This window comes from Propionigenium maris DSM 9537, assembly GCF_027925155.1.
In the GTDB taxonomy this organism is placed as follows: domain Bacteria; phylum Fusobacteriota; class Fusobacteriia; order Fusobacteriales; family Fusobacteriaceae; genus Propionigenium; species Propionigenium maris.
In genome coordinates this window covers 1-57671 of record NZ_BSDY01000014.1, presented here as the reverse complement: position 1 = coordinate 57671, position 57671 = coordinate 1, and the positions used below count along the sequence as shown (strand labels likewise).

General features: G+C 41.7%; 51 protein-coding genes and 2 riboswitches (1 of these 53 running past the window's edge). Of the genes, 33 read left to right on the top strand and 18 right to left on the bottom strand.

Annotated elements, in window-relative coordinates; genetic code table 11:
* The 3 genes from QMG11_RS13745 to QMG11_RS13735 form a co-directional block, all read right to left on the bottom strand.
* On the bottom strand, window positions 1-999 hold the 5' portion of the coding sequence (locus QMG11_RS13745; RefSeq protein WP_281836718.1) for a cobyric acid synthase. It extends 489 nt beyond the left edge of the window; the window shows 999 of its 1488 coding nt (coding positions 1-999); its start codon is at window positions 997-999; the stop codon falls past the left edge of the window.
* Window positions 1000-1516: 517 nt separating this feature from the next.
* A complete protein-coding gene (locus tag QMG11_RS13740) occupies window positions 1517-2281 on the bottom strand; it encodes an ABC transporter ATP-binding protein (protein WP_281836714.1) in 765 nt (254 codons plus the stop codon).
* Complete coding sequence (locus QMG11_RS13735) at window positions 2281-3291, bottom strand: FecCD family ABC transporter permease (RefSeq protein WP_281836712.1); 1011 nt, start codon at window positions 3289-3291, stop codon at window positions 2281-2283. The genes QMG11_RS13740 and QMG11_RS13735 overlap by 1 nt, the downstream gene beginning before the upstream one ends.
* Before the next feature lie 148 nt (window positions 3292-3439).
* Window positions 3440-3615: riboswitch (cobalamin riboswitch) on the bottom strand.
* A 366-nt stretch (window positions 3616-3981) separates the two neighbouring features.
* Here QMG11_RS13735 and QMG11_RS13730 point away from each other — a divergent pair.
* Together QMG11_RS13730 and QMG11_RS13725 are read left to right on the top strand one after the other, a co-directional pair.
* Window positions 3982-5073 (top strand): amidohydrolase, encoded by a 1092-nt coding sequence (locus QMG11_RS13730; protein WP_281836710.1) that lies wholly within the window; start codon window positions 3982-3984, stop codon window positions 5071-5073.
* 11 nt (window positions 5074-5084) lie between these two features.
* A complete protein-coding gene (locus QMG11_RS13725; protein WP_281836709.1) occupies window positions 5085-6458 on the top strand; it encodes a YfcC family protein in 1374 nt (457 codons plus the stop codon).
* A gap of 113 nt (window positions 6459-6571) precedes the next feature.
* Here QMG11_RS13725 and queC read toward each other — a convergent pair whose 3' ends face one another.
* From queC to QMG11_RS13690, 7 genes are read right to left on the bottom strand one after another with little or no spacing between them, the layout of a single operon-like run.
* Entirely contained in the window at window positions 6572-7249 is a 678-nt protein-coding gene (gene queC / locus QMG11_RS13720) for a 7-cyano-7-deazaguanine synthase QueC (RefSeq protein ID WP_281836708.1), read from the bottom strand.
* Between the two features lie 22 nt (window positions 7250-7271).
* Window positions 7272-7862 carry a GTP cyclohydrolase I FolE gene (gene folE, locus QMG11_RS13715; RefSeq protein WP_281836707.1) on the bottom strand — a complete coding sequence of 197 codons (591 nt, stop codon included), beginning with the start codon at window positions 7860-7862 and terminating at the stop codon, window positions 7272-7274.
* A 3-nt stretch (window positions 7863-7865) separates the two neighbouring features.
* Window positions 7866-8534, bottom strand: a complete 669-nt coding sequence (gene queE, locus QMG11_RS13710; protein ID WP_281836705.1) for a putative 7-carboxy-7-deazaguanine synthase QueE — start codon at window positions 8532-8534, stop codon at window positions 7866-7868.
* A 2-nt stretch (window positions 8535-8536) separates the two neighbouring features.
* Window positions 8537-8962 (bottom strand): 6-carboxytetrahydropterin synthase QueD, encoded by a 426-nt coding sequence (gene queD / locus QMG11_RS13705; protein WP_281836703.1) that lies wholly within the window; start codon window positions 8960-8962, stop codon window positions 8537-8539.
* 17 nt (window positions 8963-8979) lie between these two features.
* Window positions 8980-9435: a VanZ family protein gene (locus QMG11_RS13700; protein WP_281836702.1), complete on the bottom strand. Its 456-nt coding sequence runs from the start codon at window positions 9433-9435 to the stop codon at window positions 8980-8982.
* 46 nt (window positions 9436-9481) lie between these two features.
* Window positions 9482-10246: an acyl-CoA dehydratase activase gene (locus QMG11_RS13695; protein ID WP_281836701.1), complete on the bottom strand. Its 765-nt coding sequence runs from the start codon at window positions 10244-10246 to the stop codon at window positions 9482-9484.
* Between the two features lie 18 nt (window positions 10247-10264).
* Entirely contained in the window at window positions 10265-11260 is a 996-nt protein-coding gene (locus QMG11_RS13690) for a 2-hydroxyacyl-CoA dehydratase family protein (RefSeq protein ID WP_281836699.1), read from the bottom strand.
* Window positions 11261-11750: 490 nt separating this feature from the next.
* On the opposite strand from QMG11_RS13690, the gene QMG11_RS13685 reads away from it, so the two are divergent.
* The 11 genes from QMG11_RS13685 to QMG11_RS13635 all read left to right on the top strand — a co-directional run bounded on the left by QMG11_RS13685 (window position 11751) and on the right by QMG11_RS13635 (window position 25625).
* Window positions 11751-12461 (top strand): HD-GYP domain-containing protein, encoded by a 711-nt coding sequence (locus QMG11_RS13685; RefSeq protein WP_281836697.1) that lies wholly within the window; start codon window positions 11751-11753, stop codon window positions 12459-12461.
* A 321-nt stretch (window positions 12462-12782) separates the two neighbouring features.
* Window positions 12783-13778: a LacI family DNA-binding transcriptional regulator gene (locus tag QMG11_RS13680; protein ID WP_281836696.1), complete on the top strand. Its 996-nt coding sequence runs from the start codon at window positions 12783-12785 to the stop codon at window positions 13776-13778.
* Entirely contained in the window at window positions 13775-14722 is a 948-nt protein-coding gene (locus QMG11_RS13675) for an ROK family protein (RefSeq protein WP_281836694.1), read from the top strand. The genes QMG11_RS13680 and QMG11_RS13675 overlap by 4 nt, the downstream gene beginning before the upstream one ends.
* Before the next feature lie 189 nt (window positions 14723-14911).
* Complete coding sequence (locus QMG11_RS13670) at window positions 14912-16585, top strand: glycoside hydrolase family 13 protein (RefSeq protein ID WP_281836692.1); 1674 nt, start codon at window positions 14912-14914, stop codon at window positions 16583-16585.
* Window positions 16586-16612: 27 nt separating this feature from the next.
* On the top strand, window positions 16613-18241 hold the full coding sequence (locus tag QMG11_RS13665; protein ID WP_281836690.1) for a PTS transporter subunit IIBC: 1629 nt from the start codon (window positions 16613-16615) through the stop codon (window positions 18239-18241).
* An 8-nt stretch (window positions 18242-18249) separates the two neighbouring features.
* A complete protein-coding gene (locus tag QMG11_RS13660; RefSeq protein WP_281836688.1) occupies window positions 18250-19038 on the top strand; it encodes an endonuclease/exonuclease/phosphatase family protein in 789 nt (262 codons plus the stop codon).
* Between the two features lie 174 nt (window positions 19039-19212).
* Window positions 19213-20442: an ester cyclase gene (locus tag QMG11_RS13655; protein WP_281836686.1), complete on the top strand. Its 1230-nt coding sequence runs from the start codon at window positions 19213-19215 to the stop codon at window positions 20440-20442.
* Between the two features lie 82 nt (window positions 20443-20524).
* Window positions 20525-21781: an MFS transporter gene (locus QMG11_RS13650; protein ID WP_281836748.1), complete on the top strand. Its 1257-nt coding sequence runs from the start codon at window positions 20525-20527 to the stop codon at window positions 21779-21781.
* Window positions 21782-21816: 35 nt separating this feature from the next.
* Window positions 21817-22833: an ester cyclase gene (locus QMG11_RS13645; protein ID WP_281836684.1), complete on the top strand. Its 1017-nt coding sequence runs from the start codon at window positions 21817-21819 to the stop codon at window positions 22831-22833.
* A gap of 152 nt (window positions 22834-22985) precedes the next feature.
* Entirely contained in the window at window positions 22986-24584 is a 1599-nt protein-coding gene (locus QMG11_RS13640; protein ID WP_281836682.1) for a sodium:solute symporter family transporter, read from the top strand.
* An 18-nt stretch (window positions 24585-24602) separates the two neighbouring features.
* Entirely contained in the window at window positions 24603-25625 is a 1023-nt protein-coding gene (locus tag QMG11_RS13635) for a LacI family DNA-binding transcriptional regulator (protein ID WP_281836678.1), read from the top strand.
* Window positions 25626-25837: 212 nt separating this feature from the next.
* Here the strand turns inward: QMG11_RS13635 and QMG11_RS13630 are convergent, their stop codons facing one another.
* The gene (locus QMG11_RS13630; RefSeq protein ID WP_281836677.1) at window positions 25838-26110 is read right to left on the bottom strand and encodes a cyclic nucleotide-binding domain-containing protein; all 273 of its coding nucleotides are present in this window, start codon (window positions 26108-26110) and stop codon (window positions 25838-25840) included.
* Window positions 26111-26115: 5 nt separating this feature from the next.
* Complete coding sequence (locus QMG11_RS13625; protein WP_281836675.1) at window positions 26116-26457, bottom strand: hypothetical protein; 342 nt, start codon at window positions 26455-26457, stop codon at window positions 26116-26118.
* Window positions 26458-26619: 162 nt separating this feature from the next.
* Between QMG11_RS13625 and gntH the strand changes: the two genes are divergently transcribed.
* From gntH to QMG11_RS13605, 4 genes are all read left to right on the top strand, one after another.
* The gene (gene gntH, locus QMG11_RS13620; protein WP_281836673.1) at window positions 26620-27903 is read left to right on the top strand and encodes a guanitoxin biosynthesis MBL fold metallo-hydrolase GntH; all 1284 of its coding nucleotides are present in this window, start codon (window positions 26620-26622) and stop codon (window positions 27901-27903) included.
* 154 nt (window positions 27904-28057) lie between these two features.
* Complete coding sequence (locus tag QMG11_RS13615; protein WP_281836672.1) at window positions 28058-28864, top strand: outer membrane protein OmpK; 807 nt, start codon at window positions 28058-28060, stop codon at window positions 28862-28864.
* Window positions 28865-28873: 9 nt separating this feature from the next.
* Window positions 28874-29107, top strand: a complete 234-nt coding sequence (locus QMG11_RS13610; RefSeq protein WP_281836671.1) for a hypothetical protein — start codon at window positions 28874-28876, stop codon at window positions 29105-29107.
* A 60-nt stretch (window positions 29108-29167) separates the two neighbouring features.
* Window positions 29168-29386: a hypothetical protein gene (locus tag QMG11_RS13605; protein ID WP_281836669.1), complete on the top strand. Its 219-nt coding sequence runs from the start codon at window positions 29168-29170 to the stop codon at window positions 29384-29386.
* A gap of 431 nt (window positions 29387-29817) precedes the next feature.
* On the opposite strand, the gene QMG11_RS13600 is transcribed toward QMG11_RS13605, so the two are convergent.
* Both QMG11_RS13600 and QMG11_RS13595 read right to left on the bottom strand, forming a co-directional pair.
* Window positions 29818-30159 (bottom strand): hypothetical protein, encoded by a 342-nt coding sequence (locus QMG11_RS13600; protein WP_281836668.1) that lies wholly within the window; start codon window positions 30157-30159, stop codon window positions 29818-29820.
* Window positions 30160-30248: 89 nt separating this feature from the next.
* Window positions 30249-32387: an HD domain-containing phosphohydrolase gene (locus tag QMG11_RS13595; protein WP_281836666.1), complete on the bottom strand. Its 2139-nt coding sequence runs from the start codon at window positions 32385-32387 to the stop codon at window positions 30249-30251.
* 18 nt (window positions 32388-32405) lie between these two features.
* Window positions 32406-32491: riboswitch (cyclic di-GMP riboswitch) on the bottom strand.
* A gap of 459 nt (window positions 32492-32950) precedes the next feature.
* Between QMG11_RS13595 and QMG11_RS13590 the strand changes: the two genes are divergently transcribed.
* The 7 genes from QMG11_RS13590 to QMG11_RS13560 all read left to right on the top strand — a co-directional run bounded on the left by QMG11_RS13590 (window position 32951) and on the right by QMG11_RS13560 (window position 43365).
* Window positions 32951-33610: a response regulator transcription factor gene (locus QMG11_RS13590; protein WP_281836664.1), complete on the top strand. Its 660-nt coding sequence runs from the start codon at window positions 32951-32953 to the stop codon at window positions 33608-33610.
* The gene (locus tag QMG11_RS13585; protein ID WP_281836662.1) at window positions 33610-35004 is read left to right on the top strand and encodes a sensor histidine kinase; all 1395 of its coding nucleotides are present in this window, start codon (window positions 33610-33612) and stop codon (window positions 35002-35004) included. Before QMG11_RS13590 ends, QMG11_RS13585 begins: the two co-directional genes overlap by 1 nt.
* A gap of 247 nt (window positions 35005-35251) precedes the next feature.
* Window positions 35252-37138, top strand: a complete 1887-nt coding sequence (gene glgB / locus QMG11_RS13580; RefSeq protein WP_281836661.1) for a 1,4-alpha-glucan branching protein GlgB — start codon at window positions 35252-35254, stop codon at window positions 37136-37138.
* Between the two features lie 4 nt (window positions 37139-37142).
* Window positions 37143-38288: a glucose-1-phosphate adenylyltransferase gene (locus QMG11_RS13575; RefSeq protein ID WP_281836660.1), complete on the top strand. Its 1146-nt coding sequence runs from the start codon at window positions 37143-37145 to the stop codon at window positions 38286-38288.
* A gap of 16 nt (window positions 38289-38304) precedes the next feature.
* A complete protein-coding gene (gene glgD / locus QMG11_RS13570; protein ID WP_281836659.1) occupies window positions 38305-39465 on the top strand; it encodes a glucose-1-phosphate adenylyltransferase subunit GlgD in 1161 nt (386 codons plus the stop codon).
* A 12-nt stretch (window positions 39466-39477) separates the two neighbouring features.
* Window positions 39478-40908, top strand: coding sequence for a glycogen synthase GlgA (glgA, locus tag QMG11_RS13565; protein ID WP_281836658.1), 1431 nt, complete (start codon window positions 39478-39480; stop codon window positions 40906-40908).
* A gap of 21 nt (window positions 40909-40929) precedes the next feature.
* On the top strand, window positions 40930-43365 hold the full coding sequence (locus QMG11_RS13560) for a glycogen/starch/alpha-glucan phosphorylase (protein WP_281836657.1): 2436 nt from the start codon (window positions 40930-40932) through the stop codon (window positions 43363-43365).
* A 107-nt stretch (window positions 43366-43472) separates the two neighbouring features.
* On the opposite strand, the gene QMG11_RS13555 is transcribed toward QMG11_RS13560, so the two are convergent.
* The 4 genes from QMG11_RS13555 to QMG11_RS13540 are packed head-to-tail and all read right to left on the bottom strand — an operon-like array spanning window position 43473 to window position 47532.
* Entirely contained in the window at window positions 43473-44384 is a 912-nt protein-coding gene (locus QMG11_RS13555) for an alpha/beta fold hydrolase (RefSeq protein WP_281836656.1), read from the bottom strand.
* Between the two features lie 27 nt (window positions 44385-44411).
* Complete coding sequence (locus tag QMG11_RS13550; RefSeq protein ID WP_281836655.1) at window positions 44412-45569, bottom strand: SpoIIE family protein phosphatase; 1158 nt, start codon at window positions 45567-45569, stop codon at window positions 44412-44414.
* Complete coding sequence (locus QMG11_RS13545) at window positions 45566-47284, bottom strand: [Fe-Fe] hydrogenase large subunit C-terminal domain-containing protein (RefSeq protein ID WP_281836654.1); 1719 nt, start codon at window positions 47282-47284, stop codon at window positions 45566-45568. The genes QMG11_RS13550 and QMG11_RS13545 overlap by 4 nt, the downstream gene beginning before the upstream one ends.
* Window positions 47281-47532, bottom strand: a complete 252-nt coding sequence (locus QMG11_RS13540; protein WP_281836653.1) for a (2Fe-2S) ferredoxin domain-containing protein — start codon at window positions 47530-47532, stop codon at window positions 47281-47283. The genes QMG11_RS13545 and QMG11_RS13540 overlap by 4 nt, the downstream gene beginning before the upstream one ends.
* Before the next feature lie 119 nt (window positions 47533-47651).
* Between QMG11_RS13540 and QMG11_RS13535 the strand changes: the two genes are divergently transcribed.
* From QMG11_RS13535 to QMG11_RS13495, 9 genes are all read left to right on the top strand, one after another.
* Window positions 47652-48167 (top strand): shikimate kinase, encoded by a 516-nt coding sequence (locus QMG11_RS13535; RefSeq protein WP_281836652.1) that lies wholly within the window; start codon window positions 47652-47654, stop codon window positions 48165-48167.
* Window positions 48168-48703: 536 nt separating this feature from the next.
* Window positions 48704-48871: a hypothetical protein gene (locus QMG11_RS13530; protein ID WP_281836650.1), complete on the top strand. Its 168-nt coding sequence runs from the start codon at window positions 48704-48706 to the stop codon at window positions 48869-48871.
* Window positions 48872-48882: 11 nt separating this feature from the next.
* A complete protein-coding gene (locus QMG11_RS13525) occupies window positions 48883-49788 on the top strand; it encodes an amidohydrolase family protein (protein ID WP_281836648.1) in 906 nt (301 codons plus the stop codon).
* Between the two features lie 184 nt (window positions 49789-49972).
* Window positions 49973-50749, top strand: coding sequence for an SDR family NAD(P)-dependent oxidoreductase (locus QMG11_RS13520; RefSeq protein ID WP_281836646.1), 777 nt, complete (start codon window positions 49973-49975; stop codon window positions 50747-50749).
* 1111 nt (window positions 50750-51860) lie between these two features.
* Window positions 51861-53030: a helix-turn-helix domain-containing protein gene (locus QMG11_RS13515; RefSeq protein ID WP_281836644.1), complete on the top strand. Its 1170-nt coding sequence runs from the start codon at window positions 51861-51863 to the stop codon at window positions 53028-53030.
* Window positions 53031-53075: 45 nt separating this feature from the next.
* On the top strand, window positions 53076-53699 hold the full coding sequence (locus QMG11_RS13510; RefSeq protein ID WP_281836642.1) for a (2Fe-2S)-binding protein: 624 nt from the start codon (window positions 53076-53078) through the stop codon (window positions 53697-53699).
* Window positions 53700-53800: 101 nt separating this feature from the next.
* Window positions 53801-54184 (top strand): VOC family protein, encoded by a 384-nt coding sequence (locus tag QMG11_RS13505; protein WP_281836641.1) that lies wholly within the window; start codon window positions 53801-53803, stop codon window positions 54182-54184.
* Window positions 54185-54547: 363 nt separating this feature from the next.
* A complete protein-coding gene (locus QMG11_RS13500; RefSeq protein WP_281836639.1) occupies window positions 54548-55198 on the top strand; it encodes a helix-turn-helix domain-containing protein in 651 nt (216 codons plus the stop codon).
* A gap of 435 nt (window positions 55199-55633) precedes the next feature.
* Window positions 55634-56710 carry a PQQ-dependent sugar dehydrogenase gene (locus QMG11_RS13495; protein WP_281836637.1) on the top strand — a complete coding sequence of 359 codons (1077 nt, stop codon included), beginning with the start codon at window positions 55634-55636 and terminating at the stop codon, window positions 56708-56710.
* The last annotated feature ends 961 nt before the right edge of the window (window positions 56711-57671 follow it).

Genomic DNA, 57671 nt, shown 5'->3' with positions numbered 1-57671 from the left:
TCCACAGATACCGAAGATTACAGTTCCCTTTCTGGCACACTTGATTATCTTTTCAGCAATTCCTCTGTCCTTGATATCCTTTAGATCCTCTATGGTATTCTTGGATCCAGGTATGATTATAATGTCCTCATCTCCCAGCTCACTGGCATGGTTTACATACTTCAGGGAAACATCGCTGTACTTGGAGAGAACATCCATATCTGTGAAGTTTGACATATGCCCGATCCTTACTACAGAGATGCTTATATCCCTGTCGCTGTTTGTCTTCTTAAACCTTTCAGTTACAGAATCCTCATCCTCTATATCCACATCAGAGTATGGAAGAACCCCTAATACAGGTTTTCCCATCATCTCTTCAAGCTTTCTGATACCAGGTTCTAGGAGCTTTACATCTCCCCTGAACTTATTTATGATGATTCCCTTTACCCTCTCCTTTTCGTGATCCTCTAGAAGCATAAGAGTTCCAAGGATAGAAGCAAAAACCCCTCCCCTATCGATATCTGCTACAAGGATAACAGGAGAATCTGCTATCTCAGCCATACCCATATTTACAATATCCCTGTCCTTCAGGTTTATCTCGGCGCAGCTTCCAGCCCCCTCGATGATGGAGATATCGTAGTTATTCTTTACGAAATCATAGGTCTCCTCTACTTTGGCCTTGAGGAAGTCCTTCTTGGCAGAGTACTCCATGGAATCCATGTTCTTCACAACCTTTCCATTTAGGATAACCTGGGATTTTCTGTTAGTAGTTGGTTTTAAAAGGATGGGGTTCATATATGCTTCAGGATCTATGTTGCAGGCCTCAGCCTGAACAACTTGGGCTCTTCCCATCTCAAGGCCGTCCTTGGTTATAAAGGAGTTTAGAGCCATATTCTGAGACTTAAATGGACATACACTGTGCCCCCTCTTATATAATATTCTGCAGAGAGCTGTGGTAATAATGCTCTTTCCTACATTGGATGCAGTTCCCATTATCATTAGTTTTTTATGCTTTTTCATAAACTTTCTCCCCTTTTTAAATATGATTATCACCTTTTTCTTGATAAAAGGTAACCTAAAAATCAAAGCCGATTGAAAATATCTATTTAATGTTGAATAAAACCTGAAAAAATCTTATCGATTGTTACGGCTCTCAGAAAGTCGACGATGTTTTCTAGATTTTATTTCTAACATACCATTGATGATATTTTTAAATGGCCGGTTTGAGTCTTATTTCATTGCCACTAAGTTATTTATGATAATATTATTTACTTTTACCTCAGAGTTCTAGAGTCCCTATTTTTAAGTAATATAGCTTTGTACAGAAAGATTTCTACTCAGTCGTCCGACAAGTTAAGTTCCGCAGTGTTTTTCACCATTTTTAACATTCAGAACGAGGACTGTAGCTGTAAAAAGACGGATTATTAATAATAAACTAAGAAACTATTAAAAATAGGTGTCTTTTCTTGGTTCCTTTCTTTGGACAAGCAAAGAAAGGAAAAAAAGATTTTAATTTACATGTAGAAATAACTGATTTCTACATGTAAGGAATTACAAACTTCTTGTCCTCATCCTCCATGATCCTGCTGTTTACATTGAATACGTACTTAATGTTCTCAGGAGATAGGGTATGAGCTGTTTCGCCGCTCTTCACCACTTTTCCATCCTTTATAAAGATCACTTCATCGCAGTAGAGAGAGGCCAGGTTGAAGTCGTGGAATACAGATATTACAGTGAGGCCTCTCTCCTCTACCCTACTTCTTACTTTTGTAAGGAGTGAGTGAGCGTAGTAGGGGTCTAAGTTGGAGGTAGACTCATCTAGGAAGAGTAGCTGAGTGTCCTGAATAAGAGCCTTACCAAAAACAACTCTCTGCCTCTCTCCTCCACTGAGGTCTGTAATCTTCTTCTTCAGCATATCCTGAAGCTCCAGTTCCTCCACAACGTCATCGATTATCTTTTTGTCTCCCTTACTTCCATAGCTAAACTTCTTCTTGTGCGGGTAACGTCCCATCTCTAAGACCTCCTCCACACTGAAGGGGAAGGAGGTATCAAAGTTCTGAGGTACAAGGGCCAGTACCTTGGCCAGGTCCTTCTTGGAGTATCTATCTACTTCCCTACCGTCTACCTCTATCTCCCCAGACCATCCCTCTATAATCCCAGCCAGGATATCCAGAAGGGTGGTCTTCCCGCTTCCATTGGGACCCAGGATCCCGTAAAATTTTCCTTTTTCTATCTTGATATCTATTCCCTTGATTATTTCCTTGCCGGGAACGGAATATCTTATATCCTTAGTCTTTATCATTACAGTCTTCCCCCTCTCAGCTTCTTTCTAAAGATGAAGGCAAAGAATGGTGCCCCCAGAAGGGCTGTCATTATACCGATGGGAATCTCATTGGGAAGTACAGCTCTTACCATATTATCTGCAGCAGAGAGAATGATAGCTCCCCATAAAGCAGAGATAAGGGTAAGCCTCCTGTTGTCGGTACCCACTAAAAACCTCATAAGGTGAGGAACGATAAGTCCCACAAATCCTATAATTCCGCATACTGAAACAGCTACAGCAGAAAGGATTGAGGCAGTAACAAGAAGGATCTTTCTTACCCTGCTTGTGTCCACTCCCATGGCAATGGCATTCTTCTCTCCCAGAGAGATGATATTTAGTTCATCCCCGTAGTAGAGAAATACCGATAGAGCAGCCAGGGTAGTTCCTCCCAGGATATATGCCTCGGGCCATGTCTTAGATGAGAAGCTTCCCATAAGCCAGAATACTATAGATGCCACATCGTCCCCGGCAATATACTTGGTAAAGCTAAGCCCTGCTGAGAAGAAGGATCCCACAATAACCCCTGAAAGGATCAGGGAGATGGAGTTTATCTTTCCGCTGAATGAGGCCATCTTCATAACTGTATAGAGGCTCAGAAGCGAGAATATGAATGCCAGAAAGGGAACTGTAAAGACTCCCAAAAAGCTTACTCCCAGGATGATTCCCAGAGCCGCTCCAAAGGATGCTCCAGCTGAGATCCCCAGGGTATAGGGGTCTGCCAGGGGGTTAAGTAGAACTCCCTGAAATACCAGGCCGCTTAGGCTCAAGGCTGCTCCTGCAATCATAGAGACTGCGATTCTTGGAAGCCTTACCTCCTTTATGATAAATGCAGGGGTCTCTCCAATGGCAGGGTCGTTTATATTAAATATCACCTTAAATACATCTCCTACAGGGAGTTTCATAAACCCCATGGAGGAGTAGAGCAGAATAGATATAAATAAAACTATACCTCCCCCTACAAGCCATCCTCTAAATCTTTGTTTTTCCATTACTTCACCACTTTCATATTTTTTAGGTCAAAATAAAAAAAAGCAACGAGAGGTTGCTTTCAGATACTTTTATAGAGGTTCTGTGATCAATGCCTTAAACACATCCTCCGAGTAATTAAATTACTAAAAAATATCTTCTCGTCCTCGCAAGTGATATAAAATAAAGGCAGGTCTCCTGACTTAGCTTCATCCTACTAATACCCTTCCCGATTACCCAGTGGTTATGTATTTTCGTCAGCATTACAGTGGCGGGACCGCGGGAGAATCTCACTCCTCTTCCCTTTTCATCCTATCCATCTAGGAACCTTTAATCTGATATTATTTTAGTTTATTTGGAAATTTAATGCAAGGAAATATTGCACTATATTCAAAATATGTCTAAAAAAATCATTATTTATTTATTTTTTATAAAAGCGGAACAGATAACACCCCTTTAAGTCACTGGAAGACCGGATAGTAAAGAAGTTTCAGTTAAAAGAAAATTAAATTTGACTTTTATACTTTATAGAAGTATATAAAATTTAAAGACAGATGTATGGTTTGTGAAAAAATAGGGATAGTTGATAGGGCTGGATAGAAGAGCAGGGTGTCCCTCTGCTTTTAACTAATTAGCTGATGAAGTTGACTTACTTAGACCTTTGGGATGAGTGTGTCAACTTTTTATTTTATAGAAATATAGGGGGGAGAGGCATGAGTTACTATCTATTTAAAAGTTTTGAGATACTCCATAAAATTCCAGAAAGGGGGTTTTGTGAGGAACAGACCTCCAAGTTTATCGGGGATGAACTAACAAAGCTCGGAATGGAAGTGAGAAGAGGTGTGGGAGGGACAGGAGTAGTTGCCGTACATGACAGCGGGGTACCGGGACCCGTGGTTGCTCTGAGGGCAGATATGGATGCCCTGGAGTTTGAGATAGAGGGAAAGAAAGTTTTAAAACATGCCTGCGGCCACGATGCCCATTCAGCCATGGTGCTTTCAGCGACTAAGGAGTTAATGGAGGGTGGTATAAGAAGGGGAAAGTTCTACAGTGTATTTCAGCCTGCAGAGGAGTTGGGAAAGGGCGCTCTGGCTATGATAGACAGCGGTGAGATAAACGAAGTGGAGGAGATGTTTGGAATACATCTGAGACCCTATAATGAAAAACCTCTAGGGAAGGCCACCTGTGCTCTGGTTCATAACTCTTCCTATAAGATAAGCGTAAGGATAAGGGGAAAGCTGGCTCACGGAGCAAGACCCCACCTGGGAATAAATGCAGCGGAGGCTGCTGTTATGGCAGTAAATGGAGTAAATTCCATTAGGCTGGACCCCGGCAAAAGCTACTCTGTAAAGGTTACTAGGATAAGAACAGGAGGAAACAGCCTGAATACTATACCAGATGATGTGGAACTGGCCTTTGATCTTAGAGCAGAGAACAACGATCTCATGGAGAAGCTCCTGGAAAAAGCTAAGGGAGCAATTAAAGGTGGGGCAGAAGCTTTGGGAGCTGTAGCAGAGTTCACAGATATCTCGGGGATTCCAGCTGCAGAATATAGTGAGGAGATGGTACAGTTGGCAAGGGAAGCTGTGACAGATGTGTTGGGAGAGTGCGATGACCCTCTCATGACTGCAGGCGGAGAGGACTTCCACTTCTTCAGCAAAAAAGCCAATATAAAGACTGCATATATAGGTCTTGGAGCAGATCTGAGGCCGGGGCTTCATGACCCCCATATGACATTTGATAAAAATTCATTGGTGGCGGGAAAGGAGATATTGAAAAAGCTTATCATAAAGCGTTTGGGTTAAAGGAGGAAGATATGAGTAAAAATAAGAAGCTGAAGGTACCCCATACATATACACTTATAATGATGTTTATTGTGACCTCTGTTCTGCTGACTTATCTTATACCTGCCGGGGTCTACAACCTCATTCCTGGAGAGAGGATGATAGATCCTGCATCTTTTCACTTTGTAGAGAGGTCTCCAGTGGGGATTATGGGATTTCTTCTCTCTGTTCCCACAGGCCTGAAACAGAGTGCCGAGGTAATATTTCAGGTGTTTATGGTGGGAGGGTTCTTTCAGGTTATAAACGATACCAATGCCCTGGATGCAGCCATAGGATCCACAATAGATAAACTGGAAGATAAGGCGCTTATGGTCCTTCCAGTGGTAATGTTTATAATGTATATCCTTGGAATCTTAGGTGTGGTAGTAAACTCATCCATCGCCTTTATTCCCATAGGGATAGCTGTAGCCAAGAAGCTAAAACTTGATCCTGTTGTAGGAGCGGCAATGATGTACCTGGGGGCTTATGCAGGTTTTGCCACCACTCCCATGGGCCCCTTCAATACCCTTATAGCTCAGTCTATAGCAGGCCTTGAACCTATGTCAGGCTTTGGGCTGAGGATGGTAGTAAGTGTTGCCATCATGGCAGCTACAATAATCTACGTATACAGATATGCAAAGAGAGTGTCTGAGGACAGCAAGCTCAGTGTTTTTGATGAGATAGACTGGGATGATGAGAATGAAAGATCTGAAAATATAAAGTTTCATGGAAAGTACCTGGCTGTTTTTGCTGTGATGATTACAGGTTTTGTAATCTACGTTTATGGCTCCTACAACTATAAGTGGGGGATGAGCCATCTCAGTGGTGTGATGATGGTCATGGCCATCTTAAGTGGTATTATCTCTGGAAGTCACCCAGATGATATGGCGAGGTCCTTTATAAAGGGGGCTCAGAGTATGGTTTATGGGGCATTGATTATTGGATTTGCCAAAGCCATAACAATAGTTTTAACAGATGGCAGTGTAATCCATACGATTATCCACTATATAACCATTCCCCTTACCTACCTTCCGGCAGCTATATCAGCTGTAGGAATGTTCCTGGCTAACCTTGTATTTAACTTTGTGGTTCCATCTGGTTCGGGCCAGGCCATGATAGTGATGCCCCTTATGACTCCCATGGCAGAGGTTGTAAATGTCAGTAAGCAGATAGCGGTATCTGCCTATCAGTATGGAGATGGGTTTTCCAATATAATCATCCCCACATCGGGAGTGCTCATGGCAGTGCTGGGAGTGGCTAAGATACCCTATGAAAAATGGATTAAATTCGTAGCCCCTCTATTTCTTACATGGGTAGGGATAGGAGCTGCTTCTATAGTAGTGGGAGTGATGATAAACTGGGTATAGGAGCGTGAACTTTCATCCCTTCTAAGCTTGTGCAATAAATTTTTTATGGTGATACCAATCTATAATTTTAGATTTTCTAAATAAAAAGACCTTGGACATTTGTCCAAGGTCTTTTATCTTTTAAGAAACTTTTCTTTAAACTCCAGGTAACCGTTTTTTCTCAGGGTACATGCTGGGCACTCACCGCATCCGTTACCAATAACCCCGTTATAGCATGTAAGAGTTTCATTCTTTATTATATCCAGTACTCCCAGCTCATAGGCCATATTCCATGTCTCAGCTTTATCCAGCCACATTAGCGGAGTTTCCACAACAAACTGGTAGTCCATAGACAGGTTCAGGGTAGTGTTCAGAGACTTGATGAAGATATCTCTGCAGTCAGGGTATCCGCTGAAGTCACTTTGAGATACACCGGTCATTATAACGTTGATCCCTCTCTGCTTTGCAAATATAGCAGCAAAGGTAAGGAAGATCATATTTCTCCCGTCCACAAAGGTGTTGGGAACGCTGTCCTTTTCTACCTCGCCCTTCTCAACATCTAAGTCTGTTCTTGTAAGGGCATTGGGAGCCAGCTGATTTAGAAGTCCCATATCAAGGATATGGTGTTCCACCCCATACTTCTTACACAGATCCTTGGCACACTCTAGCTCCTGCTCGTGTCTCTGTCCATAGTTAAATGAAATTGCAATAACTTCCTTGTATAGCTTCTTAGCGTGAAATAGCAGGGTAGTGCTGTCCTGTCCGCCGCTGAATACCAATACACATCTATCTTTATTGATCTGTTCCTTCATTACTTCACATCCTTTTAAATTTTTAAGCTTTATAGAGCATTAAGAACTTATTTAACAGTTCATTGTCCCTTTCAAACCTACCTCTCAGGGTAGTCGTAGTAGTTTTCGTTCCAGGTTTCTTGATTCCCCTTGTGGTCATGCATCCATGCTCACCGGTGATGATAACTGCCACATCATCGGAACCAGTAGCCATACAGATTATCTCTGCAATATCCTTACCTATCCTCTCCTGAAGCTGCAGTCTCTTAGCAGCCATCTCAGCAATTCTTGCAATCTTGCTCAGTCCCAGCACCTTCTTATTGGGAAGGTATGCCACTGCTGCCTTCATGTTATACATCATAGCCAGGTGGTGCTCACAGTATGAGAAGAGTTCGATATCCTTCATGATAACCATATCCATGTGTTCCTCAGTATAGATATCCTCCTCCTCAAAGGTTACCCCAAACTTCTCAGCGATATCCTTATTGGAGTACTTTATTCCCTCAAAAACTTCCTCATACATATTGGCAACTCTCTTGGGAGTATCTATAAGCCCCTCCCTGTGAGGATTCTCTCCCAGAGCTTCCAGTATTCCCCTTACATGTTCCTCTATCTTCTTCTTATCTATAGCCATCCCTTATACACCTCTCTCCTCGCTGTCCCAGATAAATTTATGCATTTGGAGCTGTAGCCTTACTCCGTTTAAGTTAAACTCCTTCATAAACTCAACTATCTCATCTAGCTCGATCTCCTTATATACAGAACTGAAGTAAACCTTGCACCTTTCCACAAGCTTATACTCTTCAATTAAGTCCCTAGCTTTTATAAGATCCTCTCTGGAACCCACCACATACTTAACGGTATCTGCCGGTGAAAGAACCTCAAAATTAGATAATAGCATATGCTTCTCCATTTTGCTAGTTCCACCTTTGTAGTCCATTGTAAAGGAAAGGTTGTCCACACTCTTCCTTCTAAACGGGGAAATATCGATGCTTCCATTGGTCTCTATTTCAAGGAAAAGAGATTCATCCCTTGTTATATAGTCTATCAGCTCAGAGATCTCCTCAGCCATAAGGGGTTCTCCCCCAGTCAGGGTTATATTTTTTACACCAGTTGAGATGATATAGTCGTAGACCTCCTCCTTGCTCATGGGAGTAAACTTTACATCCTCTTCATTGGCCCACATGGTATCGCAGTAGCTACACCTGAGGTTGCAGCCGGCAAGTCTGATAAAGACTGCCAGCTCCCCAGACCTCTGTCCCTCTCCATTTATACTTACAAATTTTTCTACTACTTTGTAATTCATGCCTATCTCCCTCTCTCATATGTAGCGCAGTTAGTTGGAGTTTCATATACGGTAACCCTCTTTACCTGATATCCTTTCTCCTCCAGTATCTCATAGAAGTATCTTGAAAACTCCTCAGCTGTAGGCCTGAAGGGGATCTCGATTATATTAAAGCCGTCCTCTCTGAGGCAGTTAAGGGTAACCTCCCTCATTGTACCTGTTTCTATAATAAGTGCATGGTCGTGATCGTCTACCATCTTCTTTACATCTCTCTTTAGGTCTCCAAAATCTATAACCATACCCCTGAGCTGTCCCTCAGAGGCAAGTTTTTCTCCGGCAACCTCAGCGACGATTCTCCATCTGTGTCCGTGGATATTGGCACACTTTCCCTCATACCCCGATAAAAAATGTGCACTGTCAAAGCTGTGCTCTGCTCTCAATATATACATAAAAGTGTTCTCCTTATTTATTTAGATATTTTACTTAACTTTAATCTGCTTCTGTAGGTGGTCTGCTGCCTCTCTACAAAGGCTGCAACTGCAGCTCCGGCAGCTCCTCCAGAGGTATCCAGGATTACATCCCTCAGCTGTGCTCCCCTTCCGGGAACGAAGTACTGGTGTGCCTCATCAAAGCCACCCATGAGACAGACGATGATAACGCTTTTTTTAGTGCTTCCAGTCACCATAAAAGCTCCCACCCCTGCTATGGCATAGAGCCCAAAGTGCGCTGCCTTCCTTATGGCATTCCCAAGGAATTCATACCTGGGTGTAAAATTATCCATCTCCTCCTGGGTAACTATCCTGAGTTTTACAAGAAGTCCAGAGGACTGGCCCACAGATTCCTCTGCAGGTTTAGAGGAAAACCAGAAGGTAGCTGTAAATATTAATATTAAAATCATCATTCCAATACTTTTTCTTCTCATAGTTGCTTCTCCCCAGGATGAATATCCTCCATCAACATTATTAAGACTACCTTTCCCTAAACTTATAGCCATAGTAGCAGCAGCCGATGGCTCCGTTAAACTGGGGATCCTCCACTACCTCTACCTGATCGTAGTCCTCCCTTAAATACTCAACAATAGACCGGTTCTGTGCTACTCCTCCACTTACAATAAGCTTTCTTCCCTTGAATTTAGTGAGAAGGGGCCTGAGCCTTCTGTACATAGAGTAGTTAACTCCTGCACACAGTCTCTTAAGTGGTATCCCCTCTGCGATCTTTCCTATGAGCTCGGACTCTGAAAAAACAGCACAGGTGGAGTTTAGTTCCACAGGTTCTGCATGGTGACGAGCCAGCTCCTCTAGGTCTACCTCCAGTACATTTGTCATATTCTCAAGATACCTCCCACAGGAAGCGGCGCACTTGTCGTTGAGATCCAGGTCTGTAGCCAGCCCCTTCTCTACCCTCACCACCTTAACATCCTGTCCGCCGATATCTAGGAGGATAAAATCCCTCTCCCTGGACTGAAATACAGAACCATACACATGGGCCTTTATCTCATTTATAGCTTCAAACCTGCTAAGGTCGGTGTTGTTACGGCCATATCCTGTGGATATAGCTCTGTTTATATTGTGAAGTCCTAACTTATCCAAGTCTACCACGATCCTGCCCTCATATCTGCAGAAATCTCTGTAGAAGGATACGGTACTCATCTTCTTCTTGAGGATTATCCTGTCATCCTCTGTCAGGACGATCTTAACCTCTCTACTTCCTAAATCTATTCCAACTATTCTCAAAACGACACCTCTTAATCTTTATTTATCCCTCTTCATGTCTCCCAGCATATCCAGGAAAGCCTCTATTCTCAGCTTGGTTCTTGCATCCAGAACATTGGACTTATCCCCCTCTATTGTTAGGATTGGGATATCCAGTTCGCTCTTTATGATGATATCCTCCACAGCCCTGTGGCAGAATGCCTGGGTGTAGTGGATGATACCGTCAAGCTTCCTCTCCTCTACCTGTTTCCTGATGTCCTTCATCCTGAAATCCATTCCATAGGTATAGGTATAGTTGTGGTACTGTTCATATATATTTTTGTCCTTCAGGGCTCTAGGGAATGCAAACTCCCTCTGTACCTCATTGTAGACAAACCTTGCATCCAGGGATTCCACGTAGTCGTGAAGGTCTCCCTGCATGGGAGGGATCCCCAGGTACCCCAGTTTTAGCTTCTTTTGAGCAGGCTCTCTGGACTCGATCTCCTCTATCTTACTATCTAAGAAGGCATCATACCTCTCTATATCTCCGTCAAAGTCACTGAAACAAAGCTGGAGGAGATGGTTTTCAAAACCGGTAGCTCTTCCGTCCAGGGTCATCTCATCTATATATATTGCTTTAGCTCTGAGTTTATTTACTCTTTCTCTCTGGGCCTCAGCCTCTTCCAGGGTGACCCCCATATACTCCATAAACCTGTCAAGCTCCTCCCTTACATCCTCCTTGGAGTGGGAGTGGGGGTAGCCAAAGGGATGGATATTAATTCCCCTCTTCTTAAAAATCTCTAAAAGAGTTTTGGTATTGGAGCAGTCTCCCTCGGTAACTCCAAGGACTTCCTTTATATCGTTATCGATACATGCTCCGTAGATGCCCTTTATCCAGGCACACATACTCTTTGGGAACCCGTCTCTTTCAGCCATCTCAATATATTTGTGGTAGTCCTCTGATACTACAAATAAGTTGTTGAGATCGATGGGGGAGTAACCTGCAGCTAGTAGTACCTCAATGGGAACTGTAGTTGTTAAACCTATTCTTTTCATTAGTTTTATCTTCCTTTCATAGGGCAATAAAAAAAGAGGGAAGTACCCTCTATAAATCAAAACAAGACCCCTGACATTATCTGCCAAAGATTTCGCCCTAGTTTTATTTATAGACAGGATGGTACAAATGAACTGTCTTATTTAATTTACAAGATATTTTACCATATTTTTCCTCTATTTAGAAGGAGTTTACTTCCAGGCCTCAGGGTGATATCCGTTAAAATCCCTGTATCTCTTTAAAAAAATAAGCAAAAAAATTAAAAAATCAAAAAAAGACATTGAAATCTTGAATCTCAAAAAAGATTTTTAATTTTTGATAAAATGTAGTTTTTTGCTTTTTCTTCCTGCTGTTGTCATTTTATATACTGACAAAAAACAGTTTTTTAAAGTTATTTTTACAAAAAACACTTGAAATATTAAAATTTCTAGGTTATATTATTATAGAGAGAATTATGGAATATCTATGGATTGCTGAAAAGGAGGTAGTGTTATGAAAAGAGAAAACTTAATAGAAACTGAATTGAAGCTACCTTTAATACAGCTAAATGTTCCAGCTACCCCATCTGCTTATCCCAGAGAAAGCTTTGAGGGACACTTTATTAAAAAGCTTTTAGAGGGACTCAAGCAGTCGGACAGCAGTGAATCTCTCTTCCACCTTGAGATGGTGGGGAGGTTATCTGAATTTTTATGCGAAAAGCTTGGAAAATCCACAAGGGAAACAAGCGAGATAGGTCTCTTTGCAAGACTCCATGATATTGGAAAGATAGGAATTCCAAGGGAGATCTTAAACAAGAGGGGAAGACTCACATCCCAGGAATTTGATGTGATGAAAAAGCATACCGATATAGGTTACTACCTTCTTGAGGGACTTAAGGTATCCCAAGAGGGATTAGAGATCATAAAGTATCACCATGAAAAGTGGGATGGTACAGGTTACTATGGTTTAGAGGAGGAGAATATCCCTCAGAGTGCAAGGATAGTAGCCATTGCAGATGTATATGATGCCCTGAGAATGGAGAGACCATATAAGAACGCCTTCACCCATGAGGAAGCTCTAGAGATAATCCTTGGAGACAGAGGAACACACTTTGATCCAGAGATTACAGATATCTTCTCTCACTATGAGGAAGAGATAGAGAATATGTATGAGGCAATTAATGTATATACAAAAGCTGATAAAAACGGTAAAAGTGTAGCTTAGTGCATGGTCTGAGCTCAATTTTATATATCGTACTCATCTTTGATGAAACCCCAATAAAACCCCTCGGAGTGACTCCCGAGGGGTTTTTCTCATGGAGAGCTGCTTCCTGTGATCATTCATGGATAACTTCCTCTATCTGGGGCTGCCTCTAAAGGCAACCTGAAGTAAAAAAGTCTAGCGGCAAACTCCTGAAAAGGTGTACTGAAGTAAGACTGGTTAATGGAGTAATTTTTAAGTTTAGTGTTTTTTATTTAAAAGTTTATTCCATTATCTGGAAAAAAATGATATTCTAGTTACAGAATTTTATTGGGAGGTGAAGAGGTGAAGGTAACCATTAAGGATGTTGCTAGGGATGCAGGAGTATCACCCTCTACAGTATCAAGGGTCATAAGCGACAGCTCAAGGATTGGAGAGGCCACCAAGAAGAGGGTCAGGAAGTCCATAGAAAAGCTGGGATACACTCCAAATGTTATGGCCAGGAGTCTGGTGAGCAGAAGAAGCAGGATAATAGGAGTTGTAATGCCCCATGAGGCAGATACCCTCTTCTCCAATCCCTTCTTCATCCAGGCTATGAAGGGTATAAGTGTGGCAGCTGAAAAAAATAACTACCACATAATGTATGCCTTTGGAAGGGATGAAGAGGGAGAGCTGGATGCGGTGAAAAACTACATATCCAGGAATATCGTAGATGGTATATGCCTTCTCACAGCCAGAAAGAGGGACAGGTGTATAGAATACCTCAAAGGTGAAGAGTTTCCCTTTGTGGTCATTGGAACCCCTGAGGAGAAGACCTCAGAGGACACCCTTTGGGTGGACAATGACAATGAGGAAGCAGTGAGGAATATCGTAAAGCTTCTTTCAGAGGATGGACACAAAAAGATAGGCTTTATCGGGGCCAAGAGGAACTGGACGGTATCTATCAACAGAGAAAAGGGATTTATTGAGGAGAGTAGTCTAAGGGGAGTAGAGACCTTCATCGAGTATGAGGAGGACTTTACAAGAGCCAGCGGATACTCTGGAGCCAGAAAACTCTTCAGGGAGCCTGGAATTACCAGTGTGATCTGTACAGATGACATACTGGCCTTTGGAGCTCAGAAGTATCTTCTTGAAAATGACGGGGCCCATGTGAAGATCCTTGGTTTCAACAGGATAGATCCCCAGGGGAACTTTGGACCAAAATTTTCCTCGGTGGATATAAACTCAGCAGGTCTGGGAGAGGAAGCTATAAACCTTCTCATTTCTAAACTGAACCACACCAATAAAAGCAACTATAAGATCGTGGACACGAAACTAGAGAGGATAGAGGAGGAACTATGAGATATTATGCAGGGGTAGACCTTGGAGGTACCAATACAAAGATAGGAATTATAGGTGAGGACGGTGAGATCCTGGTAAGGAACTCTATAAAGACCAACTCCCATGAGGGTGTAGAGGTAACCATGACAAGGATCTGGCAGGAGACAGTTAGACTTTGTACAGAGAGTAATATACCTTCAGATTCACTGGCAGGGATAGGAATAGGTATTCCAGGGCCTGTAATGGACCAGGAAGTGGTAGGATTTTTTGCAAACTTCCCTTGGGAGGCAAATATAAACCTGGCTGAGCTAATGAAGAGGATATCAAAAGTAGAGACAAAACTGGAAAATGACGTAAATGTAATAGCTATGGGAGAATCCAAGTTTGGAGCAGGAAAAGGAAGCAGAACAGCGATCACTGTGGCTCTTGGAACTGGAGTAGGTGGCGGAATAGTAGTAGATGGAAGACTGATCTCGGGAGTGGCAGGTGCCGGTGGAGAGATAGGACACATGAAACTAGTAGATAATGGAAAGATCTGTGGTTGTGGTCAGAGAGGTTGCTTTGAAGCCTATGCATCAGCAACTGGTATAATAAGGGAAGCTGTATCCCGTCTGGCTGTAAATAAGCAGAATATGCTCTTTGAAAGGATAGAGGGAAGGATAGAGGAACTAGAAGCTAAGGATATCTTTGACTGTGCCAAGGCAGGAGATGAGTTTTCCGTGGATATAGTGGAGTATGCATCTAAATACCTGGCTATGGGAATAGGAAACCTTCTCAATATAATCAATCCTGAAAGAATTATCCTGTCTGGAGGAGTTGCACTGGCTGGAGATATACTCCTTGATAACGTAAGGGAAAAGTTGAAAAACTATGCTATGCCTGTAACTCTAAAGGGAATGGAGATAGTGCAGGGGACCCTAGGAAATGATGCTGGTATAAAGGGATCTATCGCACTTTTTATATAGCATTCGTTCGATAAAAAGACTAAAGTTGTAAAAACACACACATTTTGTCTAGACAGCAGGGGTAAAAAATGTTATAAATATTACTGTACAATACCTGGGAGTCGGGTATTTAAATTTTACATCAATGCGCAAACGTTTGCGCAAAAGAATAAATTTTAGATCCTTGGGGGGTCTATCTAGGAGGAACACATGAAGAAGAACTGGTGGAAGGAAGCTGTAGGGTATCAGATATATCCCAGAAGCTTTAAGGATTCCAATGGTGATGGTATAGGAGATCTGCAGGGAGTGATCTCAAAGCTGGATTACCTGAAGGAATTGGGAATAGATATAATCTGGATATGTCCAATGTATAAATCACCTAACGATGACAATGGGTATGATATAAGTGACTACAGGGACATCCTGGATGAATTTGGAAGTATGGGAGACTTTGACGAGCTCCTTGCTGAGGTTCATAGGAGAGGGATGAAACTTATAATAGACCTTGTAATAAACCATACAAGTGATGAGCACGAGTGGTTTGTAGAAGCAAGCTCAAGTAAAGATAATCCCAAGAGGGACTGGTATATCTGGAGAGACGGTAAGGATGGAGCAGAGCCCAACAACTGGGAGAGCATCTTTAGCGGATCGGCATGGGAGCACATGGAGGATACCGATCAATACTACCTCCACCTCTTCTCTAAAAAGCAGCCAGACCTAAACTGGGAGAACGCTGAGATGAGACAGGAGATCTACAACATGATCAACTGGTGGCTGGATAAGGGGATAGACGGTTTCAGAGTGGATGCCATAAGCCACATTAAAAAGGAGGACGGCTTCCCCGATATGCCTAACCCGGAGAATACAAGATACGTATCCTCCTTTAAGAAACATATGAATCAGCCGGGAATCCACAACTACCTTAGAGATCTCAAGGAAAACACCTTCGACAAGTACGATATTGTAACTGTGGGAGAGGCCAATGGTGTAAGTGTCGGAGATCTAGAGGATATCAGAGAGTGGGTTGGAAGCGAAGACGGAAAGTTCAACATGATATTCCAGTTTGAACACCTGGACCTGTGGAATGCAGACACAAGTGGAGACTTTGATGTAGTGGGATATAAGAAGGTGCTCAGTAAGTGGCAGAATACAGTCAATGACATAGGGTGGAATGCTCTCTATATTGAAAACCATGATATTCCAAGATCGGTATCTACCTGGGGAGATGACGGAGAATACAGGCTTCAGTGTGCAAAATCCTTTGGTGCTGTATACTTCCTCCAGAAGGGAACACCATTTATCTTCCAGGGTCAGGAGATAGGGATGACAAATGTATCCTATCCTAGTATCAAGGACTACAAGGATGTAAGAACCCTCAATGAATACAATGAGGCATCTGAGGACAGTAAGAAGTGTGCAACCTTCATTGAAAACCTCAAGGTGAGCTCAAGGGACAATGCCCGTACACCTATGCAGTGGGATGCAACTGCCAATGCAGGATTCACCAGCGGGACTCCTTGGATAGGGACCAATGAAAACTACAGGAGTATAAATGTTGAATCTGAACTGAGGGATGAGAATTCAATTCTTAACTTCTATAAGAAGATGATCAGACTGAGAGGGGACTCTAAGGAACTTCTCTATGGAGACTATAAGCTTCTTATGGAGGAGGATAAAAACATCTATGCATACACAAGAATGGAGGGAGAGCGGGGATATGTTATCGTCTGCAACCTTTCAAGGAACCTTTGTGAATTCAAGGGAGAGGATAAACTGAAGCACGAGAACTTAGTTTTAAACAACTATAGTGTGGACACCCACGGGGAGATCAAAAACTTTATGTTGAGTCCATATGAGTGCAGAGTATATAAGATAGAGAGATAGAATTTAATTTATAGGGGGAAGGCTACAATGAAGAATTTTAAACTGGGATCATTTGACTTTTGGCAGAAGTTCGGAAAGGCGCTTATGGTAGTTATTGCCGTAATGCCTGCAGCGGGACTTATGATATCTTTAGGAAAACTTGTTACCACATACTTGGGAATAGCAATTGTAGGAAGAATAATGGAGGATATAGGTTGGGGAATCATTGTAAACCTGCACATCCTATTTGCCATAGCAATTGGTGGTGCGTGGGCTAAGGAGAGAGCAGGGGGAGCCTTTGCTGCTATCATCGCCTTTGTTCTTACAAATAGGCTTACAGGAACTATATTCAATGTAAATGGTGGGATGATGGGAGATCCCACAGCTACTGTAAACATTATTACAGGGCAGGAAGTACTGGTAAAGAACTACTTTACTATGATATTAGGAGCTCCAGCTCTTAACATGGGTGTGTTCATTGGTATAATATCTGGATTCCTGGGAGCAACTCTTTACAACAAGTACTATAACTACGATAAACTGCCTAAGCCGCTGGCTTTCTTCAACGGAAAGAGATTTGTACCCTTTGTGGTAATTATGGGATCTGTAGTTACAGCTCTTATTCTTTCCCTTGTATGGCCATTTGTTCAGCTGGCGCTAAACTCATTTGGTAACTGGATTGCAAGCTCGAGGGATACAGCTCCTATCGTAGCACCATTTATCTACGGAATGCTTGAGAGACTTCTACTTCCATTTGGACTGCACCACATGCTTACTATTCCTATGAACTATACTGAGCTGGGAGGAACCTATGAGGTTCTTACTGGAGCTACTAAGGGAGCTGTAATAGCGGGACAGGATCCTATCTGGCTGGCTTGGATCACAGATCTTAATAACCTGAGAGCTGCTGGGGATATGGCAACATACAATAAGCTTATAGAGATAGTGGTACCGGCTAGATTTAAGGTTGGACAGGTAATACTTTCAAGTGCTTCCCTTCTGGGGCTTTCCCTTGGAATGTATAAGAATGTAGATGAGGACAAGAAGCCTAAGTATAAGATGATCTTCTTCTCAGCTATTCTTGCAGTATTCCTTACAGGAGTAACTGAGCCAATCGAGTTTATGTTTATGTTTGTAGCCCCTGTACTATATGTGATCTATGCATTCCTTACTGGACTTGCATTTGCTCTGTCGGATCTTATAGACCTTAGAATACAGGCCTTTGGAATCCTGGAATTCCTAACAAGAACACCTCTTATTGTAAGTGCAGGAATCGGAAGGGATATCATAAACTTCCTTTTTGCATCGGTAGGGTTCTTCGGATTAAACTTCTTTGTAACTAATCTTCTCATAAAAAAGTATGACCTTCCTACTCCGGGAAGAAGGGGGAACTACATCGAGGATGAAGGTACCGAGGGAGAAGCTGGAGAAAAGGATGCAGCTGCAGATGCTATTATCGATCTTCTGGGAGGAGCCGGAAATATAGAGGAAGTAGATGCATGCATGACAAGACTGAGAGTAACAGTAAAGGACAACACCCTTGTTAAAGAGGAAAAACTATGGAAGAAAAATGGTGCCATAGGACTGATTGTTAAGGGGAATGGTATCCAGGCAATCTACGGACCAAAGGCGGACAACTTAAAAAATAAGATCAACGATACTTTGAGATTTGCTTAAGGAGTGAGATGAGACTATTAACGTTAAACTGCCACTCTTGGCAGGAAGAGGATCAGATTGAAAAGATAAGATACCTGGCTGAAACTATCTCCCAGGGGGGCTACGATGTAGTAGCTCTTCAGGAGGTTAGCCAGCATAAGGACAGCAAGATAATCTATGACAATATCAGAGAGGATAACTTTGCTCACCTCCTGGTGGAGGAGTTGAAGAAGCTGGGGAGTAACTACAGCTTTATCTGGGATTTCTCCCACTATGGGTATGATGTGTGGGAGGAGGGAGTAGCTCTTCTCTCAAAACATTCCATAGAGGACAGAGAAAGCTTCTATATATCCCACAGCAACAGTATCCATAACTGGAAGAGTCGTAAGATAGTTGGGGGAAGTGTTGAAGTAGAGGGAGAGAGTATAGCCTTCTATACTTGTCATACCGGCTGGTGGTCGGATGAGGATGAGCCTTTTGAACACCAGGGAAGGGAGCTCCATAAAAGGCTGAGAGATCTGGACAGGAGGACCTTCTTCATGGGGGACTTCAATAATGATGCCAGAGTAAGGGGAGAGGGGTATGATTTTCTTGTACAGAAGAAGTTTATAGATACCTTTACCCTTGCAAAATCAAAGGATGAGGGGCATACAGTTCTTGGAGACATTGCCGGCTGGGAGGGAGATCACTCCCATAAGAGACTGGATATTATCTTTACCAATAGGATTACCGATGTAAAAAGCAGCAGGGTAATCTTTAACGGTGAAAATAAGGAGATAATCTCGGACCATTTTGGTGTAGAGGTTACTCTTGATTAAAGGAGAGGCTTAATAGCCTCTCCTATTTCACTTCTTTTTTTTGCAAGGGCTTTCATTAAAAATATTTTTATTTGACTTTTTGCAAGGAAAATTGTAATAAATTATTACAAAAAACATGTTAAATGAATATATTTTTAAAAAAATATTGCAAGCGCTTGCGAAAAGGAGGAAGTTGTGAAGGAAAACATGGCAGAGAAGAGGGGATCATCTCCAGTACAGGAAAGTGCAAAAAAAGCTGCAGAACCAAGGGTAAGAACTCATCCAAGCGGAAAGGTATTCTACGGGGAGACTAGTGAGGTAACGCCGGTACACTTCCATTCATACAATGAGCTGTCCAAGAACACTGAGGTAAGACAGAAGATGGAGGGCTTTGATAAGCAGTACTGTGATTTTGTGGACTATATTATGAGGATAACCCACAACATCTGGGAGGAAAGGGGAATAGGGGTTATCTATGACACCTATCACGATGATGTAACTATGCACTGCGGATCATTTAACCTTCAGGGGATGAATGATGTGGTATCAAATACCCTTCAGACCCTCCATGCCTTCCCAGACAGAAGGCTGGTAGGAGAGAATGTAGTGTGGTCAGCAGATCCAGATGGTACATTCTATTCATCTCACAGGATAGTTTCCAATGCTACCAACCTTGGAGACAGTGGATTTGGACCTGCCACAGGAAAGAAGGCATTTTTTAGAACAACAGTTGACTGTAAGGTATACAAGAACAGGATAGTAGAGGAGTGGCTGGTAAGGGATAACCTCTATATCGTTAAGCAGCTTGGATTTGATCCGGTAGAGGTTGCTAAAAGGATGGCAAAGGGATTCAAAACCAAGGCTCCGGCACTTCAGTCGAGGTTTGGTTTGGCAGAGAACAGAAAGGGACAGTTTGTTCCTGAGCTTACAATAAACAAGCTTACAGATGATAAGGGGAACTTTGATATAGGTAACTTTATACTCTCCATGTATGAAAATGTGTGGAACTACAGATACTTTAACAAGGTAAGAGACTACTACAGTGAAAATGCAGTGATCCACTCTATTTGTAATAAGGAGCTTATGGGGGAAGCACAGATCCAGGGGATGCTTGTGAGTCTTTTTGCTTCAGTACCAAACGGAAGAACTCTTATAGAGAGAGTTACCTGCAATGAGATACCTGGAAGGGATGCGTGGGATGTATCTGTAAGGTGGAGGATATCAGGAATGCACGAGGGGATAGGATTCTTTGGACAGCCAAGTGGAAAACCTCTTGAGATATTCGGTATTAATCATCTGAGAATTAAGGACGGTATGATCTCAGAGGAGTGGATGACCTTTGACGGACTGGATGTCCTGAGACAGATCCATGTGGAGAATGACGATGAGTTTGCAGCAGCTAAGGATGAGTTTAAATCGGCTTAATTTTGTAGAGGTTTAATAATTTAATGCCGGGGAAGCCTTAGGGATTCCCCGGGAAAATGCAGGAGGGAGTAAGTTGTCTAATATGAATGAGGAAAAAGCAGTCCTGGGGCAGGACTTTACAATGGGACGTAGAATAGTAGCCTTTGGAGCAATACTTATAATATACTTTTTCTACTGTTATAATTTTATGGTGGGAACCTTTGTAAGACCTACTTTGGTAAATGAGTTTGGATTTACACTACAGCAGGCATCATCAATATTTGCAATTATGTCCTTTGGGACTATACCGGGAACGATAATCTTCGGGATGTGCTCCACAAGGTTTGGAAAGAAGAGGACATTAATGGGGATAGCGATACTCTTTGCATCTATGACCTTTATACCGCTGATTAACCCCAGTAGCTACAATTTGTGGAGAGGGGCAAGATTTGTAACTGGATTCTCCCTTGGAGGGGTATTTGGTACGGCAATTCCCCTTATTACCGAGTTATTTCCCCAGAAGTACAGAGGTAAACTTGCAGCTATATGTACCTCAACCTTTTCAGTAGCCATGATCTTTGCAGGTCAGCTATATGGGGCTCTTGGAGATGCCAACTGGCAACTGCTGGTATGGACAGCTATAATTCCTCCAATTATCGGAGTAGTTCTTGTATTCTTCCTGGTACCAGACGATGCAGAGCATATGAAGAAGATGAGGGAGGAAGCAGCTAAGGAGAACACTAAGATCAACTACCTTGAGATGTATAGGGGAAAGTACCTCTTCATTGGTATTGGAGTAATACTGCTCTCGGGAGCTAACTTTGTATCCTACTCGGGGTATTCCAACAATGCCACTACATACCTTACAACTGTATTGGGATTCTCAGCAGCTACAGCAGGGTCTATCTATTCACTGCAGGGGATTGGTCAGCTTATCGGTTACAACTTCTGGGGATTCATTGCAGATAAATTTGGTAGAAAGGTTCCCCTTATTGGAATGGCATCGGTATCTGTAATAATTTTCTTCTTCTCGAAGTTAGAGGGAGGAAGTGCAGCACCTTTTTATGTTCTTTCATTCCTGTTGGGAATCTCATTTGGTTTTTCAGGAGCCTGGGGAGCATACTATACAGAGCTTTTCCCGCAGAAGTTCAGATCTCTTTCAGCGGGAATCTCCTTTAACGGGGGAAGGATAGTCTCTACCTATGCCCTTCCCATGGTAGCAGGGGTAGCAGCAACTGCATGGGGAATGAAGGGAGTATTTACAATAGTTATGATAGTGGCTCTTATAGGAGCAGGTATATGGATGTTCCTGCCTGAAACCCTTGTAAGGGAAGTAGCAGTAGAGAGTGAAAAAGCATAGTTGGCCAAAAGAATATTAGAGTAATGGAGGGAATCATGGGTAAGTATCAGGAATCTAAAAAGAAGGTTAGAGAATATATATCAGCAATGGGAGGCGCAACTGCTGAAACAGTACTTGATGTAATGAAGGATCACGTATCGGATAACTACAACTGGAAGGGGGTCTATCCATTTAGGGAGATCACTAAAGTTGAGGAGGTAGCAGAAAAGTTCTGGAAACCTGTCTTAACTTCATTTACAAGACTTCAGAGAAGAGAGGATATCTTTATTGCGGGAACCAATGATGTTACAGGGGAAGGACAGTGGGTTATGTCTATGGGTCACTTTATGGGACTCTTTGATAGGGAGTTTTTAGGAATAAGGCCTACTGGAAAGATGACTAATATAAGGTATGCAGAGTTTAACAAGGTGGAGGATGGAAAGATTACAGAAACAGGCCTATTCCTTGATCTGCTGGGAGTAATGGACCAGGCAGGAGTATACCCCCTCCCTCAGTCTACAGGACAATATTTTGTATATCCAGGGCCTAGAAACCATAATGGTATACTACTGGAGGATGCTCCTGAGCACGAGGGAGTAGATACAGTAGCTCTTGTAAATAAGATGGTAGCTGACCTTACAGCCCTCAATGAAAGTGGAGCAATGGGGTGTCCACCAGAAGTTCTTGAAAAAACCTGGTCTAAAGATATGATCTGGTATGGGCCTTGTGGAATAGGAGCAAGTTATACAATACCGAGATATCAGATGCAGCACCAGCTTCCATTTAGAAACAACCTGGATGGTAAAAAATTCAATGGACATGTTGCCAGGTTTGCAGAGGGGAACTTTGCCTGCTTCTTTGGATGGCCAAATCTGACAAATACCCCTATTGGTGGATTCCTTGGGATGCCTGGGGGAGGCATAGCAGCTGATATGCAGGTAGTGGATGTATATTTTAGAGAGGGGGATAAGCTATCTGAAAACTGGGTACTTATCGATATTCCATTCTGGCTGAAGCAGCAGGGGCTTGATATCTTTGAGAGAACTGAGCAGATAATGAATCCAAAATTCTAAGTGAATTTCAGGCTGACTGCGGTCAGCCTGACCTTAAAAGGTAGGCAGACTTATTCTTAAGAGCTTTTTCTTCTGCGGAAGGTAGGGTATATTTTATAGTATTGAGAATGAGCCTGGTTATACTTGAAAATAAAAACTTGAGGAGGAAGGTAATGTCAAAGGTAGACTTTATTATAGTAATAACCTATATGCTGGGGATGGTGCTCATAGGTTACAGGCTGGGGAAGAAGAATGAAACCCAGGAGGATTACTTCCTGGCAGGAAGATCGATGCCGTGGCTGCCAGTGGGATTATCTGTTGCAGCTACCATGGTAAGTGCCAATGGGTTTGTAGGAGGGCCAGGATGGGCTTACAACAGCGGGATAGGCCCCTTTATGGTTAATATCACTGTTCCCCTTGCTATAATGGCAGCTCTCTATACAACTATACCTGTATTTTATAACCTGAAGCTCACCTCGGTATATGAATACTCTGAGAAGAGGCTGGGGGTCATAAGCAGAAACCTTACAGTAATGGGGTTTCTTATGAACTCCCTCATTCAGGTTAGCTCTATGGTGTATATACCAGCATTAATTATCAATAAGTTTACAGATTTTGAGATAAAGATAAGTGTAACAATAATTGTGGTAATTGCTATAGTCTATACTCTTCTTGGGGGGATCAAGGCAGTTATATGGACCGATGCTACCCAGATGATAATCCTGTGGGGAGGTCTGATCTTTGCTTTTTCACAGATATTCAGGGTGACGGGACTCTCCCTTGGAGAGACCTATACCATTGCAAGGGAAGCTGGGAAGCTGGAAGCCATAGATTTCACATTTAACCTGACCTCTACCAATGGTTTCTGGGCATCCCTTGTGGGAGGTTTTATAATGTGGGTGAGATACTTTGGACTGGATCAGGGTCAGGTGCAGAGGATACTTACATCAAAATCCTATAGAGGGGTCAAGAACTCATTTGTAGTGAGTGCTGTAATCATGAATATTCTCTACTTTTTATTCATGGCTCTTGGAGTTCTTCTCTTTATCTACTATGATGGGAGAGAATTTGATACATCCAATGGAATAATGATAGACTTTATAGCAAACAATCTACCAGTGGGAGTAGTGGGACTTTTGATATCAGGGATATTTGCAGCGGCCATGTCCAGTATAGACTCTCTTTTAAATTCCATGACAACAGTGTATACTAAGGATATACATGAAAGATTTTTTTCTAAGTCTCACAGGATAACCTCTCTAAAAGGTAGTATGATAATCTCTACGGTATTTGGAGTTCTTATTATAATATTTTCTCTCATAGGATTTTCAGGAAGTATGAAGTCTGTACTGGATGTAATAGGTAGTTATATCTCCTATCTTTCTGGTCCCATGTGTGGAGCGTTTTTCCTGGCAATGTTTACAGTGAGAAGTAATGATAGAGGTGTAGCTTCAGGAATTGTTCTGGGGATGTTTTTAACCTTTATCCTTAGTAGAAATATAAGTTATAGCTGGATATGGAATCCCTTTATAGGGTTTGTATTTACCAGTATAACTGGATATTTAGGAAGTTTTATATTTAAGTCGGAAAAAACTATAGAGGAAAACTATAGATACACCCTTATGGGTCAGAGGAGGGAACTCCTTAAAAGGGGAGAGGTGACAGAGGAAGGGGTCAGCAAGCTTCCCCTGGCTCTGGACAGATATTCAGTTCTTCTTCTTGTGTTTTTCCTATCTCAGTACATAATTCTATATATAATGGGATTATGTTAGCAAAAAGGTGGATGTGTAATGGCAACAACTCTAAAGGATATTGCAAAACTAGCCAATGTCAGTGAGTCAACTGTATCCAGGTGCCTCAACGACAGCAGTTCTGTGTCGGCAGCGACGAAGGAAAGAGTAAAAAAGATAGCTGAGGAGCTGAACTTTCAGTTTAATATCAATGCCAGAAACTTGGCAAAGAAGAAGACCAATAGAATTGGAATCATATTTCCCGATGGATACTACAGATTTAATATGAGGGACTTTTTTAGCGGCCTGGAGGAGTATCTGGTAAAGGATGTGGAGGAAAGGGGATATGAAGCAGTAATATATACCCTCAACAACAGGAGCAGAAAGATAAGTAACTTAAAGAAGCTTATCAATGGAAGGGAGGTGGATGGACTTCTCATAGCTTGCAGAGATATTCCTGTGGAGGATATGGAGGCCATCAGAAAGAATAAGATTCCCTATGTTCTTGTGTACTATAAACCAAATAAGTACTGGGGGGAGATGAACCTCTATACCAATGACAATGTCTATAGTGGATATCTGGCTACTATGTATTTGGCTGATAACGGGTGTAAGAAGATAGCCACAATTACAAGCAGCGACAAAAGAATGAAAAACTACGCTGAGCGTACCAGGGGCTATATCAAAGCTATAAAGGAATCAAGGTTGAAAATAGAAAGAAGCTATGTGATGAAGGAGGAGATAAACTTTAAGACTGGTGAGAGGCTTGCCCATGAAAGGGAAGACTTTTTTAGGGGAATAGATGCTGTATTCTGCCAGCAGGATAAGGTAGCACTGGGACTTATGAAGGGGCTGAAGGAGCTGGGATTTTCTGTACCAGAGGATATATCTATAATAGGTCACGATAATATGGAGATTATAGATTACTTTGACCCTAAGCTTACCAGTGTAGAGCAGCCCTTTAAAAACATATGTAAAAACTCTTCTGAGAGTCTTTTTAATCAGATCGACGGAAAGAAAAAGAAGATGAGGAAGATATTTAGAGGAAGCATAGTGGAGAGGGAAACGGTAAAGGTATATTAAAGGGAGTCTTCTATTTAAAGGATTCCTTTAATTTTCTATAATTTATATAGAAAGATGGAAAGCTAAATAACTTATAGTTAAAAAGGGAGCCGCAAGGCTCCTTTTTTTAGTGTTAAGGAAAGTAGAGTATTCATAAAAAAAGTCCTGAAGTAGTGAATGTTTCAGACGATTATCAGGATGCAAGGTCACGTTGATTTTTATTGGCCATAATACTAGGACTCAGAGACTTCCTCTAAGGCTTCCCTGTCAAGGATCGTGATGAGAGTCACCTCTTTTTCGATAATTCCACTGTCAACAAGCTTTTGTATAGCATTGTAGAGATTGCTCCGGCTGCACTTCATATACTCTGAAAAACGACTGAGGCTTCTCACCCTGAATATGTCATTCTCAGAATATTTGAGGAGGACATAGGCCAGAAACTTTTCTACACTTCTATCGGAACGATAGATGAGGTCCTTTACCAGGGAGAATGATCCTTCGGCCATGTTTTTTAATAGACTGAGAAGGAAGTCGTTTTCTTTAAGGAGCTCTTGGCTCCTTTTTTTGAGATTTTTTTAAGCTCGGTCCTCTCTAGAGCGATGAAAAAAAAGTTGTTTATATATTCATCCTCCAGGAAGAAGGCATATCCCCCTATGATAACTCCCGGTGTAGAAAAGAGCTTTAGGGCAGCACCTGTTCCTCTGAGGCTTTCATAGGCTAGGGCTAGCCTGCCCTCGGAGAAGATGCAGAAGGAGGTATCCAGATCGCAGAGGTAGAGGGTTTCATCCCTTTCCAGAATAATAGTTTTTTCTATATCTGAATCCTTAAACTCATATTTTCTATATCTATTCATCTCTTCTCCTCCCAGATAACTATATACCTTTTATTCGATTATTCCATGGATTTCCTCGTTAACTTCCTCATCTGATATTTTTTTAAAGTGTACTGAACAGAACAACAGAGAATCTTTTTTAATGATATTCTTTTTTTAAGTTAAAAACAGGAGGTAAAAACTATGAAGTTGTTGGTTAAAAATATCGGTATAAAAAAACTTATTGTAGGGGCTGCAGTTGTAGCTGGTATATTAATAGCTTCCACATCAGGTGTGGGAGAGGATCCTGGAAGCTATCGTTTCTCAAGAACACCAGGAGTCACTGCAGGAGGTTACCCACTTCCTCTAACAGGAGAGGTCATCGCTACAGATACTGTAGTAGTAAAAAGGGAGGGAGCAGAGGTAGTAAGCTATCCTGAAATCTACGTGCCAGGAAGGGAAACCCTAGGTGAGGATGAGATGAGGATATTATGTATAGGCTCTGGAAATCCAGATCTACGGATAGGTCAGGCAGCTACAGGATGGGCAGTGGAGCTTGGAAATGGTGAGAAGTTTGTCTTCGATATAGGTGGAGGGACAGTAGGAAATCTCTGGAGCCTGGGAGCATCGCCGGCGGAATTTGACAAACTCTTCATTACCCACCTCCATTTAGACCATGTGGGAGGTATATTCGGAATGTTTGATGCCATGGGATGGTCGAGAAATGTTCCTCTTCAGGTTTGGGGCCCTTCTGGGGCTACTGAAGAAAACGGGACAGCAGCCTTTGTAGAAAATGTGCAGAAGGCTTCCTCCTGGCACATCGAGAGTAAGACAGGTATCGCACCAAGTGAGGGGATGACCATGGTAGCCCACGAGTTTGACTACTACAATTTTACAGAGGAGGAGCCAAATCAGCTCATCTATAATGAAAACGGAGTAAAGGTATATGCCTTCCCTGTAATCCATACCATTGCTGGATCTGTAGGGTACAGGCTGGAATGGAATGGGATGTCTATGGCCTTCAGCGGAGATACTGAGCCGAGCACCCTTGTAGCCCAGCAGTCTAAAGGGGTGGATGTGTTCATACATGAGGCCTTCATCAGTGCAGAGGCTTTTGCGGAAAAGAAAAGCGTCACCATGGAGATAGCAGAAAACGTAGTGGATGGAGCACATACTACGGCTGGTACTCTTGGTCAGCTTTTTGAAATAGCTCAGCCTGTTCTGGGAGTAGCAACTCACTATTCCTTAGATGATGATCTCATAGATCCATTCTTTAAAGAGGTAGAGGAGATCTATGAGGGGCCAGTAGCTATAGCTCAGGATATGATGGTCATAAATGTAACTCCAGACCAGATAGTGACCCGTATGGTGATGCCTGATGAGCTTAGCTGGCCAGAGCCTGCCTCAGAGCTGGAAGAAAAGCCTGAGATAGGGGAGCTCAGTGATCAGGAAAGACCAGAATGGATTACAAACACGAGGATATATTAGGAGGAATGATATAAATATTAATTGTTATGTTGGAGAGAGGAGCCAACGCTAGAAGAACTAAGGGATTAAAGGAATATAGTGAGCTTGGGTAGGAAAGGGAAGTGGAATTAAGGGGTCACCCAGTTCTTATACCAAGATAGTAAATGGAGGACTGATGAAAAAGATATTAAAAAGATTGTTAATTTTTGCTGCTCTGTCATTAAGTGTGTTGGGAGCAGATTATTCGGAAGGGATAAGGAGTAAGGACTATAAGTGGACACAGCTAAACATGTTTCACGTACAAAATCATGCAAATGCCTATGGGGACACCTATCATAATACGTACTTCCAGGTTGAGGGAGGAGGGCGATCTGGAGCCCTAAACCTTTACTACTTTGTAGATGTAAATAACTTTCTGGATTCAGGGCAATCTGGGAAAAAGGATAACCACGGGGATTTCTTCGTCAAGATAGCTCCCAAGTTTTCCATAGATGCCATGACTGGAAGGGATCTTTCAATAGGACCTGTAGAGGAATGGTTTATCTCAACACAATATAAGGGCTTCAATGATATGGAGACCTACTATATAGGTCTAGGGGTAGGATGGGACGTACCATTCTTCGATAGTATAGCTTCAAACCTCTATGCAACCTACAGAAACACAAGCTTTGATAATGGCAACGATGCAGACTGGGATTATTCAGGGATGGTATTTGCCACCAACTGGTATACAGTTTTAGCGAGGTTTGAAAATGGAGCCAGCCTAAGTTATCAGGGATGGATGGACATAGGATTTGGAAATGATTACTCAGAGAGAAACGGGGGAACCCACGATGAATTCCAGATGTTTAATGGTTTCTACTACAACAAGGAAAACTACTCACTATCCTATTCTGTAAAGCTGCACAACCATTTTTCATATAACAATACTAAGAACCACAATGCAGTAACTCATTTCTTTGGTCTTCACTACAGGTTATAGGAGATGATTATGAGGAGGTATATTGGAGGTGAAAGAGGTTTGAAACTACTTTTGTTGATAGGTCTGGTGCTGGGAACAATGATTTCATGCACCAGTGATGATGAGGGAAATATAGAGAATAGGAGTAAAAAGCCCATGATATACAGGGAGTATATAGAGGAGGGGGGAGAGGAATATCTGGAAGAGGAGAGGGAAAAGGATGAGGGGAAGATCTACTACAGGGATTATAAGGAAAAGAAGTAGGCTGGCAGAATCTGGGATAAGTGAGTTTGTGAGAATAATTTAGTTAAGAAGGTGATAGAGATGAAAAAACTTATGTTAATAGGTTTAGTGGTAGTAGGAACAGTTACATTTTCAAGGGACCATGATTATCAGGAGAAACAGATACATAAGCAGTTGAATGAAATTGAGATATTAAACAGAGAGGGGTCATATGAGGGAAAAGGGGAGAGCGCCTTAGAAACCTATGAAGAGTTCCATATGGAACTTAAAAGGATGGAAAGAGGCGGTGATTCCAGATAAAGGTGAAAAACTCAATAAAAAAGAGACTATCAAAATGGCTATCTTACAAGGAGTAGTAGAAGGAAGGAGGATGAGATATGGAATTGGTATCTTTAGTGGGGACGGCAATTGCAGCGATATTTTGTCTTATTAAATTAGAGGAAGAGGAAGAAAAAAGAGACACAAGTAGACAGTGAAGTAGTCTTTTGTTATAAAGAACTTTAGGTTTTGCAGGTAGCACAAAAGCACTATAGAAATAAAAAAAGAGTAATAGTCTCATGAAACTATTACTCTTTTTTAATTACCTTAGTTTAGAATTATATTTTTTAGCTGTGAAGTATCAGCCCCATTATAAATATCCTTTAAGCCTTCTTTAGGTTCGATTATAGAGTAGCAGGGATTTTCATACAATCCCCTATGAAGATTAGAAAAGCAAGAAGCAGAAAGGTGTACTACTTCTCTTTTGTTCTTGTAGGCTGGAAGATATCGTGCTCCTCAAATGAATCATTGAAGCTATCTATATACCTCACAGCTCCAGGAGAAGCAGTATCTCTATACTCATCTAGGTATCTCTGGAACTCCTCTACCTCCTCCTGAGCTGCTGCAAACTCCTCTGGAGTTGCATCTGGATTATTTGCAATGACATCGATCTTCTCCTTGAGATCCTCATATTGAGCTATGGTATCTGCCCTGTTAAGGGAAGCTCCTCCATATCCATCTACCTCTTTTTCATTAGCAGACGTACAGGCAGCTATGAGTCCTGAAATAAATAAAACAGTTAATCCCTTCTTCATCATTCTCCCTCCCAAATAAGTTTAAACTGGTTACCCTTAAATTATACAAGGGAGTTGGTCACATCCTTTAAAAATTGTTGAGACTACCTCTATAGATTTTTTTCAAAGATAGCCTTGAACTCCAGGTGGATCCTTAAAAAGATCTCTACCAGTCTGGGATCAAAGTGTTTCCCCGAGAGGGAGGAGATTATATCCACAGCCTTTTCATGGTCGAAGGCTTCCTTATATACCCTCTCCTGGCGTAGGGCATCGTAGACATCGGCCAGAGCCACAATCCTTGCTTCTATTGGGATATCCTCTCCAGAGAGTTTCTCAGGATAGCCGCTGCCGTCCCACTTCTCATGGTGGTACCTTATGATGTTGGTGGCAATGGACCCCACTCCCAGGTTTCTTATCATCCTATACCCGATCTCGCTGTGCTTCTTCATCTCCTCGAACTCCTCGTGGGTTAATACTCCGGGCTTCTTTAGAATGAGATCGGAGATTCCAATCTTCCCTATATCGTGAAGGGAAGCATAGGTTCCGATCTCATCTATGAAGGCCTTACCCATCTTCAGATTTTCAGCCAGAAGGGTGGAGTAGCTGTTTATCCTCTTTACATGATCTCCCGTATCCTCATCGTTGTAGGTGTTGGCCGATTCCAGGGTTTCCACTAAACCAAAGGTTATCTTTTTCAGCTTTATATGGATATTGTTTAGTTTTCTCAGGTGTCTCCAAAGGCCATAAAACCCAGCAATGGAAAGGAGGGCTATAAGTATAGATACCTTGTAGTCCCTGGTGATCTCTATCCTCTTTTCCAGAATCTCCCTGGTTTTTTCAGGAATCAGGTAGGAGAAACTCTTATCGAAGGAGTTTATTATAAAGTAGAGAAGCTCCCTATCCCTTAAGACCCCTATCTTCAACCTTATTCTGTCGTCGATATCCCCCATTACCTTTATATCGCTTACCTTATTTACTCTGAGGGTATCGTTGGTGTGCTTTATATTTCCAGCAAAGAGATCAGCCTCACCCCTGTAAACTGCTTCTATCCCATCTAGATAGGAGGGAAAGGAAACTATCCTGTCCTCCATTCCCTTATAGGAGAAGTATTTCTCCTCTATGGAGTTCTTAGTTACTGCAATCCTGTAGTTTTCCAGCTCCTTGTTGCAGGATATATACCCATCCTCTATCCTATTGAAGAGGAAGATACTGTAGTTGTAGTAGGGGTCTGTAGTAAGGTAGTTCTCACTTTCTACCTCAACATCATTTATGGAGAGGATAAATGGATTTATATGGGACCTCTGGTAGCTATTGGACTCCTGAAAGGTTATATTTACCCCCAAAACCTTTGATATCTCTGAAAAGTAGTCCACTAAAAATCCAGATTTCCTTCCAGAGGGATCCCTATAGTACATGGGATATAGGTTTGGCTCTCTGGGGATGAATATCTTAATCTCCTTATTGCTCTGGAGATAGTTCTCTATATCCCGGTGGAAATCGATCTTATCCTCTGTATACTCTATAAGCTCCTTGAAGAAGAATGGTTCTCCCACTTCCATCTCCTCCATGAGAAGGGCGATCTTATCTACTATATCTTTATACTCCTTCTTTCCTCCAATATAGTACTTTGTCTTTAATGGTTCTGAAAGGTAGTTCAGTTTAAGCTTTTCAATTCCCTTAAAGGTCTTACGATCCCCAAGATATTTTAGGGCATCCTGGAGGTCCTCCACATAGATATCAGCTTCCCCCGTTAAAATACTCGCTATTGCTTCCTCGGCTGTTGCCTTGGAGGCATAGTCTATCTCTCCTCTATACTTATTCAGTGTTTTGGATAAAATCTTATCCCCTTCAACAAATACAACCTTTCTGTTTAAAAGAGTAAAGTCTGAATCGATATTGGGGAAATCCTTCCTTGTTATCATAACCCCATCAAGTTCCAGAGGTTTATCCAGATAGTAGTACTCCCCGGGGTTTCTCTTGAAATCCTCTACCCCCAGGACAATATCTGGAATGCCTTCATCTATGGCCCGTCTGAGCTCCTTTTTACTTACTTCAACAGTCTCAAAATCCCCATCCTCCTCCATTAACCTCTTGATTAACTTTGGAAAAACTCCCCTTGGTTCCCTGGATTCTGTGGTGTAATTGAAAAAACCTCGTTCCTTATCTAAGTATATGCTTATCCTTTCTCCCTCTTGAGCGGACAGGTAAAAAAACATAAATAAAAAAAGAGGACATATTAATCTAAACATACTACCCTCCAAAAAAGTTGTGGCAACTGGCTGTCATATCCTAGGTGGACTTAGACCCTCTAGCTTTGCGTCACAGGGTTTCCCCTGCTTTGCCTTTTTCAGAATATTATTTAATTGCAGCAACTATCTTTTTTAAGACTTCCTACCTCTATGTCAAGCAGCTACCTTTTGTGAAGCAACCTATAAATGAGATTTTTTATGAACCTTTAGAAAAGACTACTAACTGCTTGATGTTGAACTTTTATTCTTTTTTGATCTGCTGTTGTTTTTAGATTACCATAAGATTCAAAAAATCATAGAAAAGAATAATTACTATTTTCAATATACTAGAAAAACACTTGTATTTCAATGTTTTTTTGCAAAAGAATTGGGAGAGGGAGAGGGGCGATCTCATAGGTGAGTCTGATTATAAAAGATAAAAAACAGATGTAATTGTCACCTTTCTTGAAGGGTTATTACCTATATTAAATAAGCACCTTTTAATCTTTTTTTAAAAATTAGTTTAACTTGAGGGGAAATTTCATTATAATTAAGTTATAAACATGATGAAGTGAGGTACGACTATGAAAAAAATACTGCTTGTGGAAGATGAGTTTAGAATAAGAAAGATAACCAAGGACTTCCTTGTGGAGGAGGGTTACAAGGTAGTGGAAGCTGCTGATGGAAGGGAAGCTATAGATAAGTTCAATGGAGAGGCCTTTGATCTGGTTCTCCTGGATGTAATGCTCCCAGAGATAGACGGGTGGAGTGTACTGAGGGAGATAAGAAAGGACTCCAATGTACTGGTGATGATGCTGACGGCCAGAAGTGATGATTCCGATCAGATATTCGGTTATCAGCTAAAGGCCGATGACTATCTGACCAAGCCCTTTAATCCCGATCTCTTAATAGCCAGGGTAAAGGCTCTTCTCAGAAGAGGGCCTAGCGAGAGCAAGGATGAGCTCAGCTTTGGAAATATAGTGATAAATGAAAAACAGTTTAAGGTCTTTATAGATGGTGAGGATATAGAGCTTACAAAGAAGGAGTTTGAGATGTTTAAATACCTCACTGAAAATAAGGGGAATGTCCTTACCCGTGAACAGATACTAAACAGGGTATGGGGGTACGATTACTATGGAGATTTCAGAGTGGTAGATAACCATGTAAAGAGACTCCGTAAGAAGCTGAAGGCTGACTATATTGAAACTGTAAGAGGTGTAGGTTACAGATTTGAGGTGAAGTGATGAAGATTAGAAATGAACTCTTTCTGATTATTATCTTCATAATTCTGACCTTTGGTATAACCCTTCAGAGTATAAATAAGTTCTATCTGGAGAGCTACTATATAGAGAGGGAGAGAAACCAGATACTTTTAATCGGCGACTCCCTTGAGAAGTCCTATGTCCAGGAGGAAGTGGATGAGCTGGAAAACCTTCGGGGAATAAAGGTAAGAAGGATACCATATGAGAAGAACGGGGAAAACTTTCTTCTGGGGATATACTTTGGAGCCCTGGATCTTGAAAAACTCATAAGCGGAAATATAATCCTCAACGACAGAAAATCCAAAAATACCAATACCAGGATAATAGTGTATGGGAAGTATATTCCAAAGACCAGTGAGGTCCTTGTGATAACGAGTCACGTGGGGAAGATAAAAAACTCCATAAATATCTACAGAAGGTTTACCCTGAATGTTGTAATGGTCTTCTTCATAGTGGGAATAGTGCTGGCCTACTTCCTCTCCATAAGAATAACCAAACCAGTGGTGGAGCTGGAGGAGGTAGCCAAGAGGATATCCCGCCTGGACTTTAATACAGGGATCAATCCCAATGGAAATACTGAGATAAAAAGTCTGGGGAACAGTATAGAGACCATGAGAAACAGGCTTAGAAGGGCTCTTCTGGAGCTAAGTGAGGCCAATGAAAAGCTCAAGGAGGACATAGAGAAGGAGAAGAAGATAGATAAGATGAGGAGAAGCTTTATAGCCGGGGTAAACCATGAGCTGAAGACTCCCATTACGATTATAAACAGCTACTCCTATGCCCTTAAGAGGAAGCTCAAGGGAGATGAGGATACGGGGTACTACTGCGATGTGATCCTAGATGAGGTGGAGAAGATGGAGAAGATGGTAAACAGGCTTCTCTTCCTGTCCAAGGCTGAAGCAGGATTTCTGGAGATGAGACCAGAGGAGATAGATGTAGAGGAGGAACTTTCCACCCTCCTGGCCAAGTATGGTGCCATAGTCAAGGAGAAGGGAATAACCCTAAACTCTAAGCTTATGCCATTAACAGTTACTTTTGACAGGGAGCAGCTGGGGATAGTGCTGGATAACCTTATGAGCAATGCCTTTAAGTATGTTAAGAACCATGGGGAGATAAGGGTAGAAGCCTATGAGGAGGGGGAGAGCGGTGTAGTAGAGATATACAACACCTCGGACCCCATAGGAGATGAGCAGCTGGCGAAGCTATGGAATCCTTTCTTTATTCTGGATAAGTCCAGAAGTAAAAATGGAAAGAGTACAGGTCTTGGTCTCTCCATCGTTAAGAATATAATGGACAACCATAAGGGGGAGTACTCTGCTGAAAATAAGGATTCAGGAGTTCTCTTTACAATAAGGATACCTAAAGAAGTGAGTTAACCCTCACTTTTTTTGTTAATTTTTTTAAGGAGGTGTTCCATATGACACTGTGTTTTCTAGTGTCGTTTTGTTACAAAAAAACTATATATCAAAATAAAGAACTGATTTAGAACACCTATTCAGTTTGTGGAAAAATTGATCACCAGGGGGGCTATTTTTTCACTTGATTCTTTCATAAATAGGGGGTAATAATAATATCAGTGTTTTAAAGGTTAGGACGTGAAAAGTTAACAAGGGGGGAGCTGCTGTGAGTAGCAAAAATGAACTAGATGTTTACCTCTTCCATAGGGGGGAACACAAGAGAGCATATGAATTTATGGGAGCTCATAGTATCCCTGGGGGGATAATCTTTAGAGTCTGGGCACCAAATGCCCGCTCTGTAAGTGTTGTAGGAGACTTCAATTCGTGGAATGGAAGGAATCACTCCATGAAAAGGATTAATGCTGAAGGAATTTGGGAAGTGGAGATAGAGGGCCTTTCAGAGGGAACGATCTATAAGTATGCTATAGAGGGTCAAAACGGAACTATCGTCAATAAAAGTGATCCCTACGCATTTTACTCGGAAGTAAGGCCAAATACAGCATCTGTAATCTATCCAATGAAAACCTATGAGTGGACCGATGAGAAGTGGATAAAGAGAAGGGATAAGTTGAACCACTATGAAAATCCCATGAATATCTATGAGGTACATTTGGGATCATGGAAGAGGGGAGGGGACGGAGAGTTCCTTAACTACAGGGAGATGGCAGATGACCTGGCAAAGTATGTAAAGAATATGGCATATACCCATGTGGAGATAATGCCTGTGGGAGAGTATCCCCTGGATGCTTCCTGGGGATATCAGGGAACAGGATACTACTCTGTAACCAGCAGGTATGGTAATCCAGAGGATCTGAAGTATTTTGTAGATGCCCTTCATAAAAAAAATATAGGGGTAATACTGGACTGGGTGCCAGGGCACTTCTGTAAGGATACCCACGGCCTCTACAGGTTTGACGGGACACCTACATATGAGTACTCCTGGAACCTTTTAGGAGAAAACTATGACTGGGGTACAGCAAACTTTGATCTTGGAAGAAATGAGGTAAGAAGCTTTCTTATCTCCAATGCCCTCTACTGGATGAGGGAATTTCATATAGATGGCCTGAGAATAGATGCAGTGGCCAATATGATCTATCTGGATTACGGAAAGAACGGCCACCCGGAACTGAGAAATGAGTATGGAGGGAACGAAAACCTTGTGGCGGTGGAGTTTCTCAGAAGAGTGAATAAAGCGGTACTGGAGGAGTTTCCCGGCAACTATGTGTTTGCCGAGGAATCCACAGCATGGCCTATGGTGACTAAGCCTGATTATGTAGGGGGACTTGGATTTACCTATAAGTGGAATATGGGGTGGATGAACGATACCCTGGATTATATGAGTAAGGACTCCCTCTATAAGAAGTGGCATCATGAAAATATAACATTTTCCTTTGTCTATGCCTATGCAGAGAACTATACCCTGCCCCTCTCCCACGATGAGGTGGTTCACGGGAAGAAATCTCTCATCGACAAGATGCCCGGTAGCTATGAGGAGAAGTTTCCAAACCTCAGGTGTCTATACGGGTATATGATGGGAACTCCCGGAAAGAAGCTCCTCTTCATGGGAGGGGAGTTCGGGCAGTTTGCTGAGTGGAAGTTTGATGAGGGACTGGATTGGCACCTCTTAGACTATCCAAAGCACAAGGAGATGAAGAGGTATGTGAGGGATCTTAACCGCTTCTATAAGAGGGAAAAGTCTCTCTGGGAGAAGGATATCCATGGGGACGGGTTCCAGTGGATAGACTGCCTCAACCACGAGGAGAGCCTAATATCCTTTATCAGGCGAGGGAAGGATAAGGATGAGTTCCTTGTGGGAGTATTTAACTTTACCCCGGTGGAGAGAAGAGGCTACAAGGTAGGAGTTCCTAGATTTACAGTATATGAGGAAGTATTTAACAGTGATCTGAAGATATATGGGGGAAATACAGAGAAAGTTAGGGAAGAGATCCATCCAGTAAGAGAGGGGTGGAATGATATGAAACAACATATATTAATAGACGTGCCGCCACTTTCGGCAGTTTATTATAAAGGGAAATTTAAAAGGAGAGGGTAGAACTATGGCTAAGAAGAACATAATAGCTATGATATTGGCAGGAGGTCAGGGGAGCAGACTAAAGCCCCTAACAGAAAAGATAGCAAAACCAGCAGTTCCATTTGGAGGAAAGTACAGAATAATAGATTTTCCTTTGAGTAACTGTACAAACTCGGGTATAGACACTGTGGGGGTGCTGACCCAGTATGAGCCATTTATCTTAAATAAGCATATAGGAATGGGAGCTCCGTGGGATCTCGACAGAAAAAATGGAGGGGCAACGGTACTGCAGCCATATACCAATATGGAGGGGGGAGACTGGTATACAGGAACCGCCAACGCCATATATCAAAATATTAATTATATAGACAGCTACGATCCGGAGTATGTACTGATCCTTTCAGGGGATCACATCTATAAGATGGACTACAGTAAGATGTTTTCCTTCCACGAGGAGATGGGAGCAGAGGCTACAATAGCTGTAATAGAAGTACCAGGCGATGAGGCTTCGAGATTTGGTATTATGAATACCAATCCCGACTACTCCATCTATGAGTTTGAGGAGAAGCCGGCAAATCCAAAGAGTAACCTGGCTTCCATGGGAATCTATATATTTAAATGGGATCTCTTAAAGAAGTATCTCCAGGAGGATCAGGAGGATCCTGAATCCAGCAATGACTTTGGTAAGAATATAATCCCTAAGATGCTGGAAGCCGATAAAAAGCTCTTTGCATATCCATTTAAGGGATACTGGAAGGATGTGGGAACTATAAAGAGTCTGTGGGAGGCTAATATGGATCTCCTGGATTCGGAAAATGAGCTGAATATCTTTGACAGAGACTGGAGGATCTACTCTCCACAGGAAGCTTATCCCCCTCACTTTATAGGACCAGATGCAAAGATCGATAACTCCATGATAGTAGAGGGGTGTGAGATAGAGGGAGAGGTAGTAAACTCGGTAATCTTTGCAGGGGTAAAGATAGGTAAAAATACTAAGGTAATAAACTCTGTAATCATGGAAAATTCTCAGCTTGAGGAGAATGTAATAATCAATAAGGCTATCTTGGGGTCCAATGTAACTGTAAGGGATCATACCGTTATAGGGGACGGAAAGGAAGTAGCTGTAATAGAGGATTATAGAGTTGTAAATGGAAATAAGATATTAAAGTAAGTTTAGGGGGAAGAAGATGTTAAATAACTATATGGGAGTTCTACTGTTAGGGGAAGACGATACAGATATAAGAGGTTTGACTAAAAATAGATCTATAGCTTCTATACCAATTGGAGGAAGATATAGGGTAATAGATTTTGCTCTCTCAAACCTTACCAATGCAGGGGTAACTAATATTGGACTCTATACCAAGAAAATAAATAGCAGATCCCTTGTGGATCACTTAGGGGATGGAAGTCCTTGGGATCTTGACAGAAAGAGGGACGGACTATTCCTATTCCATGCTTCTGGAGCTACAGAGGGAGGAATTACAGATGTGACTAATTTGAAGAACAATCTGGAGTACCTCTACAGAAGTAAGCAGGAGCATGTAATTGTGGCTACCTCCTACATGGTATGCAATATGAACCTCAAGGAGATGATCAGGGTCCACGAGGAGAGCGGAGCAGATATAACAATGGCATATAAGACTGTGGATAATGCAGATATAGCCTTTGAAAACTGTGATACTGTAAAGGTGGGAGAGGATAACAATATCATTGGAATAGGTAAGAACCTCCACTTCAGAAAGAGGGAAAATATCTCCATGGAAACCTTTATCCTGTCCAAGGAGCACCTCATAAGGTTCCTGGGAGAATCTACCCAGGGAGGAGAGTATAAAAATATAAGGGATCTTCTCACTGTGAGCAGGGGAGAGCTTGTGGTAAAGGGATATGAGTTTGACGGATACCTAAAGTGTATAAACAGTACAAAGCAGTACTACGATCTCAATATGGATATCCTAGACGGGGATATCAGGAGGGATCTCTTCTTTAAAAATGGAAGGATCTTTACCAAGATAAAGGATACTCCTCCGACAAAGTTTACCACTGGTTCCAAGGTAACTAACTCCCTTGTGGCCAACGGTTCCCTTATAGACGGAAGGGTTACCAACAGTGTGGTGGCAAGACATGTGAGGATAGAGGAGGGGGCAGAGATAGAGAACTGCATCATCCTCCAGGACTGTAAGATAGGAAAGGATGCCAAGTTAAAGAATGTTATAATAGACAAGAATACAGTAATTAACAGTGGCGAGGAACTAAAAGCAGCCAAGGAGTTCCCCCTTGTAATAGAGAAGAAGGTAGGGATCTCCACTGAAGCATTCAGGGAGCTTTACTGGCCGCTTGAGGACATTTAAGGAGGTAAAGAGATGAAGGTGTTGTTTGCTACAGGGGAGGCATGGCCTTTTATAAAGACAGGGGGGCTGGGAGACGTGGCACACTCCCTGCCAAAGGCACTTAGTAAGATGGGAGTAGACGTAAGGGTGATTCTGCCTAAATACTCCCTTATAGACTATAAATACAGAAGTAAGATGACTCACATGGGGCATACCTATGTGCAGTTAAATTGGAGAAATCAGTATTGTGGTGTGGAATCCCTTGAATATGAGGGAGTAAAGTACTACTTTGTGGATAATGAGTACTACTTCAACAGGGAGAAAGCCTATGGTGAGTTAGATGACTGTGAGAGGTTCTCCTTCTTCAGTAAGGGTATTCTTTCAGCCCTTGATGTACTGGGCTTTGAACCAGATGTGATCCACTGCAATGACTGGCATACGGGACTTGTACCCCTCTATCTCAATGAGATGAAGAAGAGTGGGATATATGATGGAATAAAAACCCTCTATACCATCCATAACCTCAAGTATCAGGGGATATTTGTAAGGGAGAATCTAGGAGATACTGTAGCCCTCCCATATGATTCTTACTTCAGGGAGGACGGACTGAAGTTCTATGACGGGATCTCCTTTATGAAGGGGGGAATCAACTACTCCGATCATATCTCCACAGTAAGTGTAACCTATGCAGAGGAGATAAAGAGTGAGTTTTACGGTGAGAGCCTTCACGGCCTCTTCCACCTCTATGAAGATAAGCTTTCGGGGATAGTAAATGGAATCGATTATGAGATCTTCAATCCCCGTAAGGATAAGGAGATAGCTGTTAAGTTTGGTCAGTCCAAGCTGGACAAGAAGGTAAGGAATAAGCTGGCTCTTCAAAAGGAACTGGGTCTTGCTGTAGCTGAGGATGTTCCTATGATAGGGATAATTACAAGGCTGGTAAAGCAGAAGGGAATAGATCTTGTGGCCCATGTTCTTCAGGAGCTTCTGGAGAAGAATGTCCAGATAGTGGTACTGGGAACGGGAGATGAGGACTTTGAGGATCTCTTTGAATACTACTCTCAGATGTATCCGGCAAAACTCTCCTCCAATATAACCTTTGATCATGCCCTGGCAAAGAGGATATATGCTTCAGCAGATATGTTCCTAATGCCATCTCTCTTTGAGCCATGTGGTCTCTCCCAGATGATCTCCATGAGATATGGTACAGTACCGGTGGTAAGGGAGACAGGGGGACTTAAGGACACTGTAGAGCCCTATAATAAATTTGCAAATACTGGTACAGGGTTTACCTTTGTAAACTACAACGCCCACGAGATGCTGGATACAATTTCAAGAGCTCTGGAGCTCTATGAGGATCCAAAGAGGTGGCACGATCTCATAATTAGAGGTATGCAGATGAAGAACTCCTGGAGCCAGGTGGGAAGAAGCTATAAAAAACTATATTTAGAACTGGCAAAGTAGTGGTTTTTTAGGGGGGATAGCATGGAAAATATAAAGAGTATAACCAAGGAAGACATCAAGGAAAAGCTTCTCAATGCTTTGAAGGGAATGTATGCTAAGGAACTGCCAGATGCCACTATGAACCAGAAGTATGAAGCCTTTTCCAAGGTGATAAGGGACTATATCTCCGAGGGATGGCTGGAAACCAATAAGCAGTACAGGGAGAAGAAGGTCAAGCAGGTCTACTACCTGTCCATGGAGTTTTTAATTGGAAAGCTTCTTGAAAGAAACCTTATAAACCTTGGGATAAGGGAGCTGGCCAAGGAAGCTCTTGCTGATATGGGGATAGATTTTGGAGAGATAGTAGAGGAGGAACCAGATGCAGGTCTTGGTAATGGAGGCCTTGGGCGTCTGGCAGCCTGCTTTATAGACTCCCTCTCCTCCCTAGAGCTTCCAGGACACGGATGCGGGATAAGATATAAGTATGGACTCTTCAGACAGGAGATAAAGAATGGGTATCAGGTAGAGGTCCCAGACCTTTGGCTCAAGGAGAGGTATCCATGGGAGGTAAAGAAGGAGAATAGAGGGGTAAAGGTAAGGTTTGGGGGAGATGCCTATGTGGCAACTGTAAGGGGACACCTAAAGGTAGTTCATGAAAACTACTATACAGTAAAGGCAATCCCCTATGATATACCTATCTCTGGATATCAGAACAATACTGTAAATACCCTGAGGCTGTGGAGTGCAGAGGCAGATACAGATGAATTTGATTTTGTAAACTTCAACAGCGGCCACTATATGCAGTCGGTTGAGGGAAAGTATACAGCGGAACTCATATCCCAGGTGCTCTATCCCGATGACTCCACTGAAAACGGGAAGCAGCTGAGATTAAAGCAGGAGTACTTCTTTGTAAGCTCCAGCCTCCAGGCGATATTTAACTATCACAGGGAGCTGGGAATAGATTTTAAGAGACTGGATGACTATGTAGCTATCCATATAAATGACACCCATCCGGCCCTGGCTGTGGCTGAGATTATGAGGCTTCTTATAGATGAGGAGGGACTCAAGTGGGAGGAGGCCTGGGAGATAACCCAGAAGGTATGCGCCTATACAAACCATACTATAATGGAGGAGGCATTGGAGAAGTGGCCTATACAGATGTTCAAGAAACTTCTTCCAAGGATCTACCTTATCATAGAGGAGATAAACAGACGTTTCTGTCAGGAGGTAATGAATAAGTATCTCAACTGGAATGTTGTAAACAGGATGTCCATTATAGAGGAAGGCCTTGTAAGGATGGCAAACCTTGCCATTGTGGGAAGTCACTCGGTAAACGGGGTGGCAGCCCTTCACACTGAGATCCTTCAAAAGAAGGAGCTGAGGGACTTCCATGAGTTCTATCCAGGGAAGCTCAACAACAAGACTAATGGTATAACTCATAGAAGGTGGCTTATAAAGAGTAACCCGGCCCTTTCAGCTATGCTGGATACCCACATTGGAACTGATTGGAGAAAGGATCCTGTGAGCCTAGAAAAGCTCATGGAGTTTAAGGAGGATCACTCTGTTTTAAAGAAGCTGGCTAAGATAAAGCATGAGAATAAGGTGGAGCTGGCCAGGTATATCAAGGAGAAGAATGGTATAGAGGTAGACCCAAACTCTATCTTCGATGTCCAGGTAAAGAGGGTCCATGGATATAAAAGGCAGCTGTTAAACTGTATGCATATCCTCTACCTCTATAAGAAGCTGAAGAAGGACAAGGATTTTGATATCCATCCTCGTACCTTTATCTTTGGTGCCAAGGCCGCACCGGCATACTACTTTGCCAAGAATGTAATCAAGCTTATCAACACCCTGGGAGAGATAATCAACAATGATCCCGATATAAATGATAAGTTAAAGGTAGTATTCATAGAGAACTACAGTGTATCCAAGGCAGAGAAGATAATTCCAGCTGCAGATGTAAGTGAACAGATATCCACTGCTTCCAAGGAAGCATCGGGGACTGGTAATATGAAGTTCATGATGAATGGAGCTGTTACTCTGGCTACTCTGGATGGGGCTAATGTGGAGATCCATAATCTGGTGGGAGATGACAATATAGTCCTCTTTGGAATGACTTCAGATGAGGTTATTAGCCTCTATGAGAACTTCCAGAATGATACCCATAAATTTATCGAATCCAACCCTGAGATAGCAGAGCTCATAGCCAGCTTTGTAGATGGCAGCCTTGGAGTTGTGGGAAGTGAATTCAGTGATATCTGCAGATATCTTTTGGAGGAGAACGACTACTTCTTCGTATTGAAGGATTTCTGGGCCTATGTGGAAGCTCAAAATAAGATTGAGGAGCTCTACAGGGACAGGGAGAGATGGAATGAGATGTGCCTGGTAAATATTGCCAAGGCGGGATACTTTTCCTCGGACAACACCATATCCAAGTATGCAAGGGATATATGGGATATAGAGAGGGAGAGCATATAGACGGAATAAACAAAAGAAATCCAGTGAGGGATTAACCCCTCACTGGATTTCTTATTTGAAGAAAAGTATAGAATTTATAAAAGATTTACATGAAGTAATTAGTACTCCTATTGATTGTTAGGATGCAACGTCAGGTTGCCTTTTAAAAACTGGAGAATATCCTCGTGGACCTCTACCCTGTTTATCTCATTGATCATCTCATGTCTTCCCCCTGGATAGAGTTTCAGCCTGAGGTTGCGGAATCCCATTTTTTCATAGAAATGAGCAAGTCTTCTTACTCCCCTCCCATAGAATCCCACAGGGTCCCTGTCCCCAGACATTATAAGGAGGGGAATATCCCTATCCAGACTATCAAAGTCATGTTTATGAAAGAGCTTGCTCAGGTAGGCAAGAAATGAAGCGTAGAATCCAGAGGTATAGACAAACCCGCAGTAGGGATCTTCTATATATCTGGCTACAACCTTCTTGTCCCTGCTGAGCCAGTCGAAGGCAGTGATCCTTCCCTTGATGGCTCTGTTGTACCCTGCAAAGAGGAGTTTATTCATAAGCTTACTCTTCTTATTTTTTCTGATTAATTCTATTATCTTTCCCAGCTTGGATCCCATAGCAGTCTTCAGGTAGGGAGTCCTGCATGAGCCAGAGAGGATATACCCTTCTACCTCCTCGGTAGATTTCTTCATATGCCCCTGAGCCATAAAGGATCCCATACTGTGTCCCAGGATAAAGAGGGGAATACCGGGATATCCCCTCTTTAACTGGCAGGTGAGTTCCATCTCGTCCTCTATAAGGGTCTCGAAGGGCTGGGGGATCACTCCCAGCGCCTCTATCTTCTCTACTGAGAGGCCGTGTCCCCTGTGGTCTGTGGATACTACCAGGTACCCCTCCTTGTTGAGCCGCCTTGCCAGCTGATCGTATCTCCCTCCGTGCTCACCCATACCGTGGATTATCTGAACTATCCCCACAAGGGTTCCTTCAGGAGTCCATGTCCTGATGTGTATATCCTTTAACTTAACCTTCATAGGTACCTCCTAAAAAATCACCTTAACTTAAAGGTAATCTAAAACAACTTTTTTATCAAGGGAGTGGAGTATCTTTACCAGGTCCTTTACAATCTTGAGCTTTATATTGAAGCTCAGGGGAAAGTCGGGGTTTTGGTGAGCAGGGTTTACTGCAGTCCCTGCATAGATATTCACATGGCTTGCATCGTAGAGTAGATGCCGTGCTAGAATACCTGCCCCGTCATCCTGGGTTATAGCTGTGCTGAATGTTTTATACTCCCTAAGGTAATCTACAGTTCTGCTTAGGGTTATGAGGCCTTCGGTAACAAGGTCCACTCCCTCCAGGTGTCCCACAGGGGGAAGGGAGTCTGGAGAGTATCCTGAGAGATCGATCTGGATCTCCTTCTTCCAGTGGCTGGCTACTATATTGGCTGTGGTTCCCCCACAGAGGATCTTCATCCCGGGAGCTCTATGCAAGATATCTACCATCAGCCAGTCCAGAGTGCTGTCTTTGGGAGGCCCGGTAAATAGATTCACATACTTTACAGGTTGAAGCTTTATGGCGAGGACTGTAGTATCATCCCCTGGTTTTCCGTCGTAGAGGGTGTTGCATACCTCCAGGAGTCCGTTAGCTATATCCCTTGCAAACTTCTTCTGGGACATTCCTCTGAGGAAGTCATTGATACTGTCCCACTGCCATCCCAGGTTGAGGAGCTCCCCTACCCCAGCATGGACAGCTCCGTCACTTACTACAGTGAGGAGGTCCCCTGGAAGGAACCTGAAGTTACTCTCATAGATGGTCTTTCCGTTTATATGCCGTTCAACCTTATCTATAGGAAGGTCACAGCCGTTTCTGTAGAAGAAGCATGGGGGATTGTCGTACTCAACCATATAGCACTCCCCGTTGTCGCTGAGCTTTATTATGGTAAATGTAGAGTAGGCGAGCTTCCTTACCTTGCACTCGGGAAGGGTATTGACAATGGTCTCCATGGTTTCATCGATGGTGGATCCCTCCATGAGCATTGTGACGGCAATCTTTGAGGTAAGGGTAGCCAGGATATTTGCCTTTACCCCACTCCCCAGTCCGTCTGAGAGGACCATAATACAGCCGTCCTCGGTCTTTATATACTCTACATTGTCCCCACACAGCTCCTCACCCTTTTTATTTAAGCTTCTGTATGAAGCATCTATATAGTATTCCATCATAGACTCTCCTCTTTATTAAATACATCCTTTACCTTGTTCAGGGCAACCTTTGTTTCAGCAGTTGTCTCCCCCAGAAGTCCGGCGATCTCCTGTACTACCCTCATCTGTTTCTCGATTACTTCCTGAGTAATCTCCAGGGTCTTTTCCTTGAGCTCCCTGATCTCCTCCTTTCTCATGACCTCCTTGGTCACATCGGTGAAGATGAGAAGGGTATCCTCTCTGGAATCCATTGGGATGACGCTTACCATCATGTGGAGGTTATCCCTGGTAAAGGAGACCCTCTCCCAGAGGATGTTTTCCTTTCTCTCCAACAGGTTACTTACACTATCCAGAAACTCGAAGGTATCTATTGGATGGTCCTTGAGCTCAAAGGGAGCAAGACCAAAGAATCTGCTGAAGGCCATATTGGACTCCACAATCCTCTTCTCCCCGTCCAGTATAAGGATGGCATTTGGAGAGTTTTCAAAGATCTCATTGGAGATCCTCTCAGAGCACTTCTTTACATAGTGGATGCACATATCTGCATGGGACATCCCCTTGTAGATGGAGATAGCCTTCTCTCTGCAGGTCTCATAGCCGCATCCCCCACAGTTTAACTCATCCTCTATACTCCTCTTCTCCAGGGATAGAAGGATATCCTTGATCTCCTTTTCCGATGGGAGCTCCTCCACGATCTTCTTGTCTGTGAAGGAGGTGGAGTAGTGGTGGTTTTCTATGGTGTTCAGATCCAGGGTTTTCTCTGGATCAATGGCTTCCTGTTCCTGAAGGTATTTCTTCAGCTTCTGGACCCTGGAAAAGGCCGATGAACCTATCCTTGAGCCGCTGGGACCTCCCAGACAACTCTTTCTACAGGCGCTGACCTCTATACAGGCTCCCCTCAGGTTCCCATTTATGATCTCCTGGAAGATCTCCATACACTCGCCCACTCCGTCCACTCTCATATGAGTGAGTTTCTTCTCTTCAAGTACATCCTTTATCCCCTCTAGGATTCCCCCCACTACAGGGTAGGAGCTTCCAGATGTGCTTCCATACCTGTCGCACTTACTCTCCTCCTCCAGGTGGTAGTCTATCCCGTCAAGGGCCATCCACTGGGATACCTCATCAAAGGTAAGAACGGCATCTATTGTCTCTGCATGCTTCTTGGTGAGGGACTCACACTTCTTTGAGATACATGGTCCCAGGAACACCACCTTCTCTTTGGGATCCTCCCTCTTGATGGTCTTCCCGTGGGCCATCATAGGCGACATATAGGGAATCACATAGGGGATCACCTCGGGAAAGTACTTCTCAATGAGAAGAACCACCGATGGACAGCAGGTGGTGATAAATAGGTCATCCCTGCTCTCCCTTATATAATCCCTGTAGAGTTTGGAGGTGATGTCTGCCCCCACAGCAGTCTCCTCCACCTTTGAAAACCCTAACCTCCGAAGAGCAGTGGTAAACTTATCGGAACTTTCATAGAACCCCCTGAAGGACGGGGCCACAGAGAGGGTAACTTTCTCCTGGTAATTTATTAAATTTTTCACAAAACCTACATCTGAATGGATGTTTCTTGCATTTTGTGGACAGCTGGCAAAGCACTGACCACAGGCGATACACTTGTCGGTAATTATATGAGCCTGGTTATCCTCTATCTTTATGGCTTTAACCTTACAGGTTCTTACACACTTATAGCACTGGTGGCAGTTAGCCTCGGAAAAATTCATTACCTTCATATCTCCATCTCCCCTAAAAGAGTTCTGAACTCCTCAACAATTCCATCTTTGGAGAAGGAGTAGACCTTGTCGCTTCCCTCTACTGAAGCAGAAACACCCTCTAAGCAGTTATTCAGACAGAAGCAGGCCTTCAGCTCAACCCTATCCTCTAACCTCTCCTTTTTTATGAGTTTTGTAAGGGTATCTATTACATTATAGGAACCCCTTACGTGACAGGCGCTTCCAACACAAACTTTTAGTACAATCATTCATATCCCCCCTTTAAAAAGTATATTTCCAGTCTACCATAATCGGATTTTTGACACAATAAAAAGTAGCCTTAACAACGGTGGGAAAAGGTGCTATAATCTTATGGAGAGGTGATACGATGAAGGATAACATAGCTCTTATAGGGTTTATGGGGAGCGGAAAATCCACTGTGGGAAGACAGCTGGCCAGAGCCCTTGAGATGAAGTTTGTGGATATAGATAGAATCATAACTGAGAGAGAGGGGAAATCCATTCCAGAGATCTTTGCCGAGAAGGGGGAGACCTACTTTAGAAGGCTGGAGAACCAGATAGTGGAGGAGGAATCCAGAGATAACAATGTGGTGATATCAACTGGTGGGGGAGTTATAATAGATAATGCCAACATTAAAAATCTCAGGAAAACATCCTTTGTGGTTTACCTGGACTGTACCCTTGATTGTGTCTACAACAGGGTAAAGAGGAGAAAGAACAGACCCCTGCTCAATGTAGAGGATATGTATGCTACTATTAAGGATCTCCACGGAAAGAGGGAGAAGCTCTACAGGATCTCCTGTGACTACAGTGTAAGGATAGATGAGGATTCAACTATCTACGATACTGTGGATGATATTAAGAGAAAGTATATTGAAAGCTAAGGAACTCAGGCTGTCTCATATGAGAAGGCCCCATGAGTTCCTTATTTTTTTATTATGGGAAGATAATACTTTCTTGCCATGATGCAAGAAAGTAACCAAAGAAAATCTAGGGGTTCATAATTGTCTTTTTTAAGCCGGGCATAATGTCCGTTCCTTTGCTGGGCTCTCTACAGAGCCTAAAGGAGTTTAACGGAACGAAGCATATTCTTATTGTGAAGTCTGACGACTATGAACCCACTCTTTAATTAATGTATAGTGGCACGACTGACTGCAAAGAGCATTTTAAATTAGTATAATTCGTGGTGAGTTTTTTTAGAAAAATCTTATTTTTAAAATTAATCTGGAGAGATTAAACTATTTTTTCTCTCATTCTAACCTTAAAAAGGAAAGAAGGGGATTTTTTGTAACTATACTTAAGGAGAGTGATTGTATGGGAAAAATCTTGAGGTGCTTTAGTTTTTTCAGTTTTGTGTTGATCTTGGTGGAGGAGATCTTCGCGTAAACAGCTAAAAATAACTGCAATAGGGGGGAGGAGCATGAGAAAGGTAAAGATTATAGAGGAAAGTGTAAGGGAGATCTTCGAGAGCAAGGTAGAGTATTTTTTAGGGGACAGTCAGGTGGATATTGTTGAGATGAAGTATGCCGTAACCGATTCAAAGTACAGCGTACTATTTATCTATAGAAGACCATCAAGTGAAGGGTAGAGGTGGTTTAATTGTTACTTATAAAAAACGCCCGGCTGTCTATGGAGGATAGTAAGGTCTCGGATATCCTTATAGATGGGGGAAAGATTATAAGAATAGGTGGAAATATAGAGGTTGAGGGGGCAGAGGTCATAGAGGCTGGAGGGCTCCTTACAACCAGTGGACTGGTGGGGTACTGTTCTCCGGAAACAGAGGGGGCTGTAGCCAGGTTTACCCCTGGAATAAGAGCCATAGAGGAGCTGGATCTCTTTGGCCGGGAGCTTATCTTCTATCTGAACCAGGGGATCACAAGTATTGTAGTTCATCCTAAAAACAACAACCTTATAAGTGGCAGTGTGTGTGTAGTCAAAACCCACGAAGTCCTTATAGAGGACTATGTAATCAAGGAGGATGCTGCTATAAGGGTTATCCTTGGGGGAGATGAAGGCCTGGGAGAGAGGATGGCAGAGATAAGAAGCTTTATAGAACTTCTGGGAGAGTACCGGAAGGGGAAAGAGGTAGCAGGAAGGGAGGGGCTCAAGGTGAGGTTTACGGAGAAGATCCTGAGAAAGAGACACCCTGTTATCTTCAGGGCTGAGAGCAGCTCTGCTGTACTGGATGCTGTGCGGCTTATAGAGAGGTACAATCTCAGCGGAGTGGTGGAAACCTCGGTGGAAAACAGATATACTCTAAAGGCTCTTGAGGATGAGAGGATCCATACCATCAGAGAGAGAAGGGATGCCCCGCCCCACAACCTGGAGGAGCTCCAGGAAGCACTGGAGTTTAACAGAAGGATTACAAGGTTTTTAAATATAGACCACAGGGTAGGGGAGATATGTGTGGGGATGGACGCCGATATCGTTATCTGGGAGGAGGATCCTCTTGAGGCGGTAAGTGTAATTATAGACGGAAACCTTATTGGAAGGATAAACCGGTAGGAAGGGGGAAATTCCCTCTTTTTTCTTTGCACAAAAATGTGGATGGAGTTATAATAACCACAGAGATATAGTTATTGGATGAATTATTAGTATTTTTGCGTAGATAATTCATATCAATACGGTATAGTTTATTCATTTTGTCGTTTATAAAAAGATAAACTATAAATAAAAAGGGGGAAGAAGAATGAACAGACTAAAGGGAAAGCTGGCGTTTATTACCGGAGCCAGCAGTGGAATAGGAAGGGCAATAGCCGAGAGATATGCAGAACAGGGGGCAAACCTCATCATTACCTCTAGAAGGGAGGAGAAGCTCCTAGAGGTAAAGGGGGACCTTGAAAATAAATACGGAGTAGAGGTAAATATTCTGTTACAGGATGTGAGCAATCCTGAGGATGTAAGGACAGGTATAGATAGTCTTCCAGAGAACCTCAAGAAGATAGATATCCTTGTAAACAATGCAGGGCTGGCAGTGGGAATGACCAAGATCCATGAGAGTGATCCTGCATCCTTTGACAGGGTAATGGATACCAATGTAAAGGGACTTCTATATGTAAGCAGAGCAGTGATACCTTTAATGCTTGAAAACAATATCCCTGGACACATAGTAAATATCGGGTCCACAGCAGGAAATGCAGCCTATGCAGGGGGAGGGGTTTACTGTGCTTCTAAATCAGCGGTAAAGACCCTTACAGACGGGATGAGAATAGATCTTATAGACACTCCATTAAGGGTAACTAATATTCAGCCGGGAATGGTTGAGACAAACTTCAGTGTGATAAGGTTGGGGAACAAGGAAAAGGCAGACAGTGTGTACAAGGGGATAGAGGCTCTTACAGCAGATGATGTGGCTGACACAGTTATCTATGCGACAAACCTTCCGCAGAATGTACAGATCAGTGAGATCACTCTAATGCCTAATCACCAGGCAACGGGAACTAATATATATAAAGAAGTGAAATAGTATAAAATATGATTTAGTTAATAAAATAAGGAGGGGGGAACCCCTCCTTTTTAATAAAAACTTATTTTACCAGGTGAGCAAGAGTAACGCCCTGTGGTTTCTTAAAATATTTTTTTCAAAAGCTCCTCATTACCAATAATTTTTAACTTTAATCACTAATAGTTGTATTTGGAGTACCAGTAATTGAAGTTCTTATACCGGTTATGGGAGACCGATTTAGTTTTAGAGATTAATGTTATTCAACTAAGATAAGGAAAAATATCTTGTCGATTTTTGACAACCATGAATAGAAACAAGATCACTGAAAACAGCATGATAATAGCTCCATCTTTACCACGAAATGGACGTTTTTCATAGGTAAGTATCTTCAAGAAAACTAATGACTTTAAAAGGATTACGTAACACATAGTTATTATCATCGTTGAAATACCAAATGATATTACGAGCCATATAAGACTTTGTAAAATTTCCATCGTTCGCTCCTTTTTTTCATAATCGAATAATAATCTTTACTGCTCTTAACTTTATATCCTTTAAATAACAAAAAGTGCATATATTCAAATGGACATCCGTACCTAATTGGCTCTTTTTTTGTTGTTAAGGAAAGTATAGAAATTTTAAAACAGTTACTTAAAAAATGAGTGTCTCAACTGATTATTAGGATGCAGCGTCACGTTGCTTTTTATTGGGTTCGCATAACACAGAAATACAAACTCCACTATTCCATTACACCTCATAAGTTCAATAAAAATGTTATATTTAATAAATAATAAGGAGCTTAAATGTAATGAAGAGGCCTAAGTATAAATATTATACTTAGGCCTGGGTTATAATATAAATTCATATGGGAACTTGTAAAAGCTATATGCGGAAGAGCAGTTAATAACCCTTAAAAAAGGAAAGTATCCATATACTTCCAAAATAATTAAGGGTTTCATTTTGAATGTTTTTGGTTCGGGTATAACATTGTAAAATATTAAAGTTGGATTTATACTAATTATAGTTACTTGTTTTGAGTATATCTTAAATTTCTATATTTGTGATGTGTTTGAGTCAATAAAAGAAACAGTTTATCTTTTTCAGCAGTGCAGCTAATATAAAAGGAGATATTATGAGTAATATAGAAGAGATTGAGCTTATAAATAAGAAAGGGCAGAACAAAGGCTTTGAAATTATATCATTAAAGAGCTTTTTTGAATCTGTTGATGAATCTTTCATTAAAACATCATACCGCACCTCTTTTTACAATTTAATTTTTGTCACTGGAGGTAAGGGTGTCCATGAAATTGATTTTTTAGAATACACAATTAAAGCAGGGGAGCTTTTAATAATATCCAGGAATCGTGTTCATAGATACAGTGAATTCCATAACTTAGAGGGATACTTAATAATGTTTACAGAAGGGTTTTTATGTAAATTTTTAAGCAATCAAACTTCTGAAGTAAAAGAATTGTTTAAACTCAGTTATTTAAATCCACATGTTAATTGTCTGGATTTATATATATCAACATTAACCCCCCTTTTAAAGGTCATACATGATATGTACCAAAATTCATATGAGTTTGTAGATAATAAGGTAATTGCTTCCGCTTTCAACACTTTTGTACAGATACTCTTGAACAGTTCCTTAGGAGAAAGTACATCAAAATATAAAAAAAATGAAATATTTGTACAGTTCACTGAATTAGTTGAAAAAAATATTAATAGTGTGAAATCTGTGAAAGAGTATGCTGATATGATGCATGTCTCGAAAAAGACGGTTAACTTAATGACAAGAAAAGCAATTGATATGTCAGCTAAGCAGTATATTATTCAGCAATTAATTCTAAAAATAAGACTTAAACTCAGTTTTGAACAAAAAAGTATCAATGAGATTGCTTATGCATTAGGGTTTACAGAACCATCCAACATGACCAGATTTTTTAAGAAAAATACAAAAATCAGCCCCAGTGAATTTAGAAATATGATAAGGCATGATAAAAACAGCTGGTTAAGCAGTAAAAGTATAGAATTAAATGGACTTACGGAATCTGTTGAAGAAAATGTATATCATATTTCTTCAAAAGCAGTGGTTCCACTGCACAAACATGAAGATCAAGATGAAATATTTTATTGCATAAAAGGTTCGGGTTTTGGTGTACTGGAGAACGGAGAAGTGGAGTTAACGGTAGGCAAGGCTTTTATTGCCCCTGCTGGAATAATGCATTCACTGAGAAGTGATGGAGATCTCTATGTTACAGCTTTTCTTATTCCAGTCGTAGATGAGCGGCAAATTTGGTAAGGTTTAAATAAAATTGAGTATAAAAAGAATAAAAGGAGTAAAAATATGAATGCAAATGAAAATGCTATAAGAGAAAAAATGAATTTAAGAGCTCTCCAAGAAGGAGTTGATTTAAATGCTATTAAAGAAGGTATTGAAACAAATGTTTATTGTATTCCTGCCGGTGTAAAAGTAACTTTACATGATCATGCCGATAAAGATGAAATATTTTATTGTATAAAAGGTTCCGGATTTGGAGTTTCAGAAGATGGGGAAGTGGAATTAAACGTGGGAGATACATTTGTTGCTCCTGCCGGAACAATGCATGCACTGAGAAGTGATGAAATTCTATTTGTGGCGGCTATTTTAATCCCTGTAAACAAAATTATTTGTCACTGTAAACAAGTGAGTTTTGGAGATATCAGGAAAGCCATGGCTGGTGGTGCGCGTACTTTAGAGGAAATACAAGAAATCACAGGTGCAGGCACAGGCTGCGGTGGATGTATTGAAGAGGTAGAAAAAATATTATCAGTCGCGTGTGGATGCAAGGGCGTTTCAGTAGAAGCCATAGTTAACGCAGTTAAAGATGGAGCAGATACAATTGAAAAAGTTGGAGAGGTAACTGGAGCTGGAGCTGGCTGTGGAAGGTGTAAAGCTCTGTTACAAAATATAATTGATACAAAAAAGTAATAGAACGACATCATTGTATAAAAATACAAAGCAGGAGAGCTGAAAGATTTAGAGTGTGTTGTAATAATTTAATTAAAGTATAGTTAAGGAGAAATAATCTTATGTTTAAACGAATCGACCATATAACATTTAATGTTAAGGACAGAGCCAAATCTATAAAGTTTTACGAGGAGTATCTGGGCTTCAAAAAATACTATGAACATGATGTACCTTTTCCCGCAATAGAAAAAATAGTTTATCTTAAACTGGGGGATACTGTTTTAGAGTTGATACATATGCCTGATGATTCAGGTTCAGCAGATCAGGGATTCCATTTTTGTCTTGAGAGTGATAACTTCGACGAAGATTATAACCGTCTGCTAAATGCCGGTATTCCTGTCAATACCGAACCTCACCCTGTTGGAGCAAGAGAACCAGGAGAAGAAAGGTGGCGTAGAGTAGTGTTTGTAGGTCCCGACGGAGAGTTAATAGAGTTTAGAGGATAGAAACTTATAGCATGAATCCCATTTCAAAGTACGACATAAAGAAGGACTGAATAATGAAGGAAGTCATTAACTTTTAAATGGAAAACCAGTACAGTATTTAGCAAATGTTGGCTTGGATGTTAAATCTAAGGTGTGTCCTTTCTGATAAAAGAATTCGTGAAGTCATCCGGGCCAGATGTTGTAGGTATTACGAAACTTGACTCGATCAACTATCTTTTTTAGTAGAAAAAAATAGACTTGACCAAAGGAGCAGGAATTAGTTATAGAGTTGTTAGGGAGGATGTCGAAAAGTATGCATGATAAATCTGATAGATCAGGCATAAAAACAGACAAATAAAATGACAACTATTCAGAGGTGAGATTATGACTAAAGCTGAAATACTTTATGAACTGAATTTAAAGGAACTTATAGGTACTTCCTTTGAGGATATGATAGTTATCTCTGATATGAAGGTAGGAGAATATAACGCTCATAATAACATAGCGACCTATATAATAAATGGACATGTCCAACACCTAGTCTACACTCCAGAGGGAGGAATTTTCTATATGGACTTTTTCGGGGGAGAGGTTACAGGAATTAATTTTTCTTTTTCTAACAGGATGGTAGAGAAGAGTAAACGCTTTGATGTTGATATAATTGCAAAAAAGCCTTCTAAAATTGCTTATCTCCCCTTTGAAAAACTAATGGATCTTCGGTTTGATGGAAAGAGCAAAGCCATTGAAAAACTTTTGATGATGGGAGTAAAGGAACATTTTGAAAAATCTAAATATTTTCTTCTTAAAAATATGTGCTCAGACGAGGAGTTTTTTATAAAATACCTGGAGAGGTCTAAAACTATAGATACAAGAGGGACAAAAGAGCTTTCAGAGCTTTTAAACATAAAACAGAGAAGTCTTCAGAGGTTTCTAAAGAAGCTTCAGGAATATGAAATAATTGATAGGAGTAGTGGAAGAATACAGATAAAGGATCAAGCTAGACTGGAAGAATATAAGAAACGCTTTGAGAAATAGAATAGCAGGGAAGATCTAGAAATATTTTGAAAAAAGGAAGAGTCAGTTCTGGATAAACCAACAGAGATTAGAAAATGAAAAAATATTACTTTTTTTATAATAATTATTGATAATTAACTAAATTAGATATAATACCTAGAATGATTGACTGTGACAACTAACAATTACTCAGGCATCAGGAACAGTCGTTTATAAGAAAGGCTAAACTCAGATAGCGTTATCTTATAATTTAAATCTATTGATAGAAATACAAAGAGGGCGACCCATAAGTAGAATTTCTACTAGGGTCACCCTTCAATTTTGACTTCAAATTTTTCTGATTTATTTAAGTATTTAAGTCGCTCTCTTTTTTTATTTAGCCCTCCTACACTTCCTTGATTTATCGCCATATTCAATATAAAATTTGTTAGAAATCAGAATCCAGGGAGGTTTTCTATGAATAAAACTATTTTGATTCTTACTCTGTTAATATCTTTAAGTGTGAATAATTTTTCGTCATCATACTCCCCTAAAATTGAGGTAGTGGCAAGAGGCCAGGGTATCATATGGGCTTTTGATTTTCTGCCTGGGGGTAATATACTATTTACAGAGAGGGAGGGAAGATTAAAACACCTTGATCTGGAAACGAAGAAGATCACTGAAATAGCAGGGATACCAGAGGTTGAAGCTGTGGGACAGGGGGGCTTATTGGATATCCATATAGATAATAATCTTCAGGTGTTTTTAACATATTCAGCCCGGGATAAAGAAGCAGGCCTCACCACTGCTGTCTACAGTGCCCGGTGGGAAGATATGAAGCTGGTGGCGGGAAGGACTATATTTACAGCCATTACGGAAAAAAACAATGAGGGGCGGCACTTTGGGAGCAGGATAGAGGAGAGCAGCAGGGGGAACCTCTTTATCACAGTAGGTGACAGGGGAGAGAGAGAGTATGCACAGGAGCTGGATACCCACCAGGGGAAGGTCCTCCGGATAACCAAAGAGGGAGAAGCAGTGAAGGATAACCCCTTTGTGGGAAGAAAGGGTGCCCTCCCTGAAATATATAGTTACGGACACAGAAACCCCCAGGGAATCTTCTATGACAGGAGTAAGGGTGAGCTCTGGATAAATGAACATGGACCCCGTGGGGGAGATGAGATCAACTTAGTGGAACCTGGGAAAAACTACGGATGGCCTGTGATTACCTACGGACGTGAGTACCATGGACCTAGTATCGGTGAAGGTACTGAAAAAGAGGGAATGGAACAGCCCCTCTATCACTTCACCCCGTCCATTGCTCCTTCAGGTCTTTTTATCTATAGCGGAAAGATGTTTAAAGGTTGGAAGGGAAGCTTTTTCTCAGGAGCTCTTAAACTGACTCATCTAAACAGACTCTATGAAGAAGATGGAAGCTGGAAGGAGGAGCGGATAGACACTTTCGGCAGAGAACGGGTACGAGCTATAAAAGAGGCACCAGACGGATCGATCTTTGTGGGTACAGACTCTGGCAGGATCATCCGCCTCTACCTCTAGGACTCTTCCTCCAAGTTTTCTCTGCTTTTGATTTTTTTTCATACTAAGATGACATATCAAAAAGTGAATAAGGGTGAACCTTTTGGGTCACCCTCTTTTAGATTTACAAAATGATGAGGTTGTTCCTTAGATTAGTTTTGGACCAATCTTTTTTTTAATTAAATAAACAGTCTCCAGGTCTGAGCCGCCAGGAAGGTTACTATAAACCCAAGAGCAAGGGACAGGATAGCTGATAGGGCTGTCCCTTCAATTGGAGAAGTAGTAGAGGGAGCGGCGGCTGAACTTATTAAGGATACTATAAAAGCCTTAGAGAGGTTTTAGGTGGCAAAAGCTACTGATGATATCAAGGGGGCCTTTGAACAGTCTCGGAAGGAGGTAAAGCAAAGAATCAGGGTGGACCTGAGGTAAGCCGGATAGGGAGGGTAGAAGTAAAAAAAGTCCAAAGACAAAAAGAAAAAGATATGCTGCCTAAGATTCTTAAGAGGGCTAGGAAGTTTGAAGGGGATATGAAGGATAGTAAAGTCCCGGAAGTCTTAAAAATAGACAGGAAGGCTATTATAAATACTGTAAACCTAATAAAAAAGCAGTCACTCTAAGTGACTGCTTTTTTATTGAAATAATACAAGTATTAAATAGAAAGATATTATTACTTTATACAGTAAACAAATATTTTTTATTTGAATTTCATAAAAAGAATCTTCAGTTCAAATATATGGGAAGAACCTATAAGAGCAATTTATTTTTAGAATAGCCAGTTTAGATGCTCTAGATAAAGGAAGCAGGAATACGGAATAATCAAGAGGGGTGTAAATGTTTTTTTTTATTTTAATCGATATAGGCTGTTGCAAAAGTATTGTATAATTTTCAATATTGCAATGGCCTTTTCTATTGTAAATAATAATATCTTTAAACTAACATTAAAAAACTTCCTGCTTAGCCCTCTAACTCTATGATTATCAAT

Excerpts from the sequence above, each read along its gene's own strand:
- QMG11_RS13740 (WP_281836714.1), bottom strand. The coding sequence starts at position 2,281 with ATGATAAAGACTAAGGATATAAGATATTCCGTTCCCGGCAAGGAAATA.
- QMG11_RS13735 (WP_281836712.1), bottom strand. The coding sequence starts at position 3,291 with ATGGAAAAACAAAGATTTAGAGGATGGCTTGTAGGGGGAGGTATAGTT.
- QMG11_RS13730 (WP_281836710.1), top strand. The coding sequence starts at position 3,982 with ATGAGTTACTATCTATTTAAAAGTTTTGAGATACTCCATAAAATTCCA.
- QMG11_RS13725 (WP_281836709.1), top strand. The coding sequence starts at position 5,085 with ATGAGTAAAAATAAGAAGCTGAAGGTACCCCATACATATACACTTATA.
- queC (WP_281836708.1), bottom strand. The coding sequence starts at position 7,249 with ATGAAGGAACAGATCAATAAAGATAGATGTGTATTGGTATTCAGCGGC.
- folE (WP_281836707.1), bottom strand. The coding sequence starts at position 7,862 with ATGGCTATAGATAAGAAGAAGATAGAGGAACATGTAAGGGGAATACTG.
- queE (WP_281836705.1), bottom strand. The coding sequence starts at position 8,534 with ATGAATTACAAAGTAGTAGAAAAATTTGTAAGTATAAATGGAGAGGGA.
- queD (WP_281836703.1), bottom strand. The coding sequence starts at position 8,962 with ATGTATATATTGAGAGCAGAGCACAGCTTTGACAGTGCACATTTTTTA.
- QMG11_RS13700 (WP_281836702.1), bottom strand. The coding sequence starts at position 9,435 with ATGAGAAGAAAAAGTATTGGAATGATGATTTTAATATTAATATTTACA.
- QMG11_RS13690 (WP_281836699.1), bottom strand. The coding sequence starts at position 11,260 with ATGAAAAGAATAGGTTTAACAACTACAGTTCCCATTGAGGTACTACTA.
- QMG11_RS13685 (WP_281836697.1), top strand. The coding sequence starts at position 11,751 with ATGAAAAGAGAAAACTTAATAGAAACTGAATTGAAGCTACCTTTAATA.
- QMG11_RS13675 (WP_281836694.1), top strand. The coding sequence starts at position 13,775 with ATGAGATATTATGCAGGGGTAGACCTTGGAGGTACCAATACAAAGATA.
- QMG11_RS13670 (WP_281836692.1), top strand. The coding sequence starts at position 14,912 with ATGAAGAAGAACTGGTGGAAGGAAGCTGTAGGGTATCAGATATATCCC.
- QMG11_RS13665 (WP_281836690.1), top strand. The coding sequence starts at position 16,613 with ATGAAGAATTTTAAACTGGGATCATTTGACTTTTGGCAGAAGTTCGGA.
- QMG11_RS13660 (WP_281836688.1), top strand. The coding sequence starts at position 18,250 with ATGAGACTATTAACGTTAAACTGCCACTCTTGGCAGGAAGAGGATCAG.
- QMG11_RS13650 (WP_281836748.1), top strand. The coding sequence starts at position 20,525 with ATGAATGAGGAAAAAGCAGTCCTGGGGCAGGACTTTACAATGGGACGT.
- QMG11_RS13645 (WP_281836684.1), top strand. The coding sequence starts at position 21,817 with ATGGGTAAGTATCAGGAATCTAAAAAGAAGGTTAGAGAATATATATCA.
- QMG11_RS13640 (WP_281836682.1), top strand. The coding sequence starts at position 22,986 with ATGTCAAAGGTAGACTTTATTATAGTAATAACCTATATGCTGGGGATG.
- QMG11_RS13635 (WP_281836678.1), top strand. The coding sequence starts at position 24,603 with ATGGCAACAACTCTAAAGGATATTGCAAAACTAGCCAATGTCAGTGAG.
- QMG11_RS13630 (WP_281836677.1), bottom strand. The coding sequence starts at position 26,110 with ATGGCCGAAGGATCATTCTCCCTGGTAAAGGACCTCATCTATCGTTCC.
- QMG11_RS13625 (WP_281836675.1), bottom strand. The coding sequence starts at position 26,457 with ATGAATAGATATAGAAAATATGAGTTTAAGGATTCAGATATAGAAAAA.
- gntH (WP_281836673.1), top strand. The coding sequence starts at position 26,620 with ATGAAGTTGTTGGTTAAAAATATCGGTATAAAAAAACTTATTGTAGGG.
- QMG11_RS13615 (WP_281836672.1), top strand. The coding sequence starts at position 28,058 with ATGAAAAAGATATTAAAAAGATTGTTAATTTTTGCTGCTCTGTCATTA.
- QMG11_RS13610 (WP_281836671.1), top strand. The coding sequence starts at position 28,874 with ATGAGGAGGTATATTGGAGGTGAAAGAGGTTTGAAACTACTTTTGTTG.
- QMG11_RS13605 (WP_281836669.1), top strand. The coding sequence starts at position 29,168 with ATGAAAAAACTTATGTTAATAGGTTTAGTGGTAGTAGGAACAGTTACA.
- QMG11_RS13600 (WP_281836668.1), bottom strand. The coding sequence starts at position 30,159 with ATGAAGAAGGGATTAACTGTTTTATTTATTTCAGGACTCATAGCTGCC.
- QMG11_RS13595 (WP_281836666.1), bottom strand. The coding sequence starts at position 32,387 with ATGTTTAGATTAATATGTCCTCTTTTTTTATTTATGTTTTTTTACCTG.
- QMG11_RS13590 (WP_281836664.1), top strand. The coding sequence starts at position 32,951 with ATGAAAAAAATACTGCTTGTGGAAGATGAGTTTAGAATAAGAAAGATA.
- QMG11_RS13585 (WP_281836662.1), top strand. The coding sequence starts at position 33,610 with ATGAAGATTAGAAATGAACTCTTTCTGATTATTATCTTCATAATTCTG.
- QMG11_RS13575 (WP_281836660.1), top strand. The coding sequence starts at position 37,143 with ATGGCTAAGAAGAACATAATAGCTATGATATTGGCAGGAGGTCAGGGG.
- glgD (WP_281836659.1), top strand. The coding sequence starts at position 38,305 with ATGTTAAATAACTATATGGGAGTTCTACTGTTAGGGGAAGACGATACA.
- glgA (WP_281836658.1), top strand. The coding sequence starts at position 39,478 with ATGAAGGTGTTGTTTGCTACAGGGGAGGCATGGCCTTTTATAAAGACA.
- QMG11_RS13560 (WP_281836657.1), top strand. The coding sequence starts at position 40,930 with ATGGAAAATATAAAGAGTATAACCAAGGAAGACATCAAGGAAAAGCTT.
- QMG11_RS13555 (WP_281836656.1), bottom strand. The coding sequence starts at position 44,384 with ATGAAGGTTAAGTTAAAGGATATACACATCAGGACATGGACTCCTGAA.
- QMG11_RS13550 (WP_281836655.1), bottom strand. The coding sequence starts at position 45,569 with ATGATGGAATACTATATAGATGCTTCATACAGAAGCTTAAATAAAAAG.
- QMG11_RS13545 (WP_281836654.1), bottom strand. The coding sequence starts at position 47,284 with ATGAAGGTAATGAATTTTTCCGAGGCTAACTGCCACCAGTGCTATAAG.
- QMG11_RS13540 (WP_281836653.1), bottom strand. The coding sequence starts at position 47,532 with ATGATTGTACTAAAAGTTTGTGTTGGAAGCGCCTGTCACGTAAGGGGT.
- QMG11_RS13535 (WP_281836652.1), top strand. The coding sequence starts at position 47,652 with ATGAAGGATAACATAGCTCTTATAGGGTTTATGGGGAGCGGAAAATCC.
- QMG11_RS13530 (WP_281836650.1), top strand. The coding sequence starts at position 48,704 with ATGAGAAAGGTAAAGATTATAGAGGAAAGTGTAAGGGAGATCTTCGAG.
- QMG11_RS13520 (WP_281836646.1), top strand. The coding sequence starts at position 49,973 with ATGAACAGACTAAAGGGAAAGCTGGCGTTTATTACCGGAGCCAGCAGT.
- QMG11_RS13515 (WP_281836644.1), top strand. The coding sequence starts at position 51,861 with ATGAGTAATATAGAAGAGATTGAGCTTATAAATAAGAAAGGGCAGAAC.
- QMG11_RS13510 (WP_281836642.1), top strand. The coding sequence starts at position 53,076 with ATGAATGCAAATGAAAATGCTATAAGAGAAAAAATGAATTTAAGAGCT.
- QMG11_RS13505 (WP_281836641.1), top strand. The coding sequence starts at position 53,801 with ATGTTTAAACGAATCGACCATATAACATTTAATGTTAAGGACAGAGCC.
- QMG11_RS13500 (WP_281836639.1), top strand. The coding sequence starts at position 54,548 with ATGACTAAAGCTGAAATACTTTATGAACTGAATTTAAAGGAACTTATA.
- QMG11_RS13495 (WP_281836637.1), top strand. The coding sequence starts at position 55,634 with ATGAATAAAACTATTTTGATTCTTACTCTGTTAATATCTTTAAGTGTG.